Raw genomic sequence first — 57,671 nt, 5'->3', positions numbered from 1 at the left:
ATAGGTCTCCCAAGCCAGCTTTTTCTCCTCCGCCAAAAGCTTCCTTCTTTCGGCCACAAGTTTCCGTGATTCATTTTGTAACCTGTCGAGTTCCAGATTTTCCCGATCGTCTTGAAGCATGTGCCTTCCTTGGCTGTTGGCGATAAATGCTCGAGCTGCTTTATGCCCTTTGATAGTTGCGCACTCGTCTCCTGCCGGGTAGCAGACCGCTCCGATGGTTTCGTAGGCAAAATCCGGTATCCCGGTAGGCAGCCTCGTTGCACTCGACAGCTCCTACAGGGTTTCGTATGCAGCGGGGAACTTCGGTGGCACCGGCATTCTTTCTATTTCGCTCAGATGATCTAGCGTGAATGAGTCCCCTGCCCAAGGAAGCTCAGTCCATGCCCCTCGTTCGCCTCGACATCCGACGAAACCCCGACCCCACTTTCGCCAGACGCATCGGCGAATTAATCTACGCCGCCCTGCGCAGCGCCATCGATGTGCCGGAGCACGACAATTTCCAGATCCTCACCGAGCACGACGCTCAGCACCTGATCTACGACCCGCAATACCTGGGCATCCAGCGCAGCGACGGGGTGGTGTTCATCCAGATCACCATCAGCGAAGGCCGCACAGTCGAGAAAAAACAACTGTTGTTCAAAACCATTGCCGAAAGCCTCAACACGCAACTGGCCGTGCGCCTGGAAGATGTGTTCATCAACTTGGTGGAAGTGAAAAAAGAGAACTGGTCATTCGGTAACGGAACCGCTCAGTACGTCACTTGATACCTGCAGAAAAAACGTCGTAGCCGTGTTCTGACGAAGCACTCGCGCGCGCGCCGTTCCAGCTCCTACACTGGCTGGAACGGGGCAGTGCTCTGCCATTGCCAAAGCGCTCTGGAATCAGCACTCTGCTACGACTTTCGCGACCTTACCGCCGCCGATCACAGGAGCCGCGCAATGCCCGCAACCGTTCTGGTACTGGTTGAAACGATCAATGACTATCTGCCTATTCTTGAACACCAGGGGTTTCACCTGATCCTTGCGCCAACACCTGCCGAGCGCGCACAAGCCATCGTCACCCACGGCAGCCGCATCGACGCCGTGCTTACTCGCGGCCCGTTGGGACTGACCGCCGACGAAATCAGCGCCCTGCCCGCCTTGAAAATCATCACGGTGATTGGTGCGGGTTACGAACAGGTCGATCTGCAAGCGGCGAGCAATCGAGGTATCACCGTCACCAACGGCGCCGGAGTCAACGCCTCCTCAGTGGCCGATCATGCGATGGCGTTGCTGCTGGCGTTGGTGCGCGATATTCCCCGTTGCGACGCGGCGGTGCGTCGGGGCGAGTGGCCAAAAATCATGCGCCCATCGCTGGCGGGCAAACGTCTGGGCATTCTCGGGCTGGGCGCGGTGGGCATGGCCATCGCCAAGCGCGCGGAGCTGGGTTTCGATATGCAGATCAGCTATCACAACCGCCAGGTGCGCAGCGACGTGCCTTACACCTTTTGCTCGACACCGACGGACCTGGCCCGCGCCTCGGACTTTTTGATCGTCGCCACGCCAGGCGGCATCGGCACCCAGCATCTGGTGACAAGAGCGGTACTCGATGCACTTGGGCCGAAGGGCTTCATCGTCAATATTGCGCGAGCCAGTGTGATCGCAACGGCAGAATTGATCACCGCGCTTGAACAACGCCGAATCGCCGGTGCCGCGCTGGACGTGTTCGATCACGAACCTGAAGTGCCCGATTCCTTGAAAACCCTCAGCAACATTGTGCTGACTTCGCATGTCGCCGGACTGTCCCCCGAGGCCACGCAAGGGACGGTGGAACTGGTGGGCAAGAACCTCGTGGCTTTCTTCTCTGGGCAACCGGTTTTGACCCCCGTCGCTCTGCCGCCAAAATTCAGCAACCAGCGCGTGCACTGAAGCACGCGCCCAACGGCGGATTATCGCAGTCGGACAAACCGCCCAACTCAGTCTGCACGCCCCTCCGTTACCCATTCCCACAGGTGATTATCCGGCAACACGCTAACCTATAAGACCGGCCCGCGCTTGTGACGACCCGAGCGCGCCATTAGATTAGCCAATGATGTCTGGCCTCCAAAATAAGCAGAAGGGATAAGTATGGCGCTTACTGACCAGTCCACCCGTATCCGCTCCGGCGAAGAACTCGATGCCAGCCTGATCGATCCGTACCTCAAGGCGCACATTCCGGGCCTGACCGGCACTCCGCACATCAGCCAGTTTCCCGGCGGTGCGTCGAACCTGACCTATCTGCTGGAATACCCCGAGCAAGAGTTCGTTCTGCGCCGCCCGCCGTTCGGCCACAAGGCCAAATCCGCCCACGACATGGGCCGCGAATTCCGCATACTCAATCAACTGCGCGACGGTTTTCCGTATTGCCCGAAAGCCTACGTGCACTGCACCGATGAATCGGTCATGGGCGCCGAGTTTTATGTGATGGAACGGGTCAAGGGCATCATCCTGCGTTCGGAACTGCCACCGAAACTGGGCCTCGACTCAACGAACACCGAGGCCCTGTGCAAGAGCTTCATCGACCGTTTCGTCGAACTGCACCGGGTCGATTACAACGCCTGCGGCCTTGGTGATCTGGGCAAGCCCGAAGGCTACGTCGCGCGGCAGATCAAAGGCTGGAGCGAGCGCTACGAGAAAGCGTTGACCCCGGATGCCCCGCACTGGGAAGCGGTGAAGGCCTGGCTTCACGACAAGATGCCGGCCGACCACCCAACGTCGAGCATCGTCCACAACGATTATCGCTTCGACAACGTCATCCTCGACCCGGACAACCCGATGCAGATCATCGGCGTGCTCGACTGGGAACTGACCACCCTCGGCGACCCGCTGATGGACCTGGGCAACAGCCTCGCCTACTGGATCGAGGCCGGCGACCCGGCGCCCGTGCAACTGATGCGTCGCCAGCCGAGCCACGCGCCGGGCATGCTCACTCGCCGCGAATTCGTCGATTACTACGCCGAGCGCTCGGGCATCCGCATCGACAACTTCGATTTTTACTACACCTACGGCCTGTTTCGCCTGGCCGGCATCGTGCAGCAGATTTACTACCGCTTCTACCATGGACAGACCCAGGACAAACGCTTCGCGCAGTTCATTCACATGAACAAACTGCTGGAGCAGATGAGCCTGCAGGTCATTCAGAAATCCAGCCTCTGATCCAGGCCCCCAACAAGACTTTTCACAAGGGAATCCCATGTCCAAGACTCAGTTGTTCGACCTCGACGGCAAAATCGCTTTCGTCTCCGGCGCCAGCCGTGGCATCGGTGAAGCCATTGCCAAACTGCTGGCCCAGCAAGGTGCTCATGTCATCGTTTCGAGCCGCAAACTCGAAGGCTGCCAGCACGTCGCGGATGCAATCACCGCCGCCGGTGGCAAAGCCACTGCCGTGGCGTGCCACATCGGTGAAATGGATCAGATCAGCCAGGTGTTCGCCGGGATCAAGGAACAATTCGGCCGCCTCGACATTCTGGTCAACAACGCCGCGACCAACCCGCAATTCTGCAACGTGCTGGACACCGACCTCGGTGCGTTCCAGAAGACCGTCGACGTGAACATTCGCGGCTACTTCTTCATGTCAGTCGAAGCTGGCAAGTTGATGCGCGAAAACGGTGGCGGCAGCATTATTAACGTCGCCTCGATCAACGGCATCTCGCCGGGGATCTTCCAGGGCATTTATTCGGTGACCAAAGCAGCGGTCATCAACATGACCAAAGTCTTCGCCAAGGAATGCGCGCAATTCGGCATCCGCTGCAACGCCCTGCTGCCGGGCCTGACCGACACCAAATTCGCTTCGGCGCTTGTGAAGAACGATGCGATATTGAAACAGGCCCTGACGCAGATACCCCTCAAGCGTGTGGCCGACCCGAGCGAAATGGCCGGCGCGGTCTTGTACCTGGCCAGCGACGCGTCGAGCTACACCACCGGGGTAGCGCTGAATGTGGACGGTGGTTTCCTGTCCTGATCTGCGCCGAAGATAACCGGCGTGAGCCTGCTCGCCAACGCGCTGTGTCATTGATATGAATATCGACTGACACTGCGTCTTCGCGAGCAGGCTCGCTCCCACAGGATCGGTGCATGGTTCCGTGTTTCGTGCAGCCGGGTAATCACCAGCCTTATTGCGTGATGCAACGGGTGGTCGTGATTTGGCGCGTCACTTGCCCATCCACATACATATCCCCAACAACCTCAGTATTTTCCAACACCTCGCACCGACGTTCCGGCGGTGGCGGCGGCGCGACAGGCGCAGGGGGCGGCGGACTGGCGCAACCCGCCAACAGCACGGCGAAAAAAACCAACGGCAACACGCGCTTCCCAAGATGATTCATAGGACGACCCGCGGTAAATGGAAGACAACCTCCCGCAACCGAACCGACCACGGAAGACCTGACCACTCATTCTTTATAGCTGAGCACGTTGTTAGCGCCAGTGGATTGGGCTGATTGGATGGTTGGGGCTGTCGTTGCGTTCATACAAACGCCCAACCCCGCAGCGAAGAAACCCCAAGCCTAAGCGAGCGGGCCGAACGTCAGGGCAAAGCCTTTTGGGTTACCTTTTCGGCGTTTGGAAAAGGTGACTCGCCGTTAGGGCGAAACCACCCGCCGCAGCACCGCAAAAACGGATATTCACCCAAAACCCCAAGAGCATGGCCGGCCCAAAGGCCGCCAAGACCAAAGCCCCCTAGGCCAAATCCTGATCCCGCGACGATCGCAAGGAATTGCTGTCAAGCTCGTACCGCAACTCTCCAATCAACGCATCGACCGATTCCTGCGTACGCAAAGAGCCCAGATCAAGCCCGCTGATCACCAGATCCACCTGCCCCGAACCCGCGTGATACAACTTTACCGTCAGAGAGTGATCTCCATCCACCGAGCATTCACAAGCCAGCGGCGCAAAACTGCGCTCAAGTTCGATGCGCAACTGCGCAAGATTCATCATGGACATGGTTCCTATAGCTGTTTCGAAGGGGCGCGATCGCAAGACCCGATTGGCTTGCACCACACCCCACCAGCCTAAGAACACCCGGCCCTCTCCAGAACACGAATTTGCACCCCCGCAACTAGTGCATTTGCACCTTCAGCGCTGTCCCTTGGCTCCCCACTCTCCCGAGAACAAACCACGTTCACGTGCCCAGACGATCGCCTCGCTGCGGCTATGCACGTCGAGTTTTGAATACACCGTGGCCACATGGTTACGCACGGTGTTGGGCGCCAGTTTCAGCCGCGCGGCAATCTCCTTGTCCGCCAGGCCTTCGCAGATCAACCCCAACACATCCCGCTCGCGGGCCGTCAGGTCGGTGAACGACGCACTGGGCAGTTGCGGCGAATTGATCTTCTTCACGTTGGCCAGCTTCTCGATCAAGGTCCGGCTGAACCACGAGGCGTCCTTCATCACCTCTTCAATCGCCGCGACCAGCTCAAGCTCAGTGCGCTTGCGTTCGGTCATGTCCATCAACACCAGCAAATAACATGACGTGTCATGAATGTTCACGGTGTCGGCCGAAACCGCGCATTCCAGCAATTGCTCATCCTTCTTGCGCACCGGAACGTCGACCCGATCGACGCGCCCGTTTTTCGCCAGAGCCGACAACAACCGCGTGCGTGCGCCGTCATCGTTGATAAAGCTCAGCTGCGTCACGGTTTTGCCCAGCACGTCATCGCTGTCGTAGGCCAGGGTTTCGAGAAACGCCTGGTTGACGTCGATCACTTCCTGCTTGTCGGCGGTACAGATCAGAATGGGCACAGGCGTCAGGCGAAACGCCTTGGCAAAACGCTCCTCGCTCTGGCGCAGCGCCACTTCAACCCTGCGCCGCGGCTCCATGTCGACGAAGGAAAACAGCATGCAATTTTGGTCGTTGAGCAGCAGCGGTTGCCCGGCGACGATCACTTGCTTGCTGCCACCGCCGGGCAGGCGCAGTTCCGCCTGCATCTGCGGAATGGTCGCGACGTCGCGCAAGCGCTGGACGGCCAGGTCCCGCTGCTCAGCGTGCTCGAAGATGTCAATTTCATAAGCCGAGGTGCCGATGACCTGCTCGCGGGTGTAGCCGGTCATCTCCAGGAAGCCCGGATTGACCTTGATGTAACGCAAGTCGCTGAGACGGCAGATCACTGCGGGCGCAGGGTTGGCGTTGAAGGTCTTTTCGAAGCGCAGCTCGGCATTGGCCCAATCCGTCACGTCGCTCATGATCAACACCAGCGACTCGGGCTGCCCGACGCGGTCGGTCAGGATCATGCTGCTCACTTTGTGCACCCAAGTGCGCTCCGGGTCGTCCACCGGCGAGGCTTCGATGAGCAGATCACTGAACGCCTCGCTGCGCGCCACACGGCTGATCGGGTAGTTTTCCGGCGGCAACACATGGTTATTGCGGTAGCGCAGGACGAAACGCCTGGCGTACTCGTCCGCGTTGGTGCCCAGATCACCGATGGTGCTGACCCCATGCATGGCCAGCGCCGCTTCATTGGCCCAGAGAATGCTTTTATCGAGCTCCAGCAGAATCACCCCGTCCGACAGCCCGGCGATGATCTGCTGCAACTGGCGACGGTTGGTTTCGGTGGTCAGGACTTCCTGGCTCATTGGATCTCCACACTGTGATGCGGCAAGGTGAAGTGTACGACCGCAGCGGCGCGCGATCGTGCGACGACTCAAAATCAGCAAAAAACCTGTGCAAGCGAGCTTGTTCGCGAAGGCTAAGTGTCAGTCAACGCAGGGGTTGAATGACACACCGCCGTCGCGAGCAAGCCCGCTTTTACAGGTTTTTGTTCGGTCAAAATCCGGGGGTTTTCAATTCACGCAACGTATCGAGAAACAACTGTAGCACCGGCGAAGCATCGTCCGCCCGGTAAGTGACGTACAGCGGCACTTGCGGCAACGCCGGCGTCAGATGTCGAAACACCAGCCCCGCCGGGGCCAGTTGCTCGATCGATGCCGGCAACAGGGCCACACCAAACCCGGCACGCACCAGACTGAGCAAGGTCTGCACTTCGATCACCTGCTGGCGGATCTGTGGCGTGAACCCGGCCTGGATGCAGCATTGATAAAGGAAACCGGCGAATCGTGACTGTTTCAGCTCCAGCGCGACAAACGGCTCATGGGCCAGATCGGCCGGGGCCAGCACCTTGCGCGCGGCCAGAGGATGGTCCGCCGGCATCACCACATGAATCGGTTCGTAGATCAGCAGCTCGTTGCGCAGCTGCGGATCGTCGTAACCGACGCGAAACACGCACGCGTCGATGCGTTTTTCTTTCAGCGCCTTGACCTGCGCCGCCGGGGTCATCTCATGCAAACGCCAGGCGACCTGCGGGTAACGCTCGCGAAACAGATGCAATGCCTTGGGCAACACCCCCACCATCACCGAACTGATCATGCCGATCTCCAGCTCGCCGAGTTGCCCGCGCCCGGTCTGACGGGTCAGATCCAGTGCCCGCTCAAGTTGCTCGAACACCAGCGGCGCCTGCTCCTTGAGCATCTGCCCGGCTGCCGTCAGCTCGACTCGATGATGGCTGCGCTCGAACAGCGGCGTGCCGAGTTCTTCTTCCAGCAAACGAATCTGTTGACTCAGGGGCGGCTGACAGATGTGCAGCCGTTCGGCAGCCCGACCGAAATGCAGTTCATCGGCCAGCGCCAAGAAATACCGTAGCAGGCGCAAGTCCATGGCATTTAACCCAGCTTCAATGGCGTCGAGCGCTGGCGCACGCCGGTCAGTGCGAACAGTGCGTTGGCGATAGCCGGCACCACCGATGGACTGCCCAGCTCACCAACGCCACCGGGTTTGCCTGGCTCGCCATCGAGTACGACGATATCGGTGGCCGGCATGTCGGACATACGCGCAACGCGATAGTCATGGAAGTTGCTCTGCACCACCCTGCCCTGTTTGATGTCGAGCCGATCAAACAACGCATGCCCCAGGCCCCACATCAGGCCGCCATAGATCTGTTCTTCAACACCACCGGGCGATACCGCCAGACCGCAATCGACCACGCAGGTGAGCTTTTCGACTTTGGGCTTGCCATCGACCGTCGCGACTCGCGCAACTACAGCGATAAAACTGCTATAGCCCTGGTTCGTGGCGATTCCCAAGGCTGATCCCGGCGGTAACGGCTGGCCCCATCCGGCTCGCTCGGCAGCCTGTTTGAGCACGGCCACATGCCTGGGTCGCTCCTGCATGTTGGCGAGGCGAAAGGCCAACGGATCTTCACCGGCGGCGTGGGCCAGTTCATCCATGAAACTCTCTACCGCAAACACATTGGGAATGAAGCTGACTGAACGGTACCAGCCGCTGGGCACGTTGCTTTCGTGCTTGACCCAGTTCAGGTCAAGGTGTGGCGCACGGTAAGCGAAGTCCCATGCGGTGATCGCTTCGGTGGTGCTGTAATCCATGTGATCGGGGCGCTCGAAGTAACCCGGTTCCCACTGCTCCGGCGACGCTGGCGATACCGCATGCAACTGCAACGCGGTGAGTCGGCCTTGGGCGTCCAGCGCACCCTTGATCCGATTGAGGGTGGCCGGGTGATAAAACAGCGCCTGCATTTCATCTTCGCGACTGTTGAGCAGCTTCACCGGCACGCCGGTTTTCTGCGCCAGGTACGCGACTTCGAACAACCAGTACTTGGCTTCCCGCGCCCCAAAACTGCCACCGGAAACCAGCTCATGAATAGTCACGCCGGCCTTGTCCAGGCCACACACTTTTTGCGCCGCTTCCAGTGCCGACGACGGTACCTGCACGCCGCCCCAGTAGGTGATTGATACGTCTGAAACCTGTGCGGTGATGCAGATCGGTTCCAGCGGATTTTGCACTTTATAGGGCATGGTGTAGTCGGCTTCGATCAGCGTTGCCGCTTGCGCCCATTGCGCGCTGACGTTGCCCTGGGTCATGGTTTTGACCACCTGTGCCTTCGGGTCGCCGATGGCCTGGGCCTGAGCGCTGAACAACTGTTCACTGTCGAACCCGGCCAGCGGCGAATCGCTCCATTTGACCTTCAACACCTGACGCCCTTGCTGCGCGGCCCAGAAGGTGTCTGCCAGCACCGCGACCCCCTCCAGATTGCCGCCGAGCACATCGGGCCGCCCCGGAATCGCCAGCACTTTGCGCACCCCCGACACTTGCAGTGCGGCGGTCGAATCAATACTCAGCAGTTTCGATCCCACCACCGGCGCACGCTGGATCACGGCCACCAGCATGTCGGGCAATTGCACGTCGATGCTGTACTGAAAAGCCCCGCACACCTTGGCCGCCGCATCGCGTTTGTGCCGCAGCTTGCCGATGTATTTGAACTGCGCCGGATCCTTCAGAGTGACCTTTGTCGGAGCCGGCAACTGCGCCGCCACGCCGACCAGTTCGCCGTAACCGAAACTGCGCTTGCTTGACGCATGCACCACCCGACCGTCCTCGGTGGTGCAACTGTCGGCGTCGACTTTCCACTGCTGCGCCGCCGCCGTGATCAATAGCACCCGCGCGGTGGCGCCGGCCATGCGCAGGCGATCGTATTCCAGGGAAACACTGGTGCTGCCACCCGTAGAGAAGACCTTCCAGACCGGATGGATGTAGGTCTGGAAAAACGGATCTTCGGGAGTGATGACCTGCACGGTCATCGGATCGACGTAGAGTTCTTCGGCCACGCACGCAGCCAGTGCCGTTTGGGTACCGGTGCCGGAATCGTGCTTGTGCACCACCAGTTTCACCGTGCCGTCGGGCAGCACCCGCACCCAGGCATTGGGTTCGAACCCGGTGGCCGATGCCGGGGTTTTCGGATCGGCGGCGGCCATGCCGCCCGGCAAGTAGAAGGCAATCGCCAGGCCCGAAGCGACAGTTGCCGCCTGCTTGAGAAATTCCCGGCGCGGCAGTTCGATACGGGTGTTGTCGATGAGGCTCATCACGCCTCCTTCGGCGCATTCGCCGCGCGCTTGATGGCCTTGTTGATACGCCCGTAAGTGCCGCAGCGGCAGATATTCCCGGACATCGCATTACGGATCGAATCATCTGTGATCGCCGCACCGGTATTGAGCAGCGCCGCCGCGGACATGATCTGCCCTGATTGACAGTAACCGCATTGCGGCACATCTTCGGCAACCCAGGCCACTTGCAGCGGATGGCTGTGTGTCGGCGACAGCCCTTCGATGGTGGTAATGCCATGGCCCGCGACGGCCGCCAGTGGCACCTGGCAGGATCGCACCGCTACACCGTCCAGGTGCACGGTGCATGCGCCGCACAGGCCCATGCCGCAACCGAATTTGGTGCCGGTGAGTTTCAATTGGTCACGCAGTACCCATAACAAGGGCATGGAGGGGGACGCCTCATCCAGCTCGCGTCGTTCGCCGTTAACCGTGAATGCAATCATTGTCAGGCTCCAAAAGAGCGGCCCGTCTATGCGCAGGCCTGGTCGCCGATTATTGGAAACCACGGCAATCCCCGGCCAGCGACGATTTCTGCCAACCGCTGTAAGCAGGACTAACAACAATGTACAAACGATACCCGTCGGTGCAGTCCATGAGCGCATTTATCCATGCGGCGCGCAGCGGCAGTTTTTCCAGCGCGGCACGCAAGCTCGACCTGACCCACAGTGCGATCAGCCAGCAGATCCGCGCGCTGGAGGATTTCATCGGCCAGCCGCTGTTCGTACGTGAAGGCGGCGGCAGCAATCTGACGGATGCCGGGCAGTTGTTTGCCAGCGTGCTATCGGATGGCCTGGCGCAGATTGATCGCGCATTGTCATCGGTGAAGAACCGCAGCGTGGCGCAACGCCTGACGCTGGATGTCGACAGTGAGCTGGCGCAGAGCTGGCTCAATCCGCGCTTGCCGCAGTTGCTGGAGCAGTTGCCCGATTACGAAGTGACGCTGCTGTCGATGCCGCGCAGTGATCGCAGCACATTCGAGCGCGTGGATCTGGCGTTGCGCTACGGGTATGGCGATTGGGATGACTGCGAAATGACGCAGATCTGTGGCGATCGGGTGTTGGCGGTGGCTTCGCCGGATCTGCTGGAGCGCTATGGTTTGCAGTTGCCCTTGAGCCCGACGCAGATCCTCGAATTGCCGTTGCTGGGGTACACGCGGCGCTCGTGGATTCCGTGGCTGGACGCCGCCGCAATGGCACCGATCGAGCCTGCCGCGCGGGTGATTTTTGATAATGCGGCGAATCTGATCGCGGCGGCTGAGGCCGGTGTTGGCGCGGGACTGGTGCGCGGATTGCTGGCCGCCGATGCATTGCGCAGCGGACGGTTGGTGGCGTTGAACGAAGCGCAGATCGCGGCGCATTACAACCTTTACGCCGTCTGGCCGCATGGCCAGGCCGAGCGGGTAGCGCCGGTGGTTGAGGCGATCAAACAGTTGGCTTTGCAAACACAACACTGATGCCTTCGCGAGCAGGCTCGCTCCCACATTGCAATGCGTATTCTTGTGGGAGCGAACCTGCTCGCGAAGAGGCCGCAACGATCACCACAAAACCGGAACCATATCGAACAAGTATCACCACCGCGCCCAATTAATATTGTACGAACCCTCCGCCCCTTTCCAATACTCGACCTCAGCAGCCACCCACCCGGGCCGGATGCGAACAGGCGAGGGAATGCGCGTGTCTTGCGCATAGAAACGGCCGATTGCCCGGGAGGTGGATGCCGAGAGCCGCACGGCTCCCTTCCCCGCTATCAGGAGATCAACTGCAATGATCATCGATATCAGCTGCTATCCCACCGACCTGGTGGACCTCGCCTGGAGGCATGACGGTGACCCGTTCACCGGCGAGCGTCTGCTGGAGATGATGGATGGCCCGTACATGGTCAACGGCAAACCTCGCCGCATCGACAAAGCCTTCATCCAGCCGCCCCAGGGCAACACGATTTACACCTGGACCGACGGTGACCTCAGCGGCCGCGAATCCATCGACGCCTACATGGCCTACACCCTGAAAATGGTTCAGACCTACCCGGACCGGTTCATCGGCTGCTTCGTCTACAACCCGCGCTGCGGCGTGGAAAACGGCGTCGAGGCCATCGAGCGCTACGTCAAGGAACACGGTTTCAAGATGGTGCAGATGCAGGCCAACATGCACGCCTACCGGCCTGACCGCGCACTGGACTGGGTGCGCCCATGCTTCGAGAAATGCGCCGAGCTCGGCATCCCGGTCAAGCTGCACACCGGCGACGGGCCGTACAGCATTCCTTCGGAATGGGTGCCAATGATCAAGGAATTCCCCAACGTCGACTTCATCATGGCCCACTTCGGTGTGCAGACCGGCGGGGTGTACGTGTTCGAACCGATGCAATGGGCGATGGAGTTGCCTAACGTCTATTGCGAATCCGGCTGGTGCCTGCAATCGCGGATCGTGGAGTTCGCCAAGGTCCTGCCGACGCACAAAATTCTCTTCGGCACCGACACGCCGCCGAACGAACCGGGCATGTGGCTGCGTCTGCTTGAGGTGCTCTGCCACGAGCCGCCGCAGGGGCTTAACCTCGACGAAGACACCCTCGAAGAGTATCTGGGCAACAACACCGCGCGGATGATTGGCCTCGAGCCGACCCCGCCACCGCGTTCCGTTTGCGAAGCTGAGGCGCAACTCAAGCGTCCCTTCACTGCGCAACTGGCCAGGAGCTGAAGCGATGATTATCGACACCCACCTGCATCCCACCAACCTGGTCGACGAGGCCTGGCGCCACACCGGCGAACCGTTCACCGGCGAGCGCATGCTCAAGTTGATGGACGGGCCCTACATGATCAACGGTAAACCACGCCGTATCGACATGGGTTTCATCCAGCCACCACCGGGCAACACCGGCTATCGCGATGGCAATCGTCGGGGCCGCGAGGGCGTGCGCGACTACATGTCCTACGTTGCCGAACTCTGCGTGAAATACCCGGATCGCTTCATCGGCAACTTCAATTTCAATCCGCGCTGGGGACCGGAAAACGGTGCGGCGGAGCTGGAATTCCACATCAAGGAATACGGTTTCAAAATGCTCAAGCTGCACGCCAACATGCACGGTTATCGCCCGGATCGGGCGCTCGACTGGCTGCGCCCGGCGATGAAGGTTTGCGCCAAATACAACATCGTCGTGCTGATCCACACTGGCGATGGTCCGTACACGATTCCGACGATGTTCTACCCGATCATTCGCGAGTTCCCGATGGTCAATTTCATCATCGGCCACTTCGGTATCCAGACCGGTGGCAACTACTCCTTCGAAGCGTTCTGGATGGCCATGGACACGCCGAACGTTTACTGCGAGTCCGGTTGGTGCTTCCAGTCGCGGATCGTCGAATTTGCCAAGGAACTGCCGCGCAACAAGATCGTGTTCGGCACCGATTCGCCGCCGAACGAACCCGGCATGTGGTTGCGCGAACTGGAGGTGTTGTGCTCGCCGGCGCCGCAGGGGTTGGGCATTGACGAGGATCATCTCGAGGACTATCTGGGCAACAACATCGCCCGGTTGTGCGGGATCGAACCGACGCCACCGCCCAAGGATCTGGTCGAGGCCGATATTCGCCTGACCACGACCTACCTCTAACGGGTAGAAATGCTGCCTCTCTGTGGCGAGGGAGCTTGCTCGCGTCGGGTGGCGAAGCCGCCTCGTAAAAATAATGTCTGCTACGCAGTCCAGCGCAAGCAAGCTCCCTCGCCACAAGGATTCGCAAACAGAGCACACAGCGACTTTACAGGCACGAAGATGATCCGGCGCTCGTTCGACCGGCAGGCCAACGGCTGGCCCCGCGAGCGCCTCTCACCCCTGCGTGCCTGCTTTTTACGAGGTGAAACCATGACCCGTTCGACGCTCGGCGATTCTCAGGACTTTCACGTATTCATTGACGCCTATCGCCGTGAATTTCCGGACGATGTGCTGACCGTCACTGACAAAATTTCCGCCGATCAGGACGTCACCGCCCTGGTCGATGCCCTCGCCGCCCAGGGCCGCGATCCGCTGTTGATCTGCGACAACGTCGGCAGTCTCGGCGTGCCGGTGGCGACCAATCTTTTTGCGTCCCGCATTCGCATTGCACGGCTGTTCGGCGTCACGCCGGCGCAACTGCACGAAACTTTCCAGACCCGCGCCAACCAGCCGATTGCGCCGCGTTACGTGGAAACCGGCCCGATCCTGGATGAAGTGTTCGAAGGCGAAACGCTGGACCTGGCGCTGCTGCCGATGCTCAAGCACTTCGACAGCGACCGTGGGCCGTACATCACCAACGCGATCATCATTGCCGAAGACCCGGTGACCGGCATCGCCAACATGAGCTATCACCGCTCGATGCGCCATGCCCGCCAGGCGCTCGCCACCAGCCTGCATTCGCGCGGGCATCTGTGGCGAATGCTGCAAACCGCCCGCGAGCGTGGCGAAGAATTGCGCGTGGCGATGGTGGTGGGGGCGCATCCATTGTTCATGCTCGCCGCCGCTGCCCGCCTGCCCTATGGCAGCGATGAACGCGCCGTTGCCGGCGGGTTGTTCGGCGCGCCGCTGGAACTGGTCAAAACGCCCCGCTACGGCATCGGCGTTCCGGCCTTTGCCGAGTTCGTGCTTGAAGGGGCGATCGACCCGACCGCTTATGCCGAGGAAGGTCCGTTCGGCGAGTTCAGCGGCTATTCCTCGGACCGCTCGACCAACAACGTGCTGCGCGTGGATACCTTGCTGCGGCGCAAGGACGCCTGGCTGGTTGACGTCATGGGCGGACGTTACGCCGAACACCTGACCCTCGCCCGCCTGCCCCGTGAAGCGGAGATGAGCGAGAAGCTCAAGGCGCGCTTCCCTGCCGTCACCGGCGTGCATTACCCCAATTCCGGCACGCACTTTCACTGTTACGTGGCGCTGGACCAAAGTCGCGATGGCGAAGCGCGACAGATCATGCTGGCCCTGCTCGGCTGGGATCCGTACCTGAAAACCGTGATCGCGGTGGACAGCGACATCGACATCAACGACGACAGCCAGGTGCTGTGGGCGCTGGCCACGCACTTTCAGCCGCATCTGGATATTTTCACCATCGATGGCTTGCCGGGCAGTCCGCTCGATCCGTCGTCCTCGGTCAACGGCACCACGTCACGGATGGGCCTGGACGCTACACGCGGTTCGGGTTTCGACGGGATCAAGGCGCAGCTCGATCAGCAGGTGCTCGAACGCGCCAGGCAGGTGATCAAAGGCCTGCAGTCGTGAGTCGCCAAAGGATTGTGGTCGGCATCAGCGGCGCGTCCGGGTTCGTCTACGGCGTGCGCCTGCTGCAATTACTCGGCGAACTGGACATCGAAAGCCACCTGATCATCAGCCGCGCCGCCCTGCTGACCATGGCCCACGAAACCGACTACAAACTCGCCGACGTCACCGCGCTGGCGAGCCATTACCACCGCGCCGATGACGTCGCCGCCGGGATTGCCAGCGGCTCGTTTCGCTGCCTCGGGATGGTGGTGGCGCCGTGTTCGATGCGCACACTGGCGGAGATTGCCACGGGCGCGTCATCGGGACTGATCGGTCGCGCCGCCGACGTGACACTCAAGGAACGTCGCACACTGGTGCTGATGGCCCGCGAAACGCCGCTGACCCTCGCTCATCTGCGCAACATGACCGCCGTGACCGAGATGGGCGCCATCGTCGCCCCGCCTGTGCCGGCATTTTACGCGCGCCCTGAAAACCTTGCGCAAATGGTCGACCACAGCCTCGGCCGGGTACTCGACCTGTTTGGCCTCGACGCCGGCACCGCGCGACGCTGGCGAGAACACACGCAAGCCTGTGGGAGCGAGCCTGCTCGCGATGGCGGTCTGTCATTCAGCAATGGTGGTGGTTGAACCACCGCATTCGCGGGCACGCCCGCTCCCACCTTGATCGCACTCCGACAAAAACGTCAGTAAGGAGCTCCAGATGAACACGCCCTTCAACGCGCCCACCCGAAACAACAAAATCCCCGTGACCATCCTCACCGGCTTTCTCGGTGCCGGCAAAACCACGCTGCTCAATTACATCCTCAAAGAGAACCATGGGCGCAAGATCGCCGTGATCGAAAACGAGTTCGGCGAAGTCGGCATCGACGGCGATCTGGTGCTCAGCTCCGAAACCGAAGAAATCTACGAGATGGTCAACGGCTGCGTGTGCTGCACCGCCGAAGTGCGCGAGGATCTGGTGCGTATCGTCCGGGAGCTGGTGGCGCGGCCAGTGCGCCTCGATCACATCCTCATCGAGACCAGTGGCCTGGCCGACCCTTACCCGGTGGCGCAGAGTTTCTTCATCAATGATCCGATTGCCGAAGAAGTCGAACTCGACGCGATCGTGACCATGGTTGACGCCAAACACATCCTCCAGCACCTGGAAGATCTGCAGCTCGATGGCGTCGACAATCAGGCCGTGGATCAGATTGTCTGCGCCGACCGCATCGTCATCAACAAGGTCGATCTGGTCAGCGCTGAGGCTGTGGAAATCCTGCGCCGCAAGATTCGCGGCTTGAACGCCACCGCCGATCTCGTGACCTCGACGCATGCACAGATCGACCTGACGAAAATCCTAGGTATCGGTGCCTTCGAGTGCACGCAGAAGCTGATGGAAATCGGCGCTGACCTCGAGCATCACGAACACCACGATCATCACGAGCACCCCGTTGACGAGCTGGATCACCAACACGATCCGAGCGTGTCGTCGGTGGGCATCGCTGTGGACGGCGCGGTGAATCTGGTCGCGTTTCACCGCTGGATCAGCGAGCTGCGCGCCTCCCAGGCCAACAACCTCTACCGCATGAAAGGCGTGCTGGCGGTGGCAAACGAAGACCAGCGCTATGTGCTGCAAGGCGTGCACAGCCTGGTGGAATTCCGCGCCTCGACCGCGTGGGGCACGGAGCCCCGCTCGAGCAAGATTGTGTTCATCGGCCGCGACCTGGATCGTGCGGCGCTGAACCAGGGCTTCGCCGCCTGCCTAGCAGGCTGAAACAGGCAACGGAGCCGGTGGATGGCGGCTTCGCAGCACGAATGACTGGAACCAATCAATTGGTGGTAACACCCTGTGGCGAGGGAGCTTGCTCCCGCTGGGGCGCAAAGCGGCCCCTGAAAAGCATCGGACTGCTGCGCAGTCCGGCGGGAGCAAGCTCCCTCGCCACAGGTTCTTTACCATGGCATCAGTCAATTGATTGGCATCAGACGAATACCCCTCTCTACCGCACAAAAACAGCCAGAGGTGTTTCCCATGTCGTCAGCCACATCCTCATCGCAAACCGCCTCCACCGTGCATCCCGTCGACCGGATTCTGTCGGTACGCCAGATGCTGACCCTCGGCCTGCAACACATGGCCGTCTCGTACATCGGCGCCATCGCCGTGCCGTTGATTGTCGCCAGTGCCCTGAAAATGTCCCACGCCGAGACGGTGGTGCTGATCAGCACCACCCTGTTTTGCTCCGGCATCGCCACGCTGCTGCAAACCGTCGGTTTCTGGAAATTCGGCGTGCGCCTGCCGATCCTGCAGGGCGTTGCATTCAGCAGCGTCGGCCCGGTGATCGCCATTGGCAGTAACCCGGAGGTAGGCTTTGCCGGAGTCTGTGGGGCGGTGATCGGCGCGGGGATCTTCACCATGTTGGTGGCGCCCTTCGTCGGTCGATTGCGGCGGTTTTTTCCACCCGTGGTGACGGGGTGCATCGTCACGGTGATCGGCCTGCAATTGTTCCCCATCGCCTACGAATGGGTGGGTGGCGGACGCAACGCAAGCAACTTTGGCGCGCCGGCATTTCTCGGCGTGGCAGTGGTGGTGTTGCTGACCATCCTGCTGGTCAATCGCTACGGCAGCCCGATGCTGCGCAACATGGCAGTGCTGGTCGGCATGCTGGTCGGCGGCGGGCTGGCTTACGGTCTGGGCATGGGCAGTTTTCACAGCGTCGAAGAAGCCCCGTGGCTGACCGTGCCTTACCCGTTTTACTTCGGCCTGCCGACCTTCAGCCTGATCCCCATCGCAACCATGGTGGTGGTGATGATCGTGCAAATGGTCGAGTCGATGGGGCTGTTCGTGGCCATCGGCGACATCGTCGAAAAACCGGTGGAGGACAAACAGGTGATCAACGGGCTGCGCGCCAACGGCCTGGCCAGCACCATCGCCGGGATGTTTGCCGCGTTTCCTTTTATTGCCTTTATGGAAAACGTTGGTCTGGTGATTCTCACCGGCGTGCGCAGTCGTTGGGTGGTGGCGGTCAGCGGCTTGCTGATGTGCTCGGTTGCCCTGGTGCCAAAGGCTGGCGCGATCATCGCTTCCATGCCGACCGCCGCCCTCGGTGGCGCCGGCATTGCCATGTTCGGCGTGGTGGCGGCGGCGGGAATCCAGACCCTGTCCAAGGTCGATTACGAACGCAATCGCTACAACGTGCTGATTGTCGGTTTCACCCTCGCCGCCGCGCTGGTGCCGGTGCTCGCGCCGACGTTGTTCAAACAACTGCCCGAGTGGTCGCAGCCGTTCCTGCACAGCAGCGTGGTCATCGCGTGCCTGGTGTCGGTGCTGCTCAACGCCGCGCTCAATGGCGTCAGCGTGCCGCAAACCACCGCCGGCAAGTCCGCCTCGCACATCCTTTGACTGGAGCCTGCCCATGACTCAATTTCAGAACATCCTGATCAAACACCCGGTGGCCGTAATGACCGGCCGGCGCGGCCCGCGTGCCCGGGCCGGCGCCGTGGACATTCGTGTGGTCAACGGACGCATTGCCGAAATGGCCGCCAACCTGCAAGCGCTGCCCGGCGAACGGGTGATAGACGCGCGCCACTGCGTTGTCTATCCGGGCTGGATCAACACCCACCATCACTTGTTCCAGAACCTGCTCAAAGCCGTGCCCGAAGGTCTGAATCAGGACCTGCAAGGCTGGTTGGCCAGCGTGCCCTACCCGCGTTTGAACCGTTTCACCCCGCAGTTGGCGCGGATCGCGGCACGGCTGGGCATGGTTGAATTATTGTTGTCCGGCGTGACCACCTGCGCCGATCACCATTACCTCTATCACGCCCAAGGCAGCACCGAGACCGGCGACCTGCTCTTCGACATGGCCGAAGAATTCGGCCTGCGCTTCGTGCTCTGCCGCGGCGGCGCGCTGGAGTCCGCCAGCGCCCATCCGGGCTTCTCGAAAACCGCGCTGCAACCGGAAAGCCTCGAGCAGATGGTCGGCGATATCGAGCGCTTGAAATCGCGCTATCACCAGGACACACCGGACGCGATGCGCAGGGTGGTAGTCGCGCCGACAACCCCGACTTTTTCACTGCCGCCGACGCTACTGCGCGAACTCGCGCAAACAGCTCGCGGTCTGGGCCTGCGCCTGCACACGCACTTGTCGGAGACGCAGAACTACATCAATTTCTGCCGCGACAAGTACAACTGCCTGCCGGTGGAATTTGTCGCCGAACACGAATGGCTCGGCCCCGACGTCTGGTTCGCCCACGCCGTGCACCTGCAACACGGTGAAATCCGCATGCTCGCGCAAACCGGTACTGGCATCTCCCACTGCCCGGTCAGCAACGCGCGGCTGGGCAGCGGCGTCGCGCCAGTGCCGCAAATGTACGAGGCTGGCGTGCCGATCTCGCTGGGCGTGGATGGCGTAGCCTCCAACGAATCCGGAAGCATGGTCGGCGAAGCCAACACCGCATGGCTGATCCACCGCGCCGAGCAAGGCGCGTCGGCAACCACCGCTGAAGACGTCATTCATTGGGGCACGGCAGGCGGCGCGCAGGTTCTGGGCCTTGGCGCGGTTGGCACGCTGGAAGTCGGTCAGGCGGCGGATCTGGTGATCTACAGCCTCGATCATCCACGCTTCTTCGGTTTCCACGACAGCGCCGTCGCGCCGGTGGTTGCGGGTGAGCCGATCACGGTGAAATACAGTCTGGTGAGTGGCAGAGTTGTGGTCGATAACGGCGTGATTCCGGGACTCGACATCGAACGCATGCGCGCCGAGGCGTGGGAAGGTGTGCAGCAGCTGATGAATGTTGACGACTGATCCAATCCCACCCCGAAACCCCTGTGGGAACACGCTGGCTCTCACAGGGTTTCAGGGTTTTTAAAGGAGTTTCTCTCAGGCCGCGCGCTGCCCGGCTGCCACCGCCGCCGAAGCCGCCAGCATCGCCCGCAACAACACCGCGCACCCCGCCGCCAGATCGTCCGGTGCTGCGTTCTCGATTTCGTTGTGGCTGATACCGCCCTCGCAGGGCACGAAGATCATCCCCGCCGGGCCGAGTTCGGCGACGAAAATGGCGTCATGCCCCGCGCCACTGACGATGTCCATGTGCGACAGACCCAGGCCTTTTGCCGCGCCGCGCACCGCTTCCACGCAGCCCTTGTCAAAGTACAGCGGCGGAAAGTCCGCTGTCGGGGTCAGCTCGTAGGTGAGACCGTGTTCTTCGCAGGTGGCCTCGATGATGTGTTTCACTTCGGCGATCATCGAATCCAGCCGAGCCGGTTCCAGGTGCCGGAAATCGAGGGTCATGCGCACTTCGCCCGGAATCACATTGCGCGACCCCGGATAGGCTTGCAGGCAGCCAACCGTGCCGCAGGCGTGGGGCTGGTGGCCGAGGGCGGCGCGGTTGACGGCGCCGACGATCACCGAGGCGCCGACCAGAGCGTCCTTGCGCAAGTGCATCGGCGTTGGGCCGGCGTGGGCCTCAACGCCACGCAACTTGAGGTCGAACCACTTTTGCCCGAGTGCGCCAAGGACAACGCCGATGGTCTTGGCTTCGTCCTCAAGGATCGGGCCTTGTTCGATGTGCGCTTCAAAATAAGCGCCGACTTTATGGCCGCTGACCTCACGCGAGCCAGCGTAGCCGATGGCATTGAGGGCTTCGCCTACGGTAACGCCCTCGGCATCGACCTTGGCCAGGGTTTCCTCCAGGGTAAACTTCTCGGCGAATACGCCGGAGCCCATCATGCACGGGGCAAAGCGCGAGCCTTCTTCGTTGGTCCAGACCACCACTTCCAGCGGCGCTTCGGTTTCCACGCCGAGGTCGTTGAGGGTGCGCAGCACTTCGACGCCGGCGAGCACGCCGAAGCAGCCGTCGAACTTGCCACCAGTGGGCTGGGTGTCGATGTGGCTGCCGGTCATCACGGGAGCAAGGTTCGGGTTGCGGCCGGCGCGACGGGCGAAAATATTGCCGACCGCATCGATCGTGACGCTGCAACCGGCGTCCTTGCACCACTGCACGAACAGGTCGCGGGCCTGGCGGTCGAGGTCGGTGAGGGCCAGGCGACAGACGCCACCCTTGACTGTGGCGCCGAGTTTGGCGAGTTCCATGAGCGATGCCCACAGGCGATCGCGGTTGATGTGCTGATGGCTCGATTGCAGAACGTCTACGGCTGCGTTCATGGGGATCTCCTCAGTGCTGATGCCGATAGTGCCCATGCGCTGCGTGGGCATTCATCCATGGACGCATTGCGTCCGCTGTTGGGACGCGGAGCGTCCAGGGCTGCATTCCCACGCAGAGCGTGGGAACGATCAGTTTGTGGGTCGCTGTCCGGCCATCTTCGCGAGCCTGCTCGCGAAGAGGCCAGCATTCACACCGCCGATTTCACGACCGAAGGCTGCGCGCGCATCACGCATAACCCGTAATAAATCACCCCGCCCAGTGCCGAGCCGGTGAACCAGCCGTAGCTGTAGAACCAGCTGAATGCATCGCTGCCCAACGACAGCAAGGTCAACACCACCGGTACGCCGAACGCGACAAAACCTGCCCAGTTCCATGCCGGATAGATGTCATCGCGGTACAGCCCGGCCAGGTCGAGTCGCTGTTTCTTGATCAGGAAATAATCCACCACCATGATCCCGGCAATGGGGCCGAGCAGGCTGGAATAGCCGAGCAGCCAGTTCGAGTACACCGTCTCCAGACTGATATCGGAAACGATCAGCCCGAGCTTTTTCAATAGCTCATGGGCCATCAGCACCAGCCCCACCACCCCGGTCAGCAACACGGCTTTGGTGCGGTTGATGACCTTGGGCGCGATGTTCTGGAAGTCGTTGGTCGGCGAGACAATATTCGCTGCGGTGTTGGTCGACAATGTGGCGACGATGATGAGCGCCATGGCCAGCGCCACCCACACCGGACTCTGAATATGGCCGATCAGCGTGACCGGATCGGACACGGTGACGCCGACCAGTTTCACCGACGCGGCAGTCATCACCACGCCCAGTGCGGCAAACAGGAACATGGTCAGCGGCAGGCCGAATATCTGCCCCAGAATCTGGTCTTTCTGGCTCTTGGCGTAGCGACTGAAGTCGGGAATGTTCAACGACAGCGTGGCCCAGAAACCGACCATCGCCGTCAGCCCCGCCGCGAAGTAACTGACCACGCTGGCGCCTTCAGGACGTTTCGGCGGGATCGCCAGCAACTCGGTCATCGACACATTGGGCATCGCCCACACCAGCAAGCCGATACCGACCGCCACCAGCAGCGGCGCGGACAGGGTTTCCAGCCATTTGATCGACTCGGCACCGCGAATCACCACCCACAGATTCAGCGCCCAGAACACCATGAAACCGATCACCTCACCTGTGCCGCCAAGGGACTTCCAGCCCTCGAACACCGAGCCGAGAAACAGGTGAATCGCCAGACCGCCAAACATCGTTTGAATGCCAAACCAGCCACACGCCACCAGCGCGCGAATCAGGCACGGCACGTTGGAACCGAGAATACCGAACGAGGAGCGCAGCAGCACCGGAAATGGAATGCCGTATTTGGTGCCCGGAAACGCATTGAGCGTCAGCGGAACCAGGACGATGACGTTGGCAAACAGAATCGCCAGCAGCGCTTCGCCGACGCTGAGACCGAAATACGCCGTCAGCACACCGCCAAGGGTGTAAGTCGGCACGCAAATCGACATGCCGACCCACAGCGCAGTGATATGCCATTTGTTCCAGGTGCGTTCGCGCACCTTGGTCGGCGCCATGTCGTGGTTGTAACGCGGACTGTCGAGGACGTCGCTGCCGGCTTCAAGCTCAAACAAGCCGTCGCGCTCGGTCACTTGCGATCTGATCTGTTGCATGGCCGCTCCACTGTTCTTCTGATTATTTTTTGCTCATCAGGCGACTGGCGCACTACGCGCAAGCCGGACGATGGCCGGAGGAACTGACAACTTTCATGCACCGGCCATGGTGTCAGCGGCGGCATCAATAAGCGTGCCGGGTACCTCGCTTGACGCTTGATCGGTGTTGTAAACGCTGTGCAACTTTCTGATATTCATCAGTTTTAATTATTTATTCGAAGAGCCCTCAAAAACATGTCTGAACGCTCAGGCTAAACGCCCGCCAAGTTAGCGCAAGTGTCAGGACCCAAACGGGTGCATCGCATTTATTTTCTAGTTAGGGCAAGCAACCACAGCTCAACTTCAAGCGGCTGATTTCACATAGGAAATCTTGCTCATATTTCCATCCTGTCAAGTGCGCCAAAATGGTGAACGCCCTCACCATTTTGGTGATTTGCAGTTTTTATCCTTTATTTTCAATGATTTGAAGAAGCTATAAGCTTATAAAAAATATTCTTGATCAATCGAAGAATCGCGACTAGCTTGTATTCCTGACAGCACTGACAGGAATACGACTCGCAGTGCAGTCCACCCATAAAACATCTAGAACCGATACAAGTCGGTCATGCCTGCGAGGAATCCGGAATGTCTCTGTTGATCCGTGGCGCCACCGTTGTTACCCATGATGAAAGTTACCGCGCCGACGTCTATTGCGCCGATGGCGTGATCAAAGCCATGGGTGAAAACCTCGATATTCCCGCCGGCGCCGAAGTGCTCGACGGCAGCGGCCAATACCTGATGCCCGGCGGCATCGACCCGCACACGCACATGCAACTCCCGTTCATGGGCACGGTGGCCAGCGAAGACTTCTACAGCGGCACGGCGGCGGGTCTGGCCGGGGGCACCACGTCGATCATTGATTTCGTCATTCCCAATCCGCAACAGTCGCTGATGGAAGCTTTCCACCAGTGGCGCGGCTGGGCGGAAAAATCCGCATCCGACTATGGCTTCCACGTTGCGATCACTTGGTGGAGCGAGCAGGTGCGCGAGGAAATGGCCGAGCTCGTCAGCCACCACGGTGTCAATAGCTTCAAGCATTTCATGGCGTATAAAAACGCGATCATGGCGGCCGACGACACGTTGGTGGCGAGTTTCGAACGCTGCCTGGAACTGGGCGCGGTGCCGACCGTGCATGCGGAGAACGGCGAGCTGGTGTATCACCTGCAACGCAAGCTGATGGCCCAGGGAATTACCGGCCCGGAGGCACATCCATTGTCGCGCCCCTCGCAGGTCGAGGGTGAAGCGGCGAGCCGCGCCATTCGCATCGCTGAAACCATCGGTACGCCGCTATATCTCGTTCACGTTTCGACCAAGGAAGCCCTCGACGAAATCACCTATGCACGCAGCAAGGGTCAACCGGTGTACGGCGAAGTGTTGGCCGGGCATTTGCTGCTCGACGACAGCGTCTATCAACACCCCGACTGGCAGACCGCCGCCGGTTACGTGATGAGCCCGCCGTTCCGCCCGCGCGGCCATCAGGAAGCGCTGTGGCACGGACTGCAGAACGGTAATCTGCACACCACCGCCACCGACCATTGCTGCTTTTGCGCCGAGCAAAAAGCCGCCGGGCGAGACGATTTCAGCAAGATCCCCAACGGCACCGCCGGCATCGAAGACCGCATGGCCTTGCTCTGGGATGAAGGGGTCAACACCGGGCGGTTGTCGATGCAGGATTTCGTCGCGCTCACCTCCACCAACACGGCGAAAATCTTCAATCTCTATCCACGCAAAGGTGCGGTCCGCGTGGGCGCCGATGCCGACCTGGTGCTGTGGGACCCGCAAGGCACACGGACCATTTCAGCCAAGACCCACCATCAGCAGGTGGACTTCAACATCTTCGAAGGCAAGACCGTGCGCGGCGTGCCGAGCCATACCGTCAGCCAGGGCCGGGTGGTCTGGGCCGACGGCGACCTGCGCGCCGAGCGCGGCGCCGGCAGGTACATCGAACGGCCGGCATACCCGGCGGTGTTTGATCTGTTGAGCAGGCGGGCTGAGATGCACAAACCGACGGCCATTAAACGCTGAAACCGAGGCCTTCGGCCTTCGGCCTTCGCGAGCAGGCTCGCTCCCACACTTGAAACACGTTTCCCTGTAGGAGCCGCCGAAGGCTGCGATCTTTTGACTTTGATCTTTAGAAGCAAGATCAAAAGATCGCAGCCTTCGGCAGCTCCTACGCGGGAATTAGGCCAATGCCCGAAAGAGGCAGTTACCGTGAGGCACACCACCGTGATCGAGACCCTGAACCATCTCCCCCACCCGCACGAAAGCACGGCTGCCCTCGCCGCGCACTTCACTGATCTGGCGCCGCCGCTCAATGCCCGGCAGGCGCATCTGGAAGCCTCGCGCTGCCTGTATTGCTACGATGCGCCGTGCGTGAATGCGTGCCCGAGCGAAATCGACATCCCGTCGTTTATCCGCAACATCCATCAGGACAACGTACAAGGCGCGGCGCAGAAAATCCTGTCGGCCAACATCCTCGGCGGCAGTTGCGCACGGGTCTGTCCGACCGAAATCCTTTGTCAGCAGGCCTGCGTGCGTAACAACGCTCAGGAGTGCGCTCCCGTGCTGATCGGCTTGCTGCAACGCTATGCCGTCGACAACGCGCACTTCGCCGAGCACCCGTTCCAGCGCGCTCCCGCCACCGGCAAACGGATTGCGGTGGTCGGTGCCGGGCCGGCGGGTTTGTCCTGCGCCCATCGCAGCGCCATGCACGGCCATGATGTGGTGATTTTCGAGGCGCGGGACAAGGCTGGCGGCCTCAATGAATACGGTATCGCCAAGTACAAACTGGTCGATGACTACGCGCAGAAAGAGCTGGATTTCCTCCTGCAGATCGGCGGCATCGAAATCCGCCATGGGCACAGACTCGGTGAGAACCTGACCCTCAGCGAACTCCATCAACAGTTCGACGCCGTGTTCCTCGGCCTCGGTCTGAATGCCAGCAAGCAGCTCGGGCTGGCGAATGAAGATGCGCCGGGCCTGCTCGCCGCCACGGATTACATCCGTGAACTGCGCCAGGCCGATGACCTTGCGCAATTGCCTTTGGCCGAACGCTGCATCGTCCTCGGCGCCGGCAACACCGCGATCGACATGGCGGTGCAAATGGCTCGCCTCGGCGCGCGTGATGTGAATCTGGTCTATCGCCGTGGCGCGGCGGACATGGGCGCGACCGGTCATGAACAGGACATCGCCAAAGCCAATCAGGTGCGCCTGCTGACCTGGGCGCAACCGGAGCACGTGTTGCTCGACGATCAGGGCCGCGTGCGCGGCATGCGTTTCGCCCGCACCGCTCTGGTCGACGGGCGCCTGCAAATCACCGGGGAAACCTTCGAGCTTGCGGCAGATGCGATCTTCAAAGCCATCGGCCAAAGCTTTGACGGCAGTGCCCTCGGCGATCCGCTGGCGCGGGAGCTCAAGCGTCAGGGCGAACGCATCGAGGTCGATGAAAATCTGTGCACCAGCATCCCCGGCGTGTATGCCGGCGGTGACTGCACCAGCCTCGATCAGGACCTCACCGTGCAAGCGGTACAACATGGCAAACGCGCCGCCGAGGCGATCAACGCTCAACTGATGCTCAACGTGGAGGCTGCGTAAATGGCCGATCTCTCGATAGTCTTCGCCGGCATCAAAGCGCCCAATCCGTTCTGGCTGGCCTCCGCGCCGCCGACCGACAAGGCCTATAACGTCGTGCGCGCCTTTGAAGCAGGCTGGGGTGGCGTGGTCTGGAAAACCCTCGGTGAGGACCCGGCGGCGGTCAACGTCTCCTCCCGTTATTCGGCCCATTTCGGCGCCAACCGCGAAGTGCTCGGCATCAACAACATCGAGCTGATCACCGACCGCTCGCTGGAAATCAACCTGCGTGAAATCACTCAGGTGAAAAAGGACTGGCCAGACCGCGCGCTGATCGTTTCGCTGATGGTGCCGTGCGTCGAGCAATCGTGGAAACACATCCTGCCGCTGGTCGAAGCCACGGGCGCTGACGGTATCGAACTGAACTTCGGCTGCCCCCACGGCATGCCCGAACGCGGCATGGGCGCAGCGGTCGGTCAGGTGCCGGAATACGTCGAGCAAGTGACGCGCTGGTGCAAGACATATTGCTCGCTGCCGGTGATCGTCAAACTGACGCCGAACATCACCGACATCCGCGTCGCTGCACGGGCGGCGCACCGTGGTGGCGCGGATGCCGTGTCGCTGATCAATACGATCAACTCGATCACCAGCGTAGACCTGGAACACATGGTCGCCCTGCCCACCGTCGGCAGCAAAAGCACCCACGGCGGTTATTGCGGTTCGGCGGTCAAGCCGATTGCGCTGAACATGGTCGCCGAAATTGCCCGTGACCCGCAGACCCAAGGCTTGCCGATCTGCGGCATCGGCGGCATCGGCAGCTGGCGCGACGCCGCCGAGTTCATGGCGCTGGGCAGCGGCGCGGTGCAAGTGTGCACGGCGGCGATGCTGCATGGTTTCCGCATTGTCGACGAGATGAAGGACGGCTTGTCGCGGTGGATGGACAGCCAGGGTTACGCCAACATCGCCGAGTTTTCAGGGCGTGCGGTAGGCAATACCACGGACTGGAAATACCTCGATATCAACTATCAGGTCATCGCGAAAATTGATCAGCAGGCGTGCATTGGTTGCGGGCGCTGCCACATCGCGTGCGAGGACACTTCGCATCAGGCGATCGGCAGCCTCAGGCAGGCCGACGGTACGCATAAGTACGAGGTGATTGATGAGGAATGCGTGGGCTGCAATCTGTGCCAGATCACCTGCCCGGTAGCGGACTGCATCGAGATGGTGCCGATGGAAACGGGCAAGCCTTTTCTGGATTGGAACCATGATCCGAGGAATCCGTATCACGTCAGTCTCTGAGGTCAGCGGCGTCTGATCCGGCGCCTTCGCGAGCAGGCTCGCTCCCACACTTGGAATGCATTTTCCCGTGGGAGCGAGCCTGCTCGCGAAGAGGCCAGCCCGCCCACCAAAAAGATTCAGGGCTCCAATCCGATCCCGCGCAGGATCACCCCTGTCACCGTCTGCACCGCTCGCTCAAACTGCATGTCCGACAATGGTTGATGGTCGTTGAGGATATTCACCTGATGATCAAAGTCCGCGTAGTGCTGCGTGGAGGCCCAGATCATGTACAGCAAACCCGAGGGCTCGACCGGCAGGATCCGTTTGTCCTCGACCCACTGACGAATCTTCGCTTCCTTCATCTTCGCCCAGTCATACAGGCTCGCATCCAGCGCCTCGCCCAGGGTCGGCGCGCCATGGATGATCTCGTTGGCCCAGACCTTGGAGCCATACGGACGGCTGCGCGAGTGGTTCATCTTGGCGCGGATGTAACTGCTGAGCACCACGCGCGGATCGTCGAACATTTCGAAGCACAGCGCGTCCTGCTTCCACACTTCCAGCAGATCAAACAGCACCGCACTGTACAGTTCGCTCTTGGTGCTGAAGTAGTAATGCACATTGGAACGCGGCAATTGCACTTCGGCAGCGATGTCCGCCATGGCGGTGCTGCCGAAGCCTTTTTCGGCGAAAACCTTTTCCGCCGCCAACAGAATCTTTTCAACGTTACTGCGGCGAATTTCGATCTTGTGATTGCCCATGTGGGCTCCCTGACAACAGCGTTGCTCAAGACTAGCATCCGCTCTAATCCGGGCGCGACCGCCGCAGATAAACTTTACCCGCCGGGGGGCTTATTGCACGGCGTTCATCCCGATACCGACAGGCGTTTGGTCACTCGCCCTCAAATTACCCTCAACCTGCCCGGCCATGTGCAGCGCGCCGGCCATAACGCCCGTTGTCGGATTCTGCACCAGCTTCATCCAGGCCTTGTCGAACGTGTTGCCGAGGCTGCTGCGAATCAACGCCTCGCTGTCCGGGCGGTCGTTGGCCTGGATGATTGCGCGGATGCCGGCCACGCCGACTGAAATCATTGCCCCGGCCAGTTTGCCCGCCGCTGCCGCGACCGCACTGGCGGCGCCGCGCGGGGCCATTTCCGCTTCGATGCGCTGGCTGGCGCGTTTGGCCACCGGGGCCATGGCCGCGTCGGTGGAGGAAATACCCTTGGCGCCGCCGTCGGTGTGAATCTTGTCGATGAGCGCCGCGTAGGCCGGCAGAGTGTTCAGCGGTTCGGTGCTGATGACCTTGAACAGCGACGCATCCCGGGCCTGTGGTGGGCCGAGGGCAATGGCTGGGATCTTTTGCAGGCGGCCGTTGAGCTGCGCGATGGGTACGCCGTGACGCTGGGCGATGAGCGGCATCTGCTGCGCCATCAACTGCGCATAGAACGCGGTGGCTTGAGCCAGAATCGCATCCGGATCGACCTCCACCGCTACCGGCGCCAGCACCCTTTCCTGATATTGCTCAAGGAGATACGTCGCCAGCCGTTTCGCCGACGCGTCCTGCTCGCCGCCAGCGCTGATCGTGTACCAGCTGACCTTCATCGACAGCCACTCCTGGGTCCAGTAGCTGCTGAACCAGGGGATGAAATTTTCTTCAGTTTGCTGATAGACCCGCGTGCGCCAATGTTCCATCGAGCCCCGGGCGAACAGCTTGACCTGCCCGGTGGCCTGCTGCGAGGCGTTGAGGATTTCGCGGTCGATCTGTTGCCAGGTCGCGGACGACACCACCACGGCTTGCGGCGCAGTCACCGGGGCCCGGGCCGACGTGGCGCAGCCGGCCAGCAGAAACAGTGCGGCGACGAACAGCGCACGCAGGTTCACGGTGGGGGTGTCCTTTGGGTTGGGAGGTGCTGGTTTGAGTATAGGTGGGTCAGACAGAGTTGATGCTGGATGCCCGGCCCCCTTCGCGAGCAAGCTCGCTCCCACATTTGAAAAGCATTCCCCTGTGGGAGCGAGCTTGCTCGCGAAGAGGCCATCAGCTGCACCGGTAACCTCAACCATCACCGCCATCGATACTCACCATCGCCACGATTGCCTTCCGCCCTCCCATGATGAAAGGCACGATTAGCTCATCCGAAACACAACGAGGCGTTCACATCATGATTTACACACAAGTCACCCTCTCCGTGAGTTTCCCAGTGTTCGGCAGCAACTATTACCAACAACACGTCGCGTCGCGCAAAGCGCAGGCGTTGGTGTTCAACGAAGATTTCGAAGATCTGCTGATGCCCGCCGCCAGCAATCATTTCAGCAATGAAGTGGTCGGCCTCAACGATCAATTCCGTTTTCTGAGCGACATACTCGCCACCCATTTGCTCGATCACGAGGCCTCGATGCCTGCGCGATCCCGCGTCCAGGCGAACGCTCGTTTTTTCAACTGAAGGCTGATGCAAAAAGGCCGTTCCTTTTGGGGAACGCCCTTTTTGCATTCAATCAGTCATCATCGCGATCACGGTGATAACGGCGGCCATCGCGGCGGTCGTCATCGCGATCGTCCCAGCGCCGGTCATGGTCGTAATAGCGGCCATGGTCGCGGTCGTAGTGCCGGCCATGCCGGTGATCATCATCAAAATCCGCAATACAGCCGCTCAGCAATACGGCGGCGGTCACGGTCAGCAGCATCGTTGTCGCTTGCTTCATTCAACACTTCCCTAAAACCCGAGTCTTGACGACGGAAATCGCCACGCTGCCCTGCCTTCAGGACGCAGTGCGCGTAGCCGCAGATACGACCGGGCAAAACCGTGTTGATTCAGTGGCCACTATCGACCGTTTGTCGGCCCGTTCGCCACGCCCAAACAGCGGCTCGATGCCACCTATACTGCTTGCAACCAACCCCCACGCAATGGATCTGCGCCCTCAATAACAACAAGCAGAGGTGGACCATGGTCTGGCAGCAAATTTACGACCCGTTCGGCAACCCGGTGCTCTCCACGCTGATGGCCGCCGTACCGGTGGTGGTGATGCTTGCGGCGCTGGCGTTCTTTCACGTCAAGGCGCACCTGGCAGCGTTACTGGCGCTGGCTTCGGCCTTGCTGATTTCGATCTTCGCCTTCGACATGCCGGCGGGCATGGCCGGTTCGGCGGCGTTGTTCGGCGCGGCGAATGGTTTGCTGCCGATCGGCTGGATCGTGCTCAACATCATTTTTCTGCATCGCCTGACCACCGAGAACGGCTCGTTCAAAGTGCTGCAGGATTCCCTTGCGCGCATCACCGATGACCGGCGTTTGCAGTTGCTGCTGATCGCCTTCTGTTTCGGTGCATTCTTTGAAGGGGCGGCAGGTTTTGGCACACCGGTGGCGGTGACCGGTGCGATTCTGATTGGTCTGGGCTTCTCACCGTTGGCCGCGTCCGGCCTGGCACTTATCGCCAACACCGCGCCGGTGGCATTCGGCGCGCTGGGCACGCCAATCATTACCCTGGCCAAGGTTACCGGGCTGGACGAAATGGAACTGTCGATGATGGTCGGGCGGCAGTTGCCGTTCTTCTCGGTGCTGGTGCCGTTCTGGTTGATCTGGGCTTTTGCCGGGTGGCGCAAGATGCTTGAGGTGTGGCCGGCGATTCTGGTGGCCGGCGTGAGTTTCGCGATTCCGCAATTCGTCGTGTCCAACTATCACGGGCCGATGCTGGTGGACGTGATCGCCGCGCTGATTTCCATGGCCTGCCTGACACTGTTTCTCAAGGTGTGGAAACCGGCGACCATTCACACCTCGGCGGCGCTGTCCGGTCGCGTCGATAATTCCAAAGTCGATGAAGAGAAAGTCACCGCCAGCGCCGCGTTCAGCGATCAGGCGCGCCCGGCGGTCATGCGCGCGTGGATGCCGTGGATCATTCTCACCGTGTTCGTGTTTGCCTGGGGCACCCAAGGCTTCAAGAACCTGTTCGACACTCGCCCAGTGATCGACCCGGTCACGCAATCGGCCAAGCTCGATCCACAGGGCAAGCCGATGCGAGAGGCCAATCCGATCTTCGCCCCAGCGGTCACTTTCACCAGCCTGCACCTGCAAATCGAGAAAATCCCGCCCGTGGTCGCGGCGCCCAAAGCCGAGGAGGCGGTGTACAAATTCAATTGGCTGACGGCGACCGGCAGCGGGATTCTGCTGGCGGCGATTGTCGGCGGTTTGCTGATGGGCTATTCGATCCCGCAACTGATCAAGCAGTACCTGCGCACGCTGTGGGTGGTGCGGTTTTCGTTGATCACGATTGCAGCGATGTTGGCGCTGGGATTTCTCACGCGCTATTCGGGACTCGACGCGACCATGGGCCTGGCGTTCGCGGCGACAGGTATTTTCTACCCGATGTTCGGCACCTTGCTCGGCTGGCTGGGTGTGGCGCTGACCGGCTCCGATACCGCCTCTAACGTGCTGTTTGGCGGCTTGCAGCGGGTGACCTCGGAACAACTGGGGATCAGCCCGGTGCTGATGGCGGCGGCAAACAGTTCCGGCGGTGTGATGGGCAAAATGGTCGATGCCCAGTCGATTGTCGTCGCCTCCACCGCGACCCGTTGGTACGGCCACGAGGGTGAGATCCTGCGTTACGTGTTTTTCCATTCGATCGTGCTGGCGATCCTCGTCGGCGGGCTGGTGACGCTACAAGCGTACGTACCGCCGTTCACCTCGATGGTGGTGGGCGGGCCTTGACCGGATAAACACATCTCCACTGAGGGAGCGAGCCTGCTCGCGAAGGAGCCAGCACATCCAGCATCGGCTGGGTCTGACCCGATGCTTTCGCGAGCAGCCTCGCTCCCACAGGTTGATTGATGAACTGAGCACATAACTCTATAGCGCAAATCCGACAAAACCTTTTCCTCCCTCCTGCGGTCACTCCTTCTACGAGACCGGCATGCATGCCGGCACGCCCATCCGGGCCATTTGAAACCCTGCCGCCCGATGAGAGACAAGGAATCGAACCATGACGATTTCCCGACGCAACTTTTTGATCCTCGGTGCCGTAACCGCGACGGCGTTCGCAATGCCCCCCTTTATCAGCCTCAAGGCCTACGCGGCCAGTCTGGAGCAACCGGCCATGAGCAAAATCACCCTGCAAGTCAATGGCAAACCCCGTGAACTCGAAGTAGACACCCGCACCACCCTGCTCGACGCCTTGCGCGAAAACCTGCACCTGACCGGCACCAAAAAAGGTTGTGACCACGGTCAGTGCGGCGCCTGCACGGTGATCGCCGACGGCCGCCGGATCAATTCCTGCCTCACCCTGGCGGTGATGCATGACGGCAGCGAAGTCACCACCATCGAAGGCCTTGGCATGCCTGACAAGCTGCACCCGATGCAAGCCGCGTTCATCAAGCACGACGGTTACCAGTGCGGCTATTGCACGCCGGGCCAGATCTGTTCGGCGGTGGCGGTGCTCAAGGAAATCCGCGACGGCATTCCCAGCCACGTCAGCCCGAGCCTGACCGAGCCGCCGCAGCTGATCGCGGCCGAACTGCAGGAACGCATGAGCGGCAACATCTGCCGCTGCGGCGCCTACTCGAACATCATCGAAGCCATCACTGAAGTCGCGGAGGTGCCGGCATGAGGGCCTTCAATTACACCCGCGCCGACTCCCCCGCCGCAGCCTCGCAGGCCGCGCAAGTCGAAGGCGCAAAATTCATCGCCGGCGGCACTAACCTGCTGGACCTGATGAAGCTCGACATTGAAACTCCCGCGCACCTGATCGACGTCAACCACTTGGGCCTGGATCAGATCGAAGCCACGCCCGAGGGCGGTCTGCGCATCGGCGCACTCGTGCGCAACACCGACCTGGCCGCCGATGCGCGCGTGCGCAAAGACTACGCCCTGCTCTCCCGCGCCCTGCTCGCCGGGGCGTCCGGGCAATTGCGCAATATGGCGACCACTGCCGGCAACCTGCTGCAGCGCACCCGTTGCCCCTACTTCTACGACACCCACCAGGCGTGCAACAAACGCAATCCCGGTAGTGGTTGCTCGGCCATCGGCGGAGTCACTCGGCAGTTGGCAGTCATCGGCGTCAGCGACGCGTGCATTGCCACTCACCCGAGCGACATGGCCATCGCCATGCGCGCGCTCGATGCACAAATTGAAACGGTGAGGCCCGACGGCAGCACGCGCAGCATCCCGATGGCTGATTTGCATCAATTGCCGGGCAATACCCCGCATATCGAAACCAGCCTCATGCCCGGCGAATTCATTACCGCCGTAACGCTGCCCGCGCCGGTCGGTGGTACGCACATTTATCACAAGGTGCGTGATCGCTCGTCGTACGCGTTTGCGCTGGTCTCGGTCGGGTTGATTCTGCAGGAGGATGGCACGGGCCGAGTTGCCGTCGGCGGCATCGCGCCGAAACCTTGGCGGGTCGAAGCGGCGGAGGCGCTGTTGCCCAAAGGCGCAAAAGCCGTCAGCGAACGCCTGCTCGAAGGCGCCACCCCCACCGATGACAACCACTTCAAACTGACACTGGTCGAGCGCACGCTGGCCTCGGTGTTGGCGCAAGCGAGGGAAACGGCATGAAATTCGACACGCCCGCCACCACCAATCCCATCGATCGACTCAAGGTCATCGGCCAGCCCACCGAGCGTATCGAAGGCCCGCTCAAAACCAGCGGTCAAGCCACCTACGCCTACGAGCAACACGAGGCGGCAGCCAACCAGGCTTACGGTTTCATGGTCGATTCGGCCATCGCCAAGGGGCGGATCAAAGCGATCCATCTGGACGATGCCAAAGCCTCTCCCGGTGTGTTGGCGATTGTTACCGCCGAGAACGCCGGCAAGCTCGACAAAGGCGATTACAACGCCGCGCACCTGCTCGCCGGGCCCGAAGTCCAGCACTATCAACAGGCCGTCGCGCTGGTAGTCGCCGAAACGTTCGAACAGGCACGCGCCGCGGCGCAATTGGTCAAAGTCGATTACGAAACCACTGACGGCAAGTTCGACCTGGCCGGCGTGAAACATCTGGGCGTCGAACCGAAAGACGAGTTGCCTGACGTCAATCACGGCGACTTCGACAAGGCGTTTGCCGCCGCGCCGGTGCAGTTCGATCAGACCTACACCACCCCGGACCAGTCCCACGCAATGATGGAGCCGCATGCAACGCTGGCGGCATGGAAAGGCGATCAGTTGACGCTGTGGACGTCGAATCAGATGGTCGCCTGGAGCGTTGGCGACATCGCGAAAACCCTGGGCCTGCCCAAGGAAAAAGTCCGGCTGGTCTCGCCATACATCGGCGGCGGTTTCGGCGGCAAGCTGTTCATCCGCGCCGACGCGATCCTCGCCGCCCTCGGTGCGCGCATGGCCGGCAGACCGGTCAAAGTCGCCCTCGCCCGCCCGCAAATGGCCAATAACACCACACACCGCCCGGCGACAATTCAGCGCATTCGCATGGGCGCCACGGCCGATGGCAAGCTCACCGCCATCGCTCACGAAGGCTGGTCCGGCAACCTCGCCGACGGCAAGGTCGAACTCGCGTCGCAGCCGAGCCAGTTGCTCTACGCCGCCGAAAACCGCCGCGTGAGCATGCGCCTCGCGCCGCTCGACCTGCCCGAAGGCAACGCCATGCGCGCACCGGGTGAAGCGCCGGGCTTGATGGTGCTGGAAATCGCCATGGACGAGATGGCTGAACGGTTGAAAATGGATCCGGTGCAGTTCCGCATTCTCAACGACACCCAGGTCGATCCGGTGAAAACCGAGCGACCGTTCTCCCAGCGCCAACTGGTCAAATGCCTGCAGATCGGTGCCGAAAAATTCGGCTGGAATCAACGCAATGCTAAACCCGGTACGCGCCGCGAAGGTCGCTGGCTGATCGGCATGGGCGTAGCGGCGGCGTTTCGCAACAATCTGCTGGTCAAGTCCGGCGCCCGCGTACGGCTGGAACAAGATGGCAAGGTCATCGTGGAAACCGACATGACCGACATCGGCACCGGCAGTTACACGATCATCGCGCAGACCGCCGCGGAAATGATGGGCGTTGGTCTGGATGATGTGGTGGTGCGCCTGGGTGACTCCGACTTCCCGGTGTCGGCCGGCTCTGGCGGTCAGTTCGGCGGTAACTGCTCGACCGCCGGGGTTTATGCCGCGTGCGTGAAACTGCGCGAAGCGGTGGCGACCAGGCTCGGACTGGCGGCCGATCAGGCCGAGTTTGCCGATGGCCAAGTGCGCGTCGGCAACCAAAGCCTGCCGCTGCGCAACGCCGCAGAAGGCGGCGCGCTGGTCGGTGAGGACAGCATCGAGTTCGGTGATCTGGCCGAGAAATACCAGCAATCGACGTTCGGCGCGCACTTCGCCGAGGTCGCCGTCGATGCGGCCACCGGCGAAGTCCGCGTGCGGCGCATGCTCGCGGTGTGCGCGGCAGGACGGATTCTCAACCCGACCTCGGCGCGCAGCCAAGTGATCGGCGCGATGACCATGGGCGTCGGCGCGGCGTTGATGGAAGAACTGGCGGTGGACAAACGGCTGGGCTTTTTCGTCAACCATGATCTGGCGGGGTATGAAGTGCCGGTGCATGCCGACATTCCGCATCAGGACGTGATTTTCCTGGATGAAACCGACCCGATCTCTTCGCCGATGAAGGCCAAGGGGGTCGGTGAGCTGGGGATTTGCGGCGTGAGCGCGGCGGTGGCGAATGCAATCTACAACGCCACCGGAGCCAGGGTGCGCGAGTATCCGATCACGCTGGACAAGATTCTTGATTCGTTGCCTGAGATGATCTGAGGTTCGCGCGGTTTTCAAGCCAGGTCGGGCTCGCCCTGGCTTGAAAACATTTACGGCTCCCGGCACACCGCGTCCATCACCCGATATCCGTCAATCAGCGGCGCGTTGCGTACATCAACGTCGATGCGACACGTCTGCGCCTGCGTCTCGCCCCATTTCATCTGATAGACCTTGCCCTCGCCCATCGCCAGCAAGACCTGACCGGCCTGACCGACCACACCGGCGCTGACGCCCTTTGCGTCGGTGACTGTGGTGCCAAACGGCGGCAAATGGCCATTTTGCAAACGCACATTGAGCAAAACCTTTTGCGTGCGAGTGGCGGCAAAGCTCGCCTTGACCACGGCACCCCTTCGCGGCACGACATTTGTAACGCCTTCGGCGATGTCGACACTGTTGTCCAGCTCACCAGTGTCCAGCGCCACGCGGTTTTTACGGTAAGGCGTGACGTACGGCACCAAGGCGTAACCCTTGTCATTGGTCAGGGTTCCGGGGGCGTTGAGCACGCCAACTTTCGGCGTGTCCTTGACTTCTACCAGCGCCACGGTTTCGCCCAGGGTATGGCCGAACTCCAGCCCGTCACTGTGCCCGAGGACCGAGCCGGCGGCGCTGACTGACGTTTGTCGATAGCCACTGCCCACGCTGACACCCGCACCGAGCTGGGCAACCTGTGCGCGATAGCCGATCAGCGCCGAACCGTTGTTGCCGCCATTGTTCGAGCGGTTGGCGTTGACGTTGTAGTTGAGGTTGCCGTCGCGCCCGCTCAGGCCGGCGCGCTGGTCAAGGCTGCCGTCGTTATTGCGCGTGACCGTGTAGGTGCCGGTGCTGCGGGTCTGGCCGATCGGCATCGAGACGGTGAACACTACCTGGTTGTTCTGGCCAAAATTGTCGGTGAGCGTCTTGCTGGCGTAGACGCCGTATGTCACACCTTTGTGCTGGGTATTGAAGCCCAACTGCATCTGTTTGTCTTCGCGCGATGTGCCCCAGTAATTCTGTTTGCTGACGTTCAGGTAAAACGAGCCATAGCCGTCCAATGCCTGGTTGACACTGGCCTCGACTTTGCTGCGCCTGGAGAAATTGTTCCAGTCATTGGGTTCCTGCAGACTCACCGCCTCGTCGAAGTCGCGATAGCCTTCGGTGGAATAGCGGTAGCCAGCAAAACGCACCGATGTACCGGTTTCGAATGCCTTGCCGTAGCGTACCCCGTAGCTCTGACCTTTTTCCTTGCCAGCTTTGGCGGAGCTCGTGGTCGAACCCTGAGGCACGTCGGTTTGCGCCTGGGTCAGGTCCAACGACACAGCGCCGAGACTGCCCAGACTCTTGCCGACGCCGACCACACCGGCGCGATAAAACTCGGCGCCGAGCAAGCCACCGTACAGCGTCAGATCGAACGGCAGGCCATACGCCAAAGACGCTTGCGCAAACGCCGGGCGATGGCCGCCGTCCACAGCGTTGTATTCGCCGGCTGTCACGCTGTAACGCCAGGTTTTTTCCCGCAGCATGTTTGCCAGCGTCGCGTAGGGCTGAGTGAAACGGCGCTCGCGGCCGTCCGCTTCGGTTATGATCACCTCAAGGTCGCCACTGCCCGAGGCGGCGTTGAGGTCGTCGATTTCAAACGCGCCCGGCGCAACGTATGTGGTGTACAGCGAGTAACCGTTCTGGCGCACTTCAACCTTGGCCTGGGTTTCGGCAATGCCACGAATGATCGGCGCATAACCTTGCATCGAATCCGGCAACATGCCCATGTCGGACGCGACCTGCGCGCCCTGAAACGGAATGCTGTCGAACACATCCCCGGGAGTGAAACTTTCGCCCAGAGTCAGCGTGCCCTTGATCGCGGTCAGATCTCGCTGTGCGTAGGTGTTGCTGTGCTGCCAGTCCTGCTGGCCGTCTTCGTCCTGCCGAAACGAGCTGCTGGAACGAAAGCGCCAGTCACCGAGATTGAAGCCACCGTTGGCGTAGAGGTTGTATTGCGTGCCACTGCCACGGGAGTTGCTTTGGGTATTGGCTGCGGAGAACTGATAATTGAGCATTGCCGCGTTGATCCCTCGGTCCCATTCCTGCGGCGCGACATAACCGGCGGCATCACGGCGCAAGGCAATCTGCGGCACGCTGATGTCCAGTGCAAGACGCGCCCCATCGAAGCTGACCGAAGCGCCTTCAATCAGGCGTGGCAAATCGATGCAATCAGGAAACGCCTGGCCTGGAGTCTGAAACGCTTCAACCTTGACCCCGAGTTCTCTGAGAAATGCTTCAGACAGGCAGGAACGCACTTCAGCGCTCTTTTCATCTTTGGCAAAAGTCATGTCGCGACGATCGAAAAAGCTCTGGTTCAGACGGATCACAACCGGATAGGTGCCTGGCCCGATCGTGCCACTGTTAGCGATGGCGTCCAGGTCGAGATTGGGGCCGGCACTGCTGCCGCCAAACGACTGCATGAAGCTTGCGTCAAACTTCGCCGGTTCGTCAGCACTGGCCACACCGCTCAGCAGTGCCACGAAAATCGCCATAGACAAGCGCACCGGGGTAAACGGCACGGTCGGGCAATGAAGTTTCAAGGCGTCGGTTCGCATGACAAATACTCAATACGCTGCCGCCACGCTGTAAAAACAGCGCGTGGGCTTGTTCGCAAGGAAAAGGACGAAGACGTTAAGGCGCGCGATTCAGAGCGACTTTTCTTGGCTCGGTATAACCGCCGTAGTCGTTGATGGCAGAGAACTCGACGTCACCGGAGTGAGCGCTGAAACCGGGCAGCGGGTAGCGCTGGCTGCTCAAGGGCGCGACCATTTTTGGCTCGTTGACTTCGATGCTCTTTCCGCCGTCGATGACTTTCACGCCGATAAACGAAACGTGAAACACCGACGGGTTATTGACTACCAGCATCGGTTTGCCCTGCACTTGCTCAAGGCTCCAGCGCAATTGCCCCGGTGCGTCGACCGCGCTGCCCTTGAGGCCGGCCGGGCGGTAAAACAGTTTGATGCGGGTGCGCATGGCGATCTTCAGGGTGTTTTCGTCAGCCTTGCCGGCAACCGGAATTTCCTGCGCATTGAAATAGAACACCGATTCGCGATCCTCAGGCAGGTTGCCGGGTACCTTCTGGATGCGCACCATTTGTTCCTTGCGGGGGTCCAGGCGAAATAGCGGCGGCGTCGCCACAAATGGCGTCGCGGTGTTGAGGTCATCCGCTTCAGTGTTTACCCAGGTTTGCACGGCGTAAGGCGCGGGTGTGGTGTTGCTGACGGTGATCGACGCATCGCGCTTGCTGCCTTCGTAGACGATGCGCGTGCCGCCGAGCATCACACCGGCCTGACTCAAAGCACTGACCAGCGTGCTGCCCAATAACACCAGGGCAACCGCTGTACTTTTGAAAGTGATAGGGAACAGCGACATTGCATTCATCCTCAAGTCAGCACAACTGCACGAGTCATGCTGTGGAGAAAGACAACCGGGACCCCATGGCCCCGGCTGTTGACCAGACTTATTGATAGTCGACGGTAAACGCTGCCTTGGCGTTGGCCGGACCCGCCGTCGCCGCACCCGTAGCGATGTAGTTGGCGGTGAAACGCAGCGGCTGGCTCAAGTCCAAATAAGGCGAGGATTCCAGGCCGACCTGTACGTCCTTGCCGGTGGCGTCCTTGATTTGCACGGCAACGTTAGTGGCGACACCGGCTTCCGGCAGCAGGCCTATCCACTGACCGCTGGAGCCGGCATTGCCGCTCAGCGAGAGGAACTTGACCACGGCTTTCTTGCCGGTGACGTTGCAACCCGGCGCAGTGGTATCAATGGTCAGGGCGAAAGCACCACCACCGGCAATCTGTCCGGAAGACGCCAAGGAGGTCGCTGGCACGCTGCCCAGAGTGACATCGCCGGCACCAGCCGATCCATTCAGATCGGAAACCACAACCGGGCAAGTGTTGTCGGTCACGCTGCCGACGAAGTTGATTTCACCGTCAGCAGCATTTGCAGCTTGCGAAGCGCCGACCAGGACAAGCGCCAGAGATAAACCTTTGAGGGTCAGATTTTTCATGATCACATCCAGAATGATGATGGAATGTCCGTCAGCCGCATTTGGCTTTCGGGCAAATGGACGACGCGCTATCGACTGCTAATCAGTGAGTCACGACGCGTTTCGTCTAGGGCTCATTATCGAGACGGGGCAGCACTCTCTCTGTAGGCAACTTCCTTGTGCGTGTAGGACGTTTCCTACCAGTAACGTCACTGCGAAGAACTCCGCCAACAAAAACGCCATCGGTTCCAACCGCCTGTAACAGCGGTTTGAACACGATGGCGTAGTGACCGGCAATCGATGCCGGCTCTGCTCAAATCAGCGATAGGTGACCGTGAAACTGGCGTAACCGTTAGCGGTACCGGGTTGAGGTGTCGGGCCGCCGCCGGTCTGGATATAGCGTGCCCGCAAAGGTATCGAGGTGATGCCGTTGGCCACGCGATTGAGGCGCACCGGCAGGCCAAGGTTCATCGGCGTGCCGTTATCGCGCAGGATCTGGATCGCTACGCCCTGGGCGGTGGAATCGCTCGACAGGCTCAGTACGCCATTGGCGGCGTCAATGATGGTGGAAGTCTTGTGGCCGTCAATCTGAATGTTGGCGAAATTACCGTTGAAGTAGCCGTTGGTATTGGAGGGATAATTATTGCCGGCGATGCAGGAGTTCAGCGTGATCTCAAAGGGTTGGGCCTGAGTGGTGGAGTTCTTGCCGTTGAAAACGCGTTTTTCCCAATGGCCCATTGGCACGTCGATCTGATTGCCAGGCGCTGCTGGCATCGAACAACCGGCGACGGTCACTGTAGCTGTGAAGGTCAGATCCCAAATATGCCCCCGGTCGGATGAGCCCGTGGCTACCAGTTGGTTGATGCTATGGGCGCCGGGTGGTATCTCGCCGGTCTTGATTAGCGCGTAACGCACCATCGCCGACGGCATGCCACTCGTAGCGGTGGGAATATTAAGGCTGAGCGTGAATGGGATGAACCGACTGGGGTTCCCCACCGGCATTTGCCATTGAGTGGCAAACCCGGTCATGTACATCGCCAAGCCAACCCCCGGCACACTGGTCTGCAATATCGAATTGGCCGGAACACTGATGGTGTCGACGGGAATGTTGTTGACCACCGGACCAACCAGCGCAGTGCTGTAGGTGGCTCGCAAGCCACAGACCAAGCGGTCGCCAAACGGCAGCTCGCGGATGCCGCCTGTGGTGTTCAGGGTACTGCCGACGGGGACGTCACGGGGGGCGAATACCGCTCCGCCGTTAAGTGTCAGTTGCTTGGGCGTCCAGTCACTGCCGTTCCAGGTGCAGGCCGCCATCGTTGGCGCGGCGGCCAGCGCCAACATGGAAATGCCGAGACTAGCCAGCAGTCGTGATCCGAATTTCATGGTCGAGGCCCTCTTGGTTAGGATCGTCTGCATCCCGAACGTTGAGATTTGAATCGGCCAACGGCCGGCAGAGGGCGAATTATCAATAACCGGATCAAGCGAACCTGTAGCTCGCGTCCCTTCAACTTGTAGGAATTTTCCTGCCAACCATCAGCTCAATCGGCAGCTTGCGGATACTGATAGGCGCTCACGTGCTCCATCCAGTCCACCACCTTGCCCTCCAGCACCTCGGCAATGGCGATATGAGTCATCGCCGTCGTGGGCGCGGCACCGTGCCAATGCTTGGCTCCGGGTGCAATCCATACCGTGTCGCCCGGACGGATCTGACGGACCGGGTGGCCCCACTCCTGCACGAATCCGGATCCAGAGGTGACGATGAGGGTCTGCCCCAATGGATGCGTGTGCCACGCGGTACGTGCGCCCGGCTCGAACGTCACGGTGGCCCCGCTGACCCGCGCCTCATCGGTGCCCTTGAACGGCGCATCCACCCGGACGGTCCCGGTAAACCAGTCGGCCGGGCCCCTGGCCGAAGGCTGCGAGCCGTTTGGGGTGACGGTGACGCGGGGATTTTCAGTGGCCTGCACCTCGCCCGCGAGCAGCGAGAGGGTCAGCGCGCAAGACGCAATCGGATTCATGGGTTTTCCTCCAGGTCAATAATGCAACCACTCTAACCACCCGCACTCTTCGGATAATCGACTAAAATCCGAAAAAACTTATGCAGGACACTCATCAATGCTTCGGGAAAACGCCACCGACCTGCTCGCCTTTCTCGCCGTTGCTCGTGAGCGCAGCTTCACCAAGGCAGCGGCGAAACTCGGCGTGTCGCAATCGGCGCTCCGCCACACCATCCGCAGCCTTGAAGCCCGCCTGGGCTTGCGCCTGCTGACGCGCACCACGCGCAGTGTTTCGCCGACCGAGGCCGGCGAACATTTGCTGCGAACCATCGGCCCGCGTTTCGAGGAAATCGAAGTGGAACTGGCCGCACTGAGCAACCTGCGCGAAACTCCGGCCGGAAAGATCCGTATCAGCGCCACGGACCACTCGCTGAACTGGATCCTGCGGCCGGTGCTACAAGCATTTCTGCCCCAGTACCCGGACGTCGCCGTAGAAGTCTGCTGCGATTACGGCTTCGTCGACATTGCCGGCCAGGGTTTCGACGCTGGTGTGCGTCTGGGCGAGGATGTCGCCCAAGGCATGATCGCCACACGCATCGGCCCGGACATGCGCATGGCCGTGGTCGGCTCACCCGCCTATTTCGCTCGTCGCGCGCAGCCAAAAACCCCCCGTGACCTCACCGAACACGCGTGCAACAACCTGCGCTTGCCAACGAATGGCGGCCTGTATTCGTGGGAATTCGAAAAGGACGGTGAAAGCCTGAAGGTCCGCGTGTCGGGACAGATCACGCTGAATGGCGTTTACCCGTTACTCGACGCCGCGCTGGACGGTTTCGGCCTGAGCTATATCCCGGAAAACGTCGTCGCCCCGTTTCTGGCGGACGGCCGCTTGATTCACGTTTTAGCGGACTGGTGCCCGGCGTTTTCCGGCTATCACTTGTACTACCCGAGCCGGCGCCAGGCAGCACCGGCGTTTGCGTTGTTGCTGGAAGCGTTGCGTTATCGCGACTGACTGCATTCAGCCCGCCAATGCGATCAACTGATGCCGCTGCGCATCGGTCAGCATCGGCCCGAACCCGGCCATGGCGTTGTCGGCCATGTAGCGCGGGTTGCCGGTGCCCGGAATCACGCAGGTGACGGCCGGATGAGCGAGTAGAAACTTCAGCGCCAGTTGCGGCCAACTGTTGACCTGCACATCCGACACCCACGCTGGCAGGGGCTTGCCCTTGAGCCGGGCAAGCAAGTCGCCGCCGCCGAATGGCCGGTTACAGATCACCGCCACACCGCGTTCGCGGCACAACGGCAGAATGCGTTTTTCCACGCCACGGTCATCGAGGGCGTAGTTGATTTGCAGAAAGTCCAATTGTTCGGCCTTCAGCACGGCCTCGACTTCGTCATAGGCCGACGACGTGTAATGGGTGATGCCGATATAGCGAATCCGGCCCTGCTCTTTCCATTCGCGCAGCGTGGGCAAATGGGTTTGCCAGTCGAGCAGGTTGTGAATCTGCATCAGGTCGATGCGTTTGGTTTGCAGCAGGCTGAATGACTGCTCCATCTGCGCGATGCCCTCCTCCCTCCCCCGCGTCCACACTTTGGTGGCGAGAAAGGCCGGCGAGCGCGGTTGATGGATCGACAGCAGTTCACCGGTGGTCTGTTCCGCGCGGCCGTACATGGGTGAGCTGTCGATCACCGTGCCCCCCTTCTTGAACAGCGCTTCGAGCACCGCTGGCAATTGCCGGTAGGCCGGATCGCCCGGCGCGACGTCGAAACCGCGGTACGTGCCCAACCCGACCATGGGCAGTGACTCGGAGCTGGAGGGGATGGCGCGGGTCTGCATGGTCTGGTCTCCTGCCGTTTCGGGCGATGTGACAGTCGGCGTGGTAGCTGTGGCAAACGCGCGATCAACCGTGAAGACCGCCGACATTCCGGCAGCCAGCGTCAGCAACCGGCGACGTGAGTAACCCTCAGTGTGGCGCATGCGGTTCCTCCTGCTGCGCGGATCTGTTGCATGTTGTGTGCTGAGGCTGCCCGATGCAGCCGCTGAACTACACTGCGACAGCAAACCTCTTACCTCGTTAAAAGTAGCCGAATGTCCCGAACCTTGATGTCACTCGTCGTTTTACTCGTTGTCGTGTACCTCGCGCTGTGTGCGGCGCTGTTCGTGTTTCAGCGCTCGCTGATCTACTTCCCCCAGCCTTCTGCCCTGGTTTCAGCGGATTCGCGATTGAAGCTGTCGATGCCGGACGCCGAGGTCTGGGTGACCGTTCGTGAACGCGCAGGCTCCCGGGCGTTAATCTATTTCGGTGGCAATGCGGAGGACGTTTCGCGCAATTTGCCGGACTTCGCCGAAGCGTTTCCCGACTATGCGCTGTATTTTCTGCATTACCGAGGCTTTGGCGGCAGCACTGGCTCGCCGTCGGAAGCCGCGATCGCCGAGGACGCGCTGGCGCTGTTCGATCAGGTCTACGCCAGCCATCCGCAGGTTTCCGTGGTCGGGCGTAGTCTCGGTTCGGGCGTGGCGGTACGCCTGGCCAGTCAGCGGCCGGTGCAGAACCTGGTACTGGTGACACCGTTCAACAGCCTTGAGGAAATCGCCGAAAAGCAATATCCGTGGGTGCCGGTGAAGTGGCTGCTCAAGGATCGTTTCGAGTCCGGCAAGTACGCGGCGCATATTCGCGTGCCAACGTTGCTTTTGGCGGCGAGTGATGACGACGTGATTGGACGCAGCAGTACGCAGCGGTTGTTCGACAGTTTCCCCCGAGGCGTTGCGACGCTGAAGACAGTCCCGGATTCGGGGCATAACTCGATTTCCGAGCGTGGCGAATATTTACAGTGGATGAGGGATGTGTTGAATCGCTAGGCGTCGTATGCCTGTGCTATTGCGTCGACCGCACCTGCCTCATCGCTGGCAAGCCAGCTCCCACAATGAGTCGGGGGCACAGGCGAATGGGCGAACGACCTTGATCCCGGTGGGAGCTGGCTTGCCAGCGATGGCGTCGGTCCAAACACCACCCTTCAAGCACGTGAAAAATCCCCCCGCCCCCTCTGAACCAAGTCTGCAAACCCCAGTCCTATTCGCGCCGCCACACACGGCTCACCCACTTTAGCGCTGTCCCCTTCCAGAGCTGTTCGCCCCATGCGCCACGCCGTTCGTTCGTATCGCTTCGTTTCGCTGTGCCTGCTGATCCTTTGCCCCTCGCTCGCTCAATCCGCCAACGCCGGTGCGGAGCGCCAACTGGTGGCTGCCATCAACGATTACCGCGCCCATCCGCAGCGCTGTGACCGACGGCCCGGGCAACGTCTGGCGCCGTTGACGCTGAAATCGAATCTGGCCTTGCCGATCGGCTACCGCTACGGCGGGGGCATGCGCGAGGCCCTGAGGTCATCAGGCTATTCAGCGATCACGGTGCGCAGCATCCGCATCATCGGCGCCGAAGATGCCAACGAAGCCTTCGACCAGTTGCAGAACGACTATTGCGCGGCTTTGCTGGATGCGAACTATGCCGACATCGGCGTCAGCCGTTCACGTAATCAATGGCAGGTGGTGCTGGCGCAACCGGTCCTCGACAGTCGCGTCGGCGACAACCGCAGCGTTGGCAAGGCATTGCTCGCCGAGGTCAATGCAGCCCGCGCCCGGCCACGGATGTGCGGCCGTCAACGCTTCGCCGCAGCGCGACCGTTGAGCTGGAATGCCGCCCTTGGCGCAGCGGCTCAGGGCCACAGCAAAGCCATGGCCTTCGGCAACTACTTCGCCCACCGCGATCCTGATGGCGACATGCCGGCCGACCGCGCCCACGCGGCCGGATATCGCGGCCGGCAAGTTGGGGAAAACATCGCCGCTGGCCAGAGTTCACCGGGCAAAGCCATGGCCAGCTGGCTGGCGAGCCCGGGGCACTGCGCCAACCTGATGAACCCGATGTTCACCCAGGTCGGTGCCGGATTCGCCAGTGAAGCACGCAGCGACGACGGTGTTTACTGGACAATGCTGTTCGGCGCGCCTTGAGTCACGGCTGACTCCGGGCATTTTCATCGCCAGGGGTGGCCGGGCGAGGCATGACGTGCTGGTGTCCGGTCGGGTCCTTGAGCTGCACGGCGTTGCCTTTCTGCCAGGCATCGGCGCCCGGCGCGACAGGCGCCGGCTTGATCGCGGCCCGCGCCTTTTTCTTCTCGGCGCTGTCGACGCCAAGGCGCTGATCGCGCTGGCGGACCATTTCTGCATCCGCCTGACCGTCAGCGGTGAAGCCCATCATCAACTGCGGCACGCCGAGCGGCAGTTGCTTGTCCTGATCGGTGTGCCAGGTGTGCCAGGTTTTGCCGTAGGTATTGGCCAGTTTTTCCATCAGACGGGTTTCCGCCACCTGCGGTATGCCGGGCGCGATTAATTGGCCGGAAGTGACTTCGTGCGCGTGGCTGTGCCACAAGGCCTTTTCTTTGGCAGGCAGTTGAGTGAACAGGCGCTGGCTGATGATGTACTCCACGCCCATCAACTTCGCTTGCGCGGTGTTACCGTCGTAGATCACGCATTGGAACACTTCTTCATTGAGCGCCGAGCAGTAGTGGTGCGCCTCCATCTGTGCGCCAGGATGACCGTTATAAAAATGGAAGCCATCCAGGTACATGTTCAACGCGCGGATCGGCGGCTTGTCCTGCAACCATTGCGCGCCGACTTCGAGCATCTCCGTATCGGAGGCCTTGGCCTGGCCGGGTGTCTGCACCGGTGAATCGGTGTTGCTCATCGCGCAACCGGTCAATGCCGCGACCATCAGGCCAACGGAAACCCAACGTCCCTGCGAGGTCGTGATAGGCATGTTTCGCTCCTTATCATTCAGTGGCGGGCGCATGCTGGCCCTGTTCTGCAACTGAAAGCAGGAGAACGACAGAGTTCGAAAAAGCTTCGATGAATCAGACTGGAGAAATCGTCGCGAGCACGCCGATCAAAATGGTCAACACCAGAAAACCGCCGAGAAAAATCGCCATCTTGTACATCGTGCTCTCCTCAATGCCGAGTATGCGGTGCACCAGACGCTTCGGAATGAAGCAAGGTCATGAGTGTTCGCACTGCCGGGGCATTCTGAGCCTGCGGCTGTACTGAATACAGAGGCAGATGAAACAGAAAAATACGGATCAGATGCGCATCTGATCCGTTTCGGTCATAGGCAGGTATTCAACGCGAGATTCGAGGATTCATATTCAGTCGGGTTGAACTAGAGTCAGTGCCTTCAAACAACAACAAAAACAGGACTGACCATGCCCGATCTGGCCTTGCAACCCAACGCCGCCGCATCCCTAAAGCGCTGGCACGAGATGATTCGCAGCGGCAATCTCAAAGCTTTGCCCGAACTGCTCCATCCCCAGGCCGTGTTCCGCTCGCCGATGGCCCACACGCCCTACCCCGGCGCGCCGGTGGTGGCGATGATCCTCAACACGGTGTTCGAAGTCTTTGAAGATTTCGCCTATCACCGTGAGTTGGCGACGGCGGATGGCCTGAACGTGATCCTGGAATTCAGCGCGAAGGTCGGTGCGAAGGAACTAAAAGGCATCGACATGATTCGTTTCGATAACAGCGGCAAGATCGTCGAGTTTGAAGTGATGGTGCGGCCGCTGAGCGGGTTGCAGGCATTGGGCGAGGAAATGGGCCGGCGCTTGGGAGCGTATCTGGCGTCTGCAAAAGCCTGAATCAGCTCCTACCAACACCAGGCCACAAAAAAACCCACTGACCGTCGCCGGTTCAGTGGGTTTTGTGTGTCAGGGTTCTAGTTACAGAGCCATGTCACGAGCAGCGCTTTCCTTCGGTGCCACGGCTTTTTCAGCCGCAGGTGCCGCTGGAGCCGCGACCTGACCGATCGCTGGAGGCGTCGGCAGTTCGAGGATCTTCGCGGTGTAAGCCCACTCTGCAGCCACTTTGGCCGGATCGCTGTTCAGCTGGGTGCCATAGCTTGGCACGATCTGATGCAGCTTGGTTTGCCACTCTGGGGAGGCGACTTTGTCTTTGAAGACTTTCTGCAACACGCTCAGCATGATCGGTGCAGCAGTCGACGCGCCCGGCGATGCGCCCAGCAGGCCGGCAATCGAGCCGTCTTGCGAAGCAACGATCTCGGTGCCCAGTTTCAGCACGCCGCCAGCGGCTTCATCACGCTTGATGATTTGCACGCGCTGGCCGGCTTGCCACAGGCGCCAGTCTTCGGCTTTTGCGTTGGGGAAGTATTCCTTCAGCGCGTTCAGACGGTCTTCATCCGACAACATCAGTTGACCGGCAAGGTACTCGACCAGCGGGTATTCCTTGATGCCGACCTTGGTCATTGGCCAGATGTTGTGGGTGGTGGTGCTGGTCAGCAGGTCGAAATACGAACCTTCCTTCAGGAACTTGGTGCTGAAGGTCGCGAACGGGCCAAACAGGATGACGCGCTTGCCGTCCAGAACACGGGTGTCCAGGTGCGGAACCGACATCGGAGGCGCGCCAACCGACGCTTTACCGTACGCCTTGGCCAGGTGCTGCTCGGCAATGGTCGGGTTCTCGGTCACGAGGAACGAGCCGCCCACCGGGAAGCCTGCGTATTCCTTGGCTTCAGGAATGCCCGACTTCTGCAGCAGGTGCAGAGCACCACCGCCGGCACCGATGAACACGAACTTGGCGTCGGTTTCGGTTTTGCTGCCGTCTTTCAGGTTTTTGTAGCTGACACGCCAGGTACCGTCGGCGTTCTTGGTGATATCCTCGACTTCGCTCGACAATTTCAGGTCGAAGTTAGGCTTGGATTGCAGGTGAGCGGCGAACTGGCGGGTGATCTCGCCGAAGTTCATGTCCGTGCCCAACGGGCTCCAGGTGGCCGCGATTTTCTGGTTCGGGTCACGCCCTTCCATCATCAGCGGAACCCACTTCTTGATCACAGCCGGGTCTTCGGAGTACTGCATGCCGGCGAACAGCGGGCTCGCCTGCAGGGCTTCGTAGCGCTTTTTCAGGAACTTGATGTTGTCATCGCCCCACACGAAGCTCATGTGCGGTGTGGTGTTGATGAACGAGCGAGGGTTCTTCAGAACGCCCTGCTGAACCTGCCAGGCCCAGAACTGACGGGACACCTGGAACGCTTCGTTGATCTCGACGGCTTTCGGGATCGTTACGTTGCCTTTGTCGTCTTCCGGGGTGTAGTTCAGCTCGGCGAGGGCCGAGTGACCGGTACCGGCGTTGTTCCAGCCGTTGGAGCTTTCCAGGGCGACGCCGTCGAGGCGCTCGACCATTTCCATCGACCAGGTGGGTTCCAGCTCATTGATCCACACACCCAGGGTGGTGCTCATGATGCCGCCGCCGATCAGCAGGACGTCGACTTTCTTCGCTTCGTCCGCCTGAACGGACGTCAGCCCCATCGACAAAGCCAGCCCTAGCAAGGCCGTGTTCACTTTCTTAAACATCTGTTGCACCTATGATAAAACGCCTTCCGCCCGTCGTTGTTATCAGTCTGCGTTGCGCTGTGTTGACGCTCAGGCTGGCGTCGCGCAATCCGGCACACTTCAATTTTGACGGGTGGGCACACAAGGCCGATATGTAGCATCGACCTCAGTTAATGTCCCTTCTGAACTGACTTCTTATCGTTATTGGCTTCAGCTGCTTGAGCGACAGGGATCCCGTCGGCCCGCCTGAAAGGCAGGCCAACCGAATTAGGTCAAACCAAATTGGCGCGGAGAATATCACGTCAGGACGAACCCGCGCGTCTGTTCCCGACTCGAAAGTCTTTTTCCGCTCAGGGACTTATCGGCCATCGAGCGGCGAACATGACACCCGCGAGGCTTGCGGCTGCAAACTTTTAGCGTGCGGGTCGTCGCAACTCGTTCAATCAAGGCTGCGAGGACGTTGCTCACCACGAAAATAACCTGCTACGTTGTACGATGACTGACGAATAGTGCTTCAGTCATTCCGACCCAATAACAACAAGGAAAAACCATGAGCAAATCACGCCTCCTGATCGGCTTGTTCTGCGCATTCAGCGCCTGTGCAATGGCCGCCCCTGCTCCTGCGGAAAAAGAAGTCGCCCAAGCGGTCGATCATCTGACCCAGGCGATGCTGCACAAAGACATCGCTGGACTGAATGCCCTGACCGCACCCAACCTGACCTATGGCCATTCCAGCGGCAAGATTCAGGACAAGAAGGAATTCATCGCCGACATCGAAACCGGCAGAAGCGCCTTCAAGACCCTGGAGATGCAAAAACAGACCATCACGATGTCTGGCGATACCGCGCTGGTGCGCCATCACTTTTCCGCGCAAGCGCTGAAAGGGACCGAGGTCATACCGACCGAGATCGAGAACTTCCAGATCTGGCAGAAGCAAGGCGGGAAATGGTTGTTGGTCGGGCGGCAGGCGTTCAGGTTTTGATTGAAGGTAAGTTGGCCTGATTCAATGTTGTCTGAGCGGGCCTCTTCGCGAGCAGGCTCACTCCCACGGGGTTGGTTCGTTGTGGGAGCGAGCCTGATCGCGAAAGCGCCGGTTCAGCCCCTAAAAATCCCTCTGCCCCCTCTGAGGATCACAACCGAAACCGATCCACCGACCGTGCCAACTGCCCCGCCAGGCTCGATAACTCATCCGTGGTGGTCGCTGTCTGCCCGATCACCCGGCTATTGCCTTCCGACATCCCCGCAATCATCTCCACCTGATGGGCGATTTCGTTACTCGCCTGGCTCTGTTCACCAATCGTGCGGGTGATGTCGTTGACCAGTTGCGTGGTGCTGAGCGTGGCGTCGAGGATTTCGCGAATCGCTCGTTCAACTTCGGCTGTGACCGCCATGCCCTTGTCGACCTGAGCCACACCCGCTTCCATGCTGCTGACCGCCTCGCGCGTGCTGTTTTGAATGCGCGCGACCATCGCTGCAATTTCCTGGGTCGAGGCACTCGTGCGTGCCGCCAGGCTGCGCACTTCATCAGCGACCACGGCGAAGCCCCGCCCCTGTTCGCCCGCCCGCGCCGCCTCGATCGCGGCGTTGAGCGCCAGCAGGTTGGTCTGGTCGGCGATGCTCTTGATCACCTGAATGATGTTGAAGATCGCTTCGGATTCCTGATCGAGCGTACGGATCACCTGCGCCGACTGTTGTGCCGAACGCGAGATATCGTCCATGTCGCTGACCACCTGATGAATCACACCGCCGCCCTCCTTGGCCAGGGTTTCGGCCTGGTTGGCCATGCTCAGAGCGCGTTCGGCGTGGCGGGTGATGTCTTCGATGCTGGCAGTCATCTGGCTGGCCGCGGCCGCCATGGTTCCGGCGGCGACGCTTTGTTGCTGGCTGCTGTCGGCCACCTGATGGCAGCCCCGGCTGAGTTGCTCGCTCATGCCGCTGACGCCATGGGCGTTGCGCCGCACCACGTCGATCATGTCTCGCAGATCCCGCTGCATCGTCGCCAGCGTGCGAATCAGGACACTGGCCTCGTCCTTGCCGGTGGGTTCGACAATCGGCTCGCTGAGGTTGCCATGGGCAATGCTTTCGGCGATGCGGCTGGCGGATTTCAGCGGCCCGAGGATGCTCAGCATCACCCAGCGACCCTGAATCAGCAGCAGCAACAAACTGGCGATCAGCACGATGCCGAGCGCCAGATTGGCGTGGCGAATGGCCGCTTCGGTGCCTTCGCTAGTGTGACGGGTGTTGGTTTCGATCAATTCGCTGAGCGCCGCCATTTGCTCTTCAAGTTGGCTGAACGCGGTATTGAACCCACTAAGTTGTTGCTGGGCAGCGTCCGGATTTTCCAGCGCCACAGCAACAATCTGCTCGCCCGTCTTGATGTAAGTGTCGAGGCTCGGCTTGATCTGCTCCAGCGCACTGCGCAGGGTCGGATTGATTGGCAGTTTCAGGTTGGCTTCGAGCACGTCATGGAAATGCGCGGCGTGCTCGGCCAGCGCATCGCGCACCTCGGCCGCCGTGCCAGTGCTTTTGCCCAAACCGACCAGCATCGCCGAATAAACATCGGCGCGCAGGGCATCGTGCATCATGTCGGCTTCCATGTGGTTGCGCAGCGCGCTCATGCTCGCCGTGTTGTCGCCGACCGCAGTGGCCATTCGCAGGTTACCGACGTAACTGACCAGACTCACGATCAGCGCCGTCAGCAGGCTGGTCGCAATCAGCAACACCAAACGCAGTTTGATCGACACCGTGGAATCTCCCGTGGGCACGCTGGATTGCGCTTGTCGGATTTCAGTTAAGCCTATTTCCATAGACCTGCCGACACAGAGCGTATCGGCTGATGTCAGCACCGACTTGAATCCGGCAAAACTTTTGTTTTGCGCGGCGAGTCACACATTGCGATGCCGATGGACAACGTTTTCATCGCCGGTTAACGCCGGCCGGGTATGAGTCCGTCACCCCGACAATTACGCAGCTCAAGGAAATGTCTATGAAACGCGCAATGTGGCTTGGTCTGTTCAGTACTCTCGCTATTGGCACCGCACAGGCAGCAACGGAGAACGTGGCGATCAATCTGGTCAGCGCCGACGGTGCCCCGCAGGCGATCGGCTCGATCACCGTCAGCGAGACACCTTACGGATTGCTGTTTACCCCCGAACTGAAATCCCTGCCGGCCGGCATTCACGGTTTCCATGTGCATGAAAACGGCAGCTGCGAAGCCGGCACGAAGGATGGCGTCAAAGGTGCGGCATTGGCCGCGGGTGGGCATTTTGATCCGGCGAAAACCGGCAAGCATCTCGGTCCTTACGCCGAGGGCCATCTAGGTGACCTGCCAGCGGTGTATGTCACCGCTGACGGTGTCGCCAGCTATCCGGTGCTTGCACCACGCCTGAAGAAAATATCCGAGATCAAGGGCCATGCATTGATGATTCACGCGGGAGGTGACAACCATTCCGACATGCCGAAACCACTGGGCGGTGGCGGCGATCGCGTGGCATGCGGGGTGATCTGATCCGTTCAAAGCGGCGCTCGATGCGGCACAAGGGTTTTCACCGCTCACGGAACTCCGGCGCGCCGAGCACCTCTGACGTTATGCAGTCTCTTCCCTTTTTGCTTCGCGCTTGTGGAGGAACACGTCATGCGCAAGTTAGTTCTGGTGTCTTCTTTACTGCTCTGCCTGCCGGTCGGTTCGGCGCTGGCCCGCGTCGATGCGGGTGATGTCGCCACTTCGGCAGGTGTCTCCGCGTCGCTGTACTCAACTTTCAAAGACGACAAAATGGTGATTCCGGCCCGTGACGACGTGTCTGCCTTTGTCGCCAGCGGCGGCACCATTCGTGGGGTTTATCTTGAGTCGGTACTGCAGCAGGTGCGTCAGGCCAACCCTGGCTTGAACGCCAGCGACGAAGACCTGGCCAATGCCATTCTGGTGCAATACGAAGGCGTGCATCAGTAGTCACGAGGGAAGCAGCGGCCGATGGGCGGCCGCTGAGTGCGCATAGGCAAATATGTCCGACGGCCTCTATCATGGAGGCCATGACGACGACCCTGCCCTTGCGCTCACCCTGCCCACCCGGCGCCTGCATCTGCGGGCGCGACCCGTTGCTGGACACGCCTGGCGCGGATTTGCGCATCCTTCGACTGACTCGAGCCGAGGAGAAAATTCTTCTGGCGCGTCTGGAAAAACTCAAAGACCTTGACGATCTCAAACGCCTGCAACAGCGCATGTACGAGCAGCTAGGCATCCGCGTGGACGTCGCCCCCGGTTTCAACGAAGTGCGCACCATGCGCGGCATCGCCATTCAAATCGATGACTTGCCGGGACTGTGCCGCAAGACCCGCGCGGCGATACCGGCGGCGATTCGCAAAGGCCTGGAAAACCACCCGCAAATCGCCTTCGAACTGCTCAACGCCCACGACTTGCTGCGTGACACCTGATCACTTTTTCATGCCGACCCGTTTGCGCATTTCAGCCGTGATCGTCTGGCGCGTTTTTTTCAGGTCCGCCCAAGGCTCGTCACCCACTTCGGTCAAACGTTCGTGAACGTTGAAGATGTTCCAATGATTGCCGCCCTTGAGCTCGGCGACCTCCTCGCGATAGACCGGTACCGACACCGGCATGCCTTCACGAGCCCGCGCCGCGTAGGTGCAAATGGTGGTGGCGCCGAGACCGTTGCGCAGGTAATCGATAAAGATTCGGCCGACACGGTTCTTCGGCCCGGACACCGCTGAAATCCGATCGGGCAGCAGTTTGGCCATGTGACTGACGATGGCGTGACTGAAATCCTTTACTTCGTCCCAGCCATGCTTGCGCGTCAACGGCACCACCAGGTGAATGCCCTTGCCGCCGCTGGTTTTCAGGAAAGCCTTGAGCCCCAGTTCATCGAGCACGGTAAGCGTCAGCGCGGTGGCTTCGACCATGCTTTTCCAGGGCAACGCCGGGTCCGGGTCAAGGTCGAGGACGAAGCGATCAGGCTTGTCCAGATCGACGGTCGTGGCGTTCCAGGTGTGCAACTCGACGGTGCTCATTTGCACCGCGCCGATCAGCGCTTCGGCGTTGTTGATCAGCATCACCGGTTGGCCGGTGATGTCTTTGTCCAGTGCGGTGATGCCCGGGATCGCCAGACGTTCGGCGTTCTTCTGAAAGAACAGCTCGCCGGCGATGCCATCCGGCGCGCGCACCAGCGCCACCGGGCGATCCTTGAGTTGCGGCAAAATATATTCGGCGACGCTGGCGTAATACTGCGCCAGTTGCATCTTTGTCGTGCCGCTGACCGCGTCGATCACACGGTCGGGGTGAGTAATCCGCACTTTGCCACCCGCCAGCCCCGCTTGCGAAGGCGCGCTTTCGGCTTTGCTGGCAGCGACCTTTTTTGCCGGTTTCTTCGCAGCGGTTTTGGGTTTCTCAGTCTTTTCTGTCTTGGCGGTTTTCTCTGTCTTGGCGGCTTTCACAGGCTTCGCTCGCTCCTCTGTAATGTCCTTGGCCGGTTTGTCATCGCGCAAACCATGGAACACGGCGTGACGCACGGAACCGTCCTTGGTCATTTCCGCGAACGCCACTTCCGCCAGCAATTTCGGCTTCAGCCAGTGCACCCCTTTTGCATCAAACCCACTCGGCGGATTGACCACCGCCGCGCTCTTGGCAAGCAGCGGCTTGAGTTGGGCAAGGATGCTTTTCAGCGTGGTCTCGTTGAATCCGGTGCCGACCTTGCCGGCATAGCGCAACTCGCCGCTGTCTCGGTCGTGCAGGCCGAGCAACAAGGCGCCGAAAGCACTGCGTGCGCCCTTGGGGTCGGTGTAGCCAACGATGACGAATTCCTGGCGATGCTTGCATTTGAGCTTGATCCAGTCACTGCTGCGCCGGGACACATAGGGCGAGCCGAGACGCTTGCCGATCAAGCCTTCCATCCGCATTTGGCAGGCGCTGTTGAGCAAAGCATCCGGGGTTTCTTCGAAGGCCTCGGAGAAGCGCAGGATCGGATCGGGATGCACGCCGAGAATGGTGCTCAATGCCGCGCGGCGTTCTTCGACCGGCACGTCGCGCAAATCGACGCCGTTGAGGTACGGCACGTCGAACAGGTAATAAACGATGTTGCCACTGCGCCCGGCATCGAAGGCATTTTGCAGGGCTTGAAAGTCGGGTACGCCTTGCTCGTCGGCCACCACCATCTCACCGTCCAGCCACGCTGACTCAAGACCCAGCGCTGCCAGCGCCTTGGCCTGTTGCGGGAGTTTGTGCGTCCAGTCATGGCCGTTGCGGGTGAAGAGCTGAACCTGTTCATGATCGATCCGCGCCATGATCCGGTAGCCATCAAACTTGATCTCGTAGCTCCACTGCCCTTCGGGCGCGCTATCGACCAGCGTGGCGAGTTCGGGCTTGATCAGTGCCGGCAGCTTGGCTTTGCGCGCACCAGTGAGCTGACCGGAAGCCTGTTTGCGTGGTTTGGCCGGGGTTTTCTTGACCGGTTTGGCCTGTTCGGCGGCAGCAGGATTGGTTTTGCCGATAATCGTGCGCTCGCTGAGCACGCTGTCGGGCTCGGCGACCAGCACGTCGAAATCATCCTGCGGCCGTGCGGCGTTGTCCTGGTGCTTGATCAGAAACCACTGCTCCTTCTTGCCCGGCATGTGCGTGCGCACCAGGTTCCAGACACCGCCGAGCTTCTCGCCCTGCAGCTCGAATTTGAGCCGCCCCTTGGCATACGCCTTGTGCGGATCTTCCAAGGGAATCCACACGCCGCGATCCCAGACGATCACATCACCGGCGCCGTAGTGCCCCTCGGGAATGCTGCCCTCGAACGTCGCGTAATCGAGCGGATGATCCTCGACATGAATGGCCAGGCGCTTGACCTTCGGGTCGAGCGAAGGCCCTTTCGGCACCGCCCAGCTCTTGAGGGCGCCATCGAGTTCCAGGCGAAAGTCGTAATGCAGGTGCGAAGCGTCGTGCTTCTGGATGCAGAACTGCAACGCATGATCCCTGGCGGATTTACGGCCCGGGCGCGTGACCGCAGCCGGTTCCGAAGTCGCCGAAAAATCGCGCATGCGGTTGTAGTCGTCGAGGTTCCTGTTCATGGGCGCACCGATTGCAGACGGGTTCTGTTAAGCAGAAGAGCGACACGGCGGCAGAAAAATTCAATCAACGTAAAAAAGCCCCGGACGGATGGAGCGCCCGGGGCTTGTTAAGACATATCCGGTCATTGCATCGGCTGGCAAAACATGGCGCAGCCGCTAAGGTTTTTTTCAGGATATTGAATGGGGGCAAAGGAATGCCTGCTGCTGCGAACGTGTGCCGTCTGCGTAAGGGTCGATATTCTGAAAAGGGAAGAATTTACTTACTGACCGCTGTGGTTAACCGGCGAGAGCGGGTTTTCAACAATTGGCATGATGGGAGATTGGTCGTCAACGAGTTGAGACGGTGCAGCGAAGCCGGGTTAGTCGCGTCTCTGGCTTATGTCGTAATGCCAGATCACCTGCATTGGCTCGTTGAACTTCAAGAGGGCTCCCTTGCAGATTTGATGTGTCGCGTTAAATCACGAAGTTGCCAGGCATACAACCAGAAACATGGCCGCCAAGGGCAGTTATGGCAACGAGGCTATTACGATCGCGCTTTGAGGCGAGATGAAGACCTTAAAGACGCTGCGCTCTATGTCGTCAAGAATCCTGTGCGAGCCGGTTTGGTCGAGCGAACGGGCGATTACCCTTTGTGGGATGCCACCTGGCTTTGAA

50 protein-coding genes and 1 pseudogene (1 of these 51 running past the window's edge) are annotated in these 57,671 nt (G+C 60.6%); 29 read left to right on the top strand and 22 right to left on the bottom strand.

Going from position 1 to position 57,671, the window contains the following annotated elements:
- Positions 1-120: the 5' portion of a hypothetical protein gene (locus HU727_RS20145; protein WP_186533373.1), read on the bottom strand. The gene continues 75 nt to the left of window position 1, outside the view; 120 of the gene's 195 nt are visible here — the first part of the coding sequence; its start codon is at positions 118-120; its stop codon lies off the left edge, out of view.
- A gap of 260 nt (positions 121-380) precedes the next feature.
- Between HU727_RS20145 and HU727_RS20140 the strand changes: the two genes are divergently transcribed.
- From HU727_RS20140 to HU727_RS20125, 4 genes are all read left to right on the top strand, one after another.
- Complete coding sequence (locus HU727_RS20140) at positions 381-764, top strand: tautomerase family protein (protein ID WP_186533374.1); 384 nt, start codon at positions 381-383, stop codon at positions 762-764.
- A 174-nt stretch (positions 765-938) separates the two neighbouring features.
- Entirely contained in the window at positions 939-1,907 is a 969-nt protein-coding gene (locus HU727_RS20135; RefSeq protein ID WP_186533375.1) for a 2-hydroxyacid dehydrogenase, read from the top strand.
- 198 nt (positions 1,908-2,105) lie between these two features.
- Entirely contained in the window at positions 2,106-3,173 is a 1,068-nt protein-coding gene (locus tag HU727_RS20130; RefSeq protein ID WP_186533376.1) for a phosphotransferase family protein, read from the top strand.
- Between the two features lie 37 nt (positions 3,174-3,210).
- Complete coding sequence (locus HU727_RS20125; protein ID WP_186533377.1) at positions 3,211-3,978, top strand: SDR family oxidoreductase; 768 nt, start codon at positions 3,211-3,213, stop codon at positions 3,976-3,978.
- Between the two features lie 716 nt (positions 3,979-4,694).
- On the opposite strand, the gene HU727_RS20120 is transcribed toward HU727_RS20125, so the two are convergent.
- The 5 genes from HU727_RS20120 to HU727_RS20100 all read right to left on the bottom strand — a co-directional run bounded on the left by HU727_RS20120 (position 4,695) and on the right by HU727_RS20100 (position 10,348).
- Positions 4,695-4,952, bottom strand: a complete 258-nt coding sequence (locus HU727_RS20120; RefSeq protein ID WP_186533378.1) for a DUF1652 domain-containing protein — start codon at positions 4,950-4,952, stop codon at positions 4,695-4,697.
- A gap of 138 nt (positions 4,953-5,090) precedes the next feature.
- The gene (locus HU727_RS20115; RefSeq protein ID WP_186533379.1) at positions 5,091-6,587 is read right to left on the bottom strand and encodes a helix-turn-helix transcriptional regulator; all 1,497 of its coding nucleotides are present in this window, start codon (positions 6,585-6,587) and stop codon (positions 5,091-5,093) included.
- 190 nt (positions 6,588-6,777) lie between these two features.
- Positions 6,778-7,665 carry a LysR substrate-binding domain-containing protein gene (locus HU727_RS20110; RefSeq protein WP_186533380.1) on the bottom strand — a complete coding sequence of 296 codons (888 nt, stop codon included), beginning with the start codon at positions 7,663-7,665 and terminating at the stop codon, positions 6,778-6,780.
- A gap of 5 nt (positions 7,666-7,670) precedes the next feature.
- On the bottom strand, positions 7,671-9,884 hold the full coding sequence (locus HU727_RS20105; RefSeq protein ID WP_186533381.1) for a xanthine dehydrogenase family protein molybdopterin-binding subunit: 2,214 nt from the start codon (positions 9,882-9,884) through the stop codon (positions 7,671-7,673).
- Positions 9,884-10,348 (bottom strand): (2Fe-2S)-binding protein, encoded by a 465-nt coding sequence (locus HU727_RS20100; protein WP_186533382.1) that lies wholly within the window; start codon positions 10,346-10,348, stop codon positions 9,884-9,886. The genes HU727_RS20105 and HU727_RS20100 overlap by 1 nt, the downstream gene beginning before the upstream one ends.
- Before the next feature lie 119 nt (positions 10,349-10,467).
- Between HU727_RS20100 and HU727_RS20095 the strand changes: the two genes are divergently transcribed.
- The 8 genes from HU727_RS20095 to HU727_RS20060 all read left to right on the top strand — a co-directional run bounded on the left by HU727_RS20095 (position 10,468) and on the right by HU727_RS20060 (position 19,920).
- Positions 10,468-11,358 (top strand): LysR substrate-binding domain-containing protein, encoded by an 891-nt coding sequence (locus HU727_RS20095; protein WP_186533383.1) that lies wholly within the window; start codon positions 10,468-10,470, stop codon positions 11,356-11,358.
- Positions 11,359-11,668: 310 nt separating this feature from the next.
- A complete protein-coding gene (locus HU727_RS20090) occupies positions 11,669-12,598 on the top strand; it encodes an amidohydrolase family protein (RefSeq protein WP_186533384.1) in 930 nt (309 codons plus the stop codon).
- A 4-nt stretch (positions 12,599-12,602) separates the two neighbouring features.
- Positions 12,603-13,508, top strand: a complete 906-nt coding sequence (locus HU727_RS20085; protein ID WP_003224037.1) for an amidohydrolase family protein — start codon at positions 12,603-12,605, stop codon at positions 13,506-13,508.
- 249 nt (positions 13,509-13,757) lie between these two features.
- Positions 13,758-15,143 carry a UbiD family decarboxylase gene (locus tag HU727_RS20080; protein ID WP_186533385.1) on the top strand — a complete coding sequence of 462 codons (1,386 nt, stop codon included), beginning with the start codon at positions 13,758-13,760 and terminating at the stop codon, positions 15,141-15,143.
- Entirely contained in the window at positions 15,140-15,769 is a 630-nt protein-coding gene (locus HU727_RS20075) for a UbiX family flavin prenyltransferase (RefSeq protein ID WP_186533386.1), read from the top strand. The genes HU727_RS20080 and HU727_RS20075 overlap by 4 nt, the downstream gene beginning before the upstream one ends.
- 73 nt (positions 15,770-15,842) lie before the next feature.
- Positions 15,843-16,895, top strand: coding sequence for a CobW family GTP-binding protein (locus HU727_RS20070; RefSeq protein WP_186533387.1), 1,053 nt, complete (start codon positions 15,843-15,845; stop codon positions 16,893-16,895).
- A gap of 255 nt (positions 16,896-17,150) precedes the next feature.
- Complete coding sequence (locus HU727_RS20065) at positions 17,151-18,518, top strand: nucleobase:cation symporter-2 family protein (protein ID WP_186533388.1); 1,368 nt, start codon at positions 17,151-17,153, stop codon at positions 18,516-18,518.
- A gap of 13 nt (positions 18,519-18,531) precedes the next feature.
- The gene (locus HU727_RS20060; protein WP_186533389.1) at positions 18,532-19,920 is read left to right on the top strand and encodes an amidohydrolase family protein; all 1,389 of its coding nucleotides are present in this window, start codon (positions 18,532-18,534) and stop codon (positions 19,918-19,920) included.
- A gap of 75 nt (positions 19,921-19,995) precedes the next feature.
- Here the strand turns inward: HU727_RS20060 and HU727_RS20055 are convergent, their stop codons facing one another.
- Together HU727_RS20055 and HU727_RS20050 are read right to left on the bottom strand one after the other, a co-directional pair.
- Complete coding sequence (locus HU727_RS20055; RefSeq protein ID WP_186533390.1) at positions 19,996-21,279, bottom strand: Zn-dependent hydrolase; 1,284 nt, start codon at positions 21,277-21,279, stop codon at positions 19,996-19,998.
- A gap of 188 nt (positions 21,280-21,467) precedes the next feature.
- Positions 21,468-22,952: an NCS1 family nucleobase:cation symporter-1 gene (locus HU727_RS20050; RefSeq protein WP_186533391.1), complete on the bottom strand. Its 1,485-nt coding sequence runs from the start codon at positions 22,950-22,952 to the stop codon at positions 21,468-21,470.
- A gap of 624 nt (positions 22,953-23,576) precedes the next feature.
- Between HU727_RS20050 and hydA the strand changes: the two genes are divergently transcribed.
- From hydA to preA, 3 genes are all read left to right on the top strand, one after another.
- Positions 23,577-25,016, top strand: a complete 1,440-nt coding sequence (gene hydA, locus HU727_RS20045) for a dihydropyrimidinase (protein ID WP_186533392.1) — start codon at positions 23,577-23,579, stop codon at positions 25,014-25,016.
- Between the two features lie 201 nt (positions 25,017-25,217).
- The gene (locus tag HU727_RS20040) at positions 25,218-26,585 is read left to right on the top strand and encodes an NAD(P)-dependent oxidoreductase (protein WP_186533425.1); all 1,368 of its coding nucleotides are present in this window, start codon (positions 25,218-25,220) and stop codon (positions 26,583-26,585) included.
- Positions 26,586-27,860 carry an NAD-dependent dihydropyrimidine dehydrogenase subunit PreA gene (preA, locus tag HU727_RS20035; protein ID WP_186533393.1) on the top strand — a complete coding sequence of 425 codons (1,275 nt, stop codon included), beginning with the start codon at positions 26,586-26,588 and terminating at the stop codon, positions 27,858-27,860.
- A gap of 116 nt (positions 27,861-27,976) precedes the next feature.
- Here preA and HU727_RS20030 read toward each other — a convergent pair whose 3' ends face one another.
- Positions 27,977-28,597 (bottom strand): TetR/AcrR family transcriptional regulator, encoded by a 621-nt coding sequence (locus HU727_RS20030; RefSeq protein WP_186533394.1) that lies wholly within the window; start codon positions 28,595-28,597, stop codon positions 27,977-27,979.
- A 90-nt stretch (positions 28,598-28,687) separates the two neighbouring features.
- Complete coding sequence (locus tag HU727_RS20025; protein WP_186533395.1) at positions 28,688-29,716, bottom strand: hypothetical protein; 1,029 nt, start codon at positions 29,714-29,716, stop codon at positions 28,688-28,690.
- Positions 29,717-29,994: 278 nt separating this feature from the next.
- On the opposite strand from HU727_RS20025, the gene HU727_RS20020 reads away from it, so the two are divergent.
- Entirely contained in the window at positions 29,995-30,276 is a 282-nt protein-coding gene (locus tag HU727_RS20020; protein ID WP_186533396.1) for a hypothetical protein, read from the top strand.
- 52 nt (positions 30,277-30,328) lie between these two features.
- On the opposite strand, the gene HU727_RS20015 is transcribed toward HU727_RS20020, so the two are convergent.
- Positions 30,329-30,535: a hypothetical protein gene (locus HU727_RS20015; protein WP_016775135.1), complete on the bottom strand. Its 207-nt coding sequence runs from the start codon at positions 30,533-30,535 to the stop codon at positions 30,329-30,331.
- Between the two features lie 242 nt (positions 30,536-30,777).
- Here HU727_RS20015 and HU727_RS20010 point away from each other — a divergent pair, with 242 nt between their 5' ends.
- From HU727_RS20010 to paoC, 4 genes are all read left to right on the top strand, one after another.
- Positions 30,778-32,532, top strand: a complete 1,755-nt coding sequence (locus HU727_RS20010; RefSeq protein WP_186533397.1) for an L-lactate permease — start codon at positions 30,778-30,780, stop codon at positions 32,530-32,532.
- A gap of 271 nt (positions 32,533-32,803) precedes the next feature.
- Positions 32,804-33,427: an aldehyde dehydrogenase iron-sulfur subunit PaoA gene (paoA, locus tag HU727_RS20005; protein ID WP_186533398.1), complete on the top strand. Its 624-nt coding sequence runs from the start codon at positions 32,804-32,806 to the stop codon at positions 33,425-33,427.
- Positions 33,424-34,377 (top strand): FAD binding domain-containing protein, encoded by a 954-nt coding sequence (locus HU727_RS20000; RefSeq protein ID WP_186533399.1) that lies wholly within the window; start codon positions 33,424-33,426, stop codon positions 34,375-34,377. The genes paoA and HU727_RS20000 overlap by 4 nt, the downstream gene beginning before the upstream one ends.
- The gene (paoC, locus tag HU727_RS19995) at positions 34,374-36,572 is read left to right on the top strand and encodes an aldehyde oxidoreductase molybdenum-binding subunit PaoC (RefSeq protein WP_186533400.1); all 2,199 of its coding nucleotides are present in this window, start codon (positions 34,374-34,376) and stop codon (positions 36,570-36,572) included. The genes HU727_RS20000 and paoC overlap by 4 nt, the downstream gene beginning before the upstream one ends.
- A 50-nt stretch (positions 36,573-36,622) precedes the next feature.
- On the opposite strand, the gene HU727_RS19990 is transcribed toward paoC, so the two are convergent.
- The 5 genes from HU727_RS19990 to HU727_RS19970 form a co-directional block, all read right to left on the bottom strand.
- Positions 36,623-39,142 (bottom strand): fimbria/pilus outer membrane usher protein, encoded by a 2,520-nt coding sequence (locus tag HU727_RS19990; protein ID WP_186533401.1) that lies wholly within the window; start codon positions 39,140-39,142, stop codon positions 36,623-36,625.
- A gap of 76 nt (positions 39,143-39,218) precedes the next feature.
- A complete protein-coding gene (locus HU727_RS19985) occupies positions 39,219-39,959 on the bottom strand; it encodes a fimbrial biogenesis chaperone (protein WP_186533402.1) in 741 nt (246 codons plus the stop codon).
- Positions 39,960-40,047: 88 nt separating this feature from the next.
- Positions 40,048-40,596: a fimbrial protein gene (locus tag HU727_RS19980; RefSeq protein ID WP_186533403.1), complete on the bottom strand. Its 549-nt coding sequence runs from the start codon at positions 40,594-40,596 to the stop codon at positions 40,048-40,050.
- A 297-nt stretch (positions 40,597-40,893) separates the two neighbouring features.
- Positions 40,894-41,958, bottom strand: a complete 1,065-nt coding sequence (locus HU727_RS19975; protein WP_186533404.1) for a fimbrial protein — start codon at positions 41,956-41,958, stop codon at positions 40,894-40,896.
- A 155-nt stretch (positions 41,959-42,113) separates the two neighbouring features.
- Positions 42,114-42,593, bottom strand: a complete 480-nt coding sequence (locus tag HU727_RS19970) for a (R)-mandelonitrile lyase (RefSeq protein ID WP_186533405.1) — start codon at positions 42,591-42,593, stop codon at positions 42,114-42,116.
- 97 nt (positions 42,594-42,690) lie between these two features.
- Between HU727_RS19970 and HU727_RS19965 the strand changes: the two genes are divergently transcribed.
- A complete protein-coding gene (locus HU727_RS19965; protein WP_186533406.1) occupies positions 42,691-43,584 on the top strand; it encodes a LysR family transcriptional regulator in 894 nt (297 codons plus the stop codon).
- A gap of 6 nt (positions 43,585-43,590) precedes the next feature.
- On the opposite strand, the gene HU727_RS19960 is transcribed toward HU727_RS19965, so the two are convergent.
- The gene (locus HU727_RS19960) at positions 43,591-44,550 is read right to left on the bottom strand and encodes an aldo/keto reductase (protein ID WP_186533407.1); all 960 of its coding nucleotides are present in this window, start codon (positions 44,548-44,550) and stop codon (positions 43,591-43,593) included.
- Between the two features lie 111 nt (positions 44,551-44,661).
- On the opposite strand from HU727_RS19960, the gene HU727_RS19955 reads away from it, so the two are divergent.
- A complete protein-coding gene (locus tag HU727_RS19955; protein WP_186533408.1) occupies positions 44,662-45,432 on the top strand; it encodes an alpha/beta hydrolase in 771 nt (256 codons plus the stop codon).
- A gap of 276 nt (positions 45,433-45,708) precedes the next feature.
- The gene (locus tag HU727_RS19950) at positions 45,709-46,575 is read left to right on the top strand and encodes a CAP domain-containing protein (protein WP_186533409.1); all 867 of its coding nucleotides are present in this window, start codon (positions 45,709-45,711) and stop codon (positions 46,573-46,575) included.
- Position 46,576: 1 nt separating this feature from the next.
- On the opposite strand, the gene HU727_RS19945 is transcribed toward HU727_RS19950, so the two are convergent.
- Positions 46,577-47,380 carry an OBAP family protein gene (locus HU727_RS19945; protein ID WP_186533410.1) on the bottom strand — a complete coding sequence of 268 codons (804 nt, stop codon included), beginning with the start codon at positions 47,378-47,380 and terminating at the stop codon, positions 46,577-46,579.
- A gap of 439 nt (positions 47,381-47,819) precedes the next feature.
- Between HU727_RS19945 and HU727_RS19940 the strand changes: the two genes are divergently transcribed.
- Positions 47,820-48,248 carry a nuclear transport factor 2 family protein gene (locus tag HU727_RS19940; RefSeq protein ID WP_186533411.1) on the top strand — a complete coding sequence of 143 codons (429 nt, stop codon included), beginning with the start codon at positions 47,820-47,822 and terminating at the stop codon, positions 48,246-48,248.
- A gap of 81 nt (positions 48,249-48,329) precedes the next feature.
- Here the strand turns inward: HU727_RS19940 and mqo are convergent, their stop codons facing one another.
- Positions 48,330-49,976: a malate dehydrogenase (quinone) gene (mqo, locus tag HU727_RS19935; RefSeq protein WP_186533412.1), complete on the bottom strand. Its 1,647-nt coding sequence runs from the start codon at positions 49,974-49,976 to the stop codon at positions 48,330-48,332.
- 529 nt (positions 49,977-50,505) lie between these two features.
- Here mqo and HU727_RS19930 point away from each other — a divergent pair.
- Complete coding sequence (locus tag HU727_RS19930; RefSeq protein WP_186533413.1) at positions 50,506-50,937, top strand: nuclear transport factor 2 family protein; 432 nt, start codon at positions 50,506-50,508, stop codon at positions 50,935-50,937.
- Positions 50,938-51,085: 148 nt separating this feature from the next.
- On the opposite strand, the gene HU727_RS26170 is transcribed toward HU727_RS19930, so the two are convergent.
- Both HU727_RS26170 and HU727_RS26165 read right to left on the bottom strand, forming a co-directional pair.
- Positions 51,086-51,811, bottom strand: a complete 726-nt coding sequence (locus HU727_RS26170) for a methyl-accepting chemotaxis protein (RefSeq protein WP_437180429.1) — start codon at positions 51,809-51,811, stop codon at positions 51,086-51,088.
- A gap of 129 nt (positions 51,812-51,940) precedes the next feature.
- Positions 51,941-52,762: pseudogene (locus HU727_RS26165) on the bottom strand (MCP four helix bundle domain-containing protein); the annotation flags it as partial.
- A 179-nt stretch (positions 52,763-52,941) separates the two neighbouring features.
- Here HU727_RS26165 and sodC point away from each other — a divergent pair.
- The 3 genes from sodC (at position 52,942) to HU727_RS19910 (ending at position 54,386) form a co-directional block, all read left to right on the top strand.
- Positions 52,942-53,463 (top strand): superoxide dismutase family protein, encoded by a 522-nt coding sequence (gene sodC / locus HU727_RS19920; RefSeq protein WP_186533415.1) that lies wholly within the window; start codon positions 52,942-52,944, stop codon positions 53,461-53,463.
- Positions 53,464-53,589: 126 nt separating this feature from the next.
- Positions 53,590-53,904, top strand: coding sequence for a DUF2388 domain-containing protein (locus HU727_RS19915; RefSeq protein ID WP_186533416.1), 315 nt, complete (start codon positions 53,590-53,592; stop codon positions 53,902-53,904).
- A gap of 80 nt (positions 53,905-53,984) precedes the next feature.
- Positions 53,985-54,386 (top strand): hypothetical protein, encoded by a 402-nt coding sequence (locus HU727_RS19910; RefSeq protein ID WP_186533417.1) that lies wholly within the window; start codon positions 53,985-53,987, stop codon positions 54,384-54,386.
- On the opposite strand, the gene ligD is transcribed toward HU727_RS19910, so the two are convergent.
- A complete protein-coding gene (gene ligD / locus HU727_RS19905; protein ID WP_186533418.1) occupies positions 54,387-57,017 on the bottom strand; it encodes a DNA ligase D in 2,631 nt (876 codons plus the stop codon).
- A gap of 194 nt (positions 57,018-57,211) precedes the next feature.
- On the opposite strand from ligD, the gene HU727_RS19900 reads away from it, so the two are divergent.
- Positions 57,212-57,670: an REP-associated tyrosine transposase gene (locus HU727_RS19900; RefSeq protein ID WP_186533426.1), complete on the top strand. Its 459-nt coding sequence runs from the start codon at positions 57,212-57,214 to the stop codon at positions 57,668-57,670.
- The last annotated feature ends 1 nt before the right edge of the window (position 57,671 follow it).

This window comes from Pseudomonas khorasanensis (assembly GCF_014268505.2).
GTDB classification, from domain to species: domain Bacteria; phylum Pseudomonadota; class Gammaproteobacteria; order Pseudomonadales; family Pseudomonadaceae; genus Aquipseudomonas; species Aquipseudomonas khorasanensis.
This window is presented reverse-complemented; position numbering and strand designations above follow the sequence as displayed.

Bases quoted from the DNA above. Each gene is read 5' to 3' on its own strand.
- HU727_RS20110 (WP_186533380.1), bottom strand. From the start codon at position 7,665: ATGGACTTGCGCCTGCTACGGTATTTCTTGGCGCTGGCCGATGAACTG.
- HU727_RS20015 (WP_016775135.1), bottom strand. From the start codon at position 30,535: ATGAAGCAAGCGACAACGATGCTGCTGACCGTGACCGCCGCCGTATTG.
- mqo (WP_186533412.1), bottom strand. From the start codon at position 49,976: ATGTTTAAGAAAGTGAACACGGCCTTGCTAGGGCTGGCTTTGTCGATG.
- HU727_RS19910 (WP_186533417.1), top strand. From the start codon at position 53,985: ATGACGACGACCCTGCCCTTGCGCTCACCCTGCCCACCCGGCGCCTGC.
- HU727_RS20135 (WP_186533375.1), top strand. From the start codon at position 939: ATGCCCGCAACCGTTCTGGTACTGGTTGAAACGATCAATGACTATCTG.
- HU727_RS20095 (WP_186533383.1), top strand. From the start codon at position 10,468: ATGTACAAACGATACCCGTCGGTGCAGTCCATGAGCGCATTTATCCAT.
- HU727_RS19930 (WP_186533413.1), top strand. From the start codon at position 50,506: ATGAGCAAATCACGCCTCCTGATCGGCTTGTTCTGCGCATTCAGCGCC.
- sodC (WP_186533415.1), top strand. From the start codon at position 52,942: ATGAAACGCGCAATGTGGCTTGGTCTGTTCAGTACTCTCGCTATTGGC.
- HU727_RS20020 (WP_186533396.1), top strand. From the start codon at position 29,995: ATGATTTACACACAAGTCACCCTCTCCGTGAGTTTCCCAGTGTTCGGC.
- HU727_RS20065 (WP_186533388.1), top strand. From the start codon at position 17,151: ATGTCGTCAGCCACATCCTCATCGCAAACCGCCTCCACCGTGCATCCC.
- HU727_RS26170 (WP_437180429.1), bottom strand. From the start codon at position 51,811: ATGGCGGCCGCGGCCAGCCAGATGACTGCCAGCATCGAAGACATCACC.
- paoC (WP_186533400.1), top strand. From the start codon at position 34,374: ATGAAATTCGACACGCCCGCCACCACCAATCCCATCGATCGACTCAAG.
- HU727_RS20130 (WP_186533376.1), top strand. From the start codon at position 2,106: ATGGCGCTTACTGACCAGTCCACCCGTATCCGCTCCGGCGAAGAACTC.
- HU727_RS19985 (WP_186533402.1), bottom strand. From the start codon at position 39,959: ATGTCGCTGTTCCCTATCACTTTCAAAAGTACAGCGGTTGCCCTGGTG.
- HU727_RS20105 (WP_186533381.1), bottom strand. From the start codon at position 9,884: ATGAGCCTCATCGACAACACCCGTATCGAACTGCCGCGCCGGGAATTT.
- HU727_RS19900 (WP_186533426.1), top strand. From the start codon at position 57,212: ATGCCTGCTGCTGCGAACGTGTGCCGTCTGCGTAAGGGTCGATATTCT.
- HU727_RS19915 (WP_186533416.1), top strand. From the start codon at position 53,590: ATGCGCAAGTTAGTTCTGGTGTCTTCTTTACTGCTCTGCCTGCCGGTC.
- HU727_RS20060 (WP_186533389.1), top strand. From the start codon at position 18,532: ATGACTCAATTTCAGAACATCCTGATCAAACACCCGGTGGCCGTAATG.
- HU727_RS19945 (WP_186533410.1), bottom strand. From the start codon at position 47,380: ATGCCTATCACGACCTCGCAGGGACGTTGGGTTTCCGTTGGCCTGATG.
- HU727_RS19950 (WP_186533409.1), top strand. From the start codon at position 45,709: ATGCGCCACGCCGTTCGTTCGTATCGCTTCGTTTCGCTGTGCCTGCTG.
- HU727_RS19960 (WP_186533407.1), bottom strand. From the start codon at position 44,550: ATGCGCCACACTGAGGGTTACTCACGTCGCCGGTTGCTGACGCTGGCT.
- HU727_RS19975 (WP_186533404.1), bottom strand. From the start codon at position 41,958: ATGAAATTCGGATCACGACTGCTGGCTAGTCTCGGCATTTCCATGTTG.
- HU727_RS20000 (WP_186533399.1), top strand. From the start codon at position 33,424: ATGAGGGCCTTCAATTACACCCGCGCCGACTCCCCCGCCGCAGCCTCG.
- HU727_RS19980 (WP_186533403.1), bottom strand. From the start codon at position 40,596: ATGAAAAATCTGACCCTCAAAGGTTTATCTCTGGCGCTTGTCCTGGTC.
- paoA (WP_186533398.1), top strand. From the start codon at position 32,804: ATGACGATTTCCCGACGCAACTTTTTGATCCTCGGTGCCGTAACCGCG.
- HU727_RS20030 (WP_186533394.1), bottom strand. From the start codon at position 28,597: ATGGGCAATCACAAGATCGAAATTCGCCGCAGTAACGTTGAAAAGATT.
- HU727_RS20100 (WP_186533382.1), bottom strand. From the start codon at position 10,348: ATGATTGCATTCACGGTTAACGGCGAACGACGCGAGCTGGATGAGGCG.
- HU727_RS19970 (WP_186533405.1), bottom strand. From the start codon at position 42,593: ATGAATCCGATTGCGTCTTGCGCGCTGACCCTCTCGCTGCTCGCGGGC.
- HU727_RS20050 (WP_186533391.1), bottom strand. From the start codon at position 22,952: ATGCAACAGATCAGATCGCAAGTGACCGAGCGCGACGGCTTGTTTGAG.
- HU727_RS19965 (WP_186533406.1), top strand. From the start codon at position 42,691: ATGCTTCGGGAAAACGCCACCGACCTGCTCGCCTTTCTCGCCGTTGCT.
- HU727_RS20080 (WP_186533385.1), top strand. From the start codon at position 13,758: ATGACCCGTTCGACGCTCGGCGATTCTCAGGACTTTCACGTATTCATT.
- HU727_RS19940 (WP_186533411.1), top strand. From the start codon at position 47,820: ATGCCCGATCTGGCCTTGCAACCCAACGCCGCCGCATCCCTAAAGCGC.
- HU727_RS20140 (WP_186533374.1), top strand. From the start codon at position 381: ATGCCCCTCGTTCGCCTCGACATCCGACGAAACCCCGACCCCACTTTC.
- hydA (WP_186533392.1), top strand. From the start codon at position 23,577: ATGTCTCTGTTGATCCGTGGCGCCACCGTTGTTACCCATGATGAAAGT.
- HU727_RS20120 (WP_186533378.1), bottom strand. From the start codon at position 4,952: ATGATGAATCTTGCGCAGTTGCGCATCGAACTTGAGCGCAGTTTTGCG.
- HU727_RS19990 (WP_186533401.1), bottom strand. From the start codon at position 39,142: ATGCGAACCGACGCCTTGAAACTTCATTGCCCGACCGTGCCGTTTACC.
- HU727_RS20115 (WP_186533379.1), bottom strand. From the start codon at position 6,587: ATGAGCCAGGAAGTCCTGACCACCGAAACCAACCGTCGCCAGTTGCAG.
- HU727_RS20125 (WP_186533377.1), top strand. From the start codon at position 3,211: ATGTCCAAGACTCAGTTGTTCGACCTCGACGGCAAAATCGCTTTCGTC.
- HU727_RS20090 (WP_186533384.1), top strand. From the start codon at position 11,669: ATGATCATCGATATCAGCTGCTATCCCACCGACCTGGTGGACCTCGCC.
- HU727_RS20085 (WP_003224037.1), top strand. From the start codon at position 12,603: ATGATTATCGACACCCACCTGCATCCCACCAACCTGGTCGACGAGGCC.
- HU727_RS20055 (WP_186533390.1), bottom strand. From the start codon at position 21,279: ATGAACGCAGCCGTAGACGTTCTGCAATCGAGCCATCAGCACATCAAC.
- preA (WP_186533393.1), top strand. From the start codon at position 26,586: ATGGCCGATCTCTCGATAGTCTTCGCCGGCATCAAAGCGCCCAATCCG.
- HU727_RS19955 (WP_186533408.1), top strand. From the start codon at position 44,662: ATGTCCCGAACCTTGATGTCACTCGTCGTTTTACTCGTTGTCGTGTAC.
- ligD (WP_186533418.1), bottom strand. From the start codon at position 57,017: ATGAACAGGAACCTCGACGACTACAACCGCATGCGCGATTTTTCGGCG.
- HU727_RS20070 (WP_186533387.1), top strand. From the start codon at position 15,843: ATGAACACGCCCTTCAACGCGCCCACCCGAAACAACAAAATCCCCGTG.
- HU727_RS20010 (WP_186533397.1), top strand. From the start codon at position 30,778: ATGGTCTGGCAGCAAATTTACGACCCGTTCGGCAACCCGGTGCTCTCC.